General features: G+C 62.2%; 52 protein-coding genes (1 of these 52 cut by a window edge). 25 read left to right on the top strand and 27 right to left on the bottom strand.

Annotated features, from left to right (window positions below; translation table 11 throughout):
• The 4 genes from GNZ12_RS32560 to GNZ12_RS32545 form a co-directional block, all read right to left on the bottom strand.
• Positions 1-223 carry the 5' end (the start) of an iron ABC transporter substrate-binding protein gene (locus GNZ12_RS32560; RefSeq protein ID WP_172316142.1) on the bottom strand. The gene continues 809 nt to the left of window position 1, outside the view, so the window shows 223 of its 1,032 coding nt (coding positions 1-223); its start codon is at positions 221-223; its stop codon lies off the left edge, out of view.
• 88 nt (positions 224-311) lie between these two features.
• Positions 312-1,670: a Dyp-type peroxidase gene (locus GNZ12_RS32555; RefSeq protein WP_172316141.1), complete on the bottom strand. Its 1,359-nt coding sequence runs from the start codon at positions 1,668-1,670 to the stop codon at positions 312-314.
• 87 nt (positions 1,671-1,757) lie between these two features.
• The gene (locus GNZ12_RS32550) at positions 1,758-2,909 is read right to left on the bottom strand and encodes an NHL repeat-containing protein (protein ID WP_172316140.1); all 1,152 of its coding nucleotides are present in this window, start codon (positions 2,907-2,909) and stop codon (positions 1,758-1,760) included.
• A 100-nt stretch (positions 2,910-3,009) separates the two neighbouring features.
• Positions 3,010-4,533, bottom strand: coding sequence for a carbohydrate porin (locus tag GNZ12_RS32545; RefSeq protein ID WP_172316139.1), 1,524 nt, complete (start codon positions 4,531-4,533; stop codon positions 3,010-3,012).
• A 500-nt stretch (positions 4,534-5,033) separates the two neighbouring features.
• Between GNZ12_RS32545 and GNZ12_RS32540 the strand changes: the two genes are divergently transcribed.
• The 8 genes from GNZ12_RS32540 to hutC (GNZ12_RS32505) all read left to right on the top strand — a co-directional run bounded on the left by GNZ12_RS32540 (position 5,034) and on the right by hutC (GNZ12_RS32505) (position 12,789).
• A complete protein-coding gene (locus GNZ12_RS32540; RefSeq protein ID WP_172316138.1) occupies positions 5,034-5,873 on the top strand; it encodes an arylamine N-acetyltransferase family protein in 840 nt (279 codons plus the stop codon).
• Positions 5,874-5,945: 72 nt separating this feature from the next.
• Positions 5,946-6,626 carry a methyltransferase family protein gene (locus tag GNZ12_RS32535; protein ID WP_172316137.1) on the top strand — a complete coding sequence of 227 codons (681 nt, stop codon included), beginning with the start codon at positions 5,946-5,948 and terminating at the stop codon, positions 6,624-6,626.
• A gap of 325 nt (positions 6,627-6,951) precedes the next feature.
• The gene (locus GNZ12_RS32530) at positions 6,952-7,776 is read left to right on the top strand and encodes a transporter substrate-binding domain-containing protein (RefSeq protein ID WP_216673452.1); all 825 of its coding nucleotides are present in this window, start codon (positions 6,952-6,954) and stop codon (positions 7,774-7,776) included.
• A 91-nt stretch (positions 7,777-7,867) separates the two neighbouring features.
• A complete protein-coding gene (locus GNZ12_RS32525) occupies positions 7,868-8,590 on the top strand; it encodes an ABC transporter permease (RefSeq protein WP_172316135.1) in 723 nt (240 codons plus the stop codon).
• A 15-nt stretch (positions 8,591-8,605) separates the two neighbouring features.
• Positions 8,606-9,361 carry an ABC transporter permease gene (locus GNZ12_RS32520; protein WP_172316134.1) on the top strand — a complete coding sequence of 252 codons (756 nt, stop codon included), beginning with the start codon at positions 8,606-8,608 and terminating at the stop codon, positions 9,359-9,361.
• 33 nt (positions 9,362-9,394) lie between these two features.
• The gene (locus GNZ12_RS32515; protein WP_028197383.1) at positions 9,395-10,186 is read left to right on the top strand and encodes an ABC transporter ATP-binding protein; all 792 of its coding nucleotides are present in this window, start codon (positions 9,395-9,397) and stop codon (positions 10,184-10,186) included.
• 54 nt (positions 10,187-10,240) lie between these two features.
• Complete coding sequence (locus tag GNZ12_RS32510; protein ID WP_172316133.1) at positions 10,241-11,884, top strand: HAL/PAL/TAL family ammonia-lyase; 1,644 nt, start codon at positions 10,241-10,243, stop codon at positions 11,882-11,884.
• 221 nt (positions 11,885-12,105) lie between these two features.
• On the top strand, positions 12,106-12,789 hold the full coding sequence (hutC, locus tag GNZ12_RS32505) for a histidine utilization repressor (protein ID WP_216673451.1): 684 nt from the start codon (positions 12,106-12,108) through the stop codon (positions 12,787-12,789).
• A gap of 37 nt (positions 12,790-12,826) precedes the next feature.
• Here hutC (GNZ12_RS32505) and hutC (GNZ12_RS32500) read toward each other — a convergent pair whose 3' ends face one another.
• The 5 genes from hutC (GNZ12_RS32500) to GNZ12_RS32480 form a co-directional block, all read right to left on the bottom strand.
• Complete coding sequence (gene hutC, locus GNZ12_RS32500; RefSeq protein ID WP_172316131.1) at positions 12,827-13,576, bottom strand: histidine utilization repressor; 750 nt, start codon at positions 13,574-13,576, stop codon at positions 12,827-12,829.
• Entirely contained in the window at positions 13,573-14,442 is an 870-nt protein-coding gene (locus GNZ12_RS32495; RefSeq protein WP_328806095.1) for an amino acid ABC transporter ATP-binding protein, read from the bottom strand. Before GNZ12_RS32495 ends, hutC (GNZ12_RS32500) begins: the two co-directional genes overlap by 4 nt.
• Before the next feature lie 20 nt (positions 14,443-14,462).
• Positions 14,463-15,125, bottom strand: coding sequence for an amino acid ABC transporter permease (locus tag GNZ12_RS32490; RefSeq protein WP_172316130.1), 663 nt, complete (start codon positions 15,123-15,125; stop codon positions 14,463-14,465).
• Positions 15,126-15,154: 29 nt separating this feature from the next.
• Positions 15,155-15,805 carry an amino acid ABC transporter permease gene (locus tag GNZ12_RS32485; RefSeq protein WP_172316129.1) on the bottom strand — a complete coding sequence of 217 codons (651 nt, stop codon included), beginning with the start codon at positions 15,803-15,805 and terminating at the stop codon, positions 15,155-15,157.
• Positions 15,806-15,933: 128 nt separating this feature from the next.
• On the bottom strand, positions 15,934-16,761 hold the full coding sequence (locus tag GNZ12_RS32480) for a transporter substrate-binding domain-containing protein (protein ID WP_172316128.1): 828 nt from the start codon (positions 16,759-16,761) through the stop codon (positions 15,934-15,936).
• Between the two features lie 298 nt (positions 16,762-17,059).
• Here GNZ12_RS32480 and GNZ12_RS32475 point away from each other — a divergent pair, with 298 nt between their 5' ends.
• Entirely contained in the window at positions 17,060-18,049 is a 990-nt protein-coding gene (locus GNZ12_RS32475; protein ID WP_172316127.1) for an isopenicillin N synthase family dioxygenase, read from the top strand.
• Entirely contained in the window at positions 18,046-19,497 is a 1,452-nt protein-coding gene (locus tag GNZ12_RS32470) for an FAD-binding oxidoreductase (protein WP_235993949.1), read from the top strand. Before GNZ12_RS32475 ends, GNZ12_RS32470 begins: the two co-directional genes overlap by 4 nt.
• A 20-nt stretch (positions 19,498-19,517) precedes the next feature.
• Here GNZ12_RS32470 and GNZ12_RS32465 read toward each other — a convergent pair whose 3' ends face one another.
• The 4 genes from GNZ12_RS32465 to GNZ12_RS32450 form a co-directional block, all read right to left on the bottom strand.
• On the bottom strand, positions 19,518-20,396 hold the full coding sequence (locus tag GNZ12_RS32465; protein WP_172316126.1) for a hypothetical protein: 879 nt from the start codon (positions 20,394-20,396) through the stop codon (positions 19,518-19,520).
• A gap of 30 nt (positions 20,397-20,426) precedes the next feature.
• Positions 20,427-21,209 (bottom strand): substrate-binding domain-containing protein, encoded by a 783-nt coding sequence (locus tag GNZ12_RS32460; protein WP_172316125.1) that lies wholly within the window; start codon positions 21,207-21,209, stop codon positions 20,427-20,429.
• A 196-nt stretch (positions 21,210-21,405) separates the two neighbouring features.
• The gene (locus GNZ12_RS32455) at positions 21,406-24,816 is read right to left on the bottom strand and encodes an alpha/beta fold hydrolase (RefSeq protein ID WP_172316124.1); all 3,411 of its coding nucleotides are present in this window, start codon (positions 24,814-24,816) and stop codon (positions 21,406-21,408) included.
• 205 nt (positions 24,817-25,021) lie between these two features.
• Positions 25,022-25,813, bottom strand: a complete 792-nt coding sequence (locus tag GNZ12_RS32450) for a hypothetical protein (RefSeq protein WP_172316123.1) — start codon at positions 25,811-25,813, stop codon at positions 25,022-25,024.
• 216 nt (positions 25,814-26,029) lie between these two features.
• On the opposite strand from GNZ12_RS32450, the gene GNZ12_RS32445 reads away from it, so the two are divergent.
• Positions 26,030-27,811, top strand: coding sequence for an ATP-binding response regulator (locus GNZ12_RS32445; protein WP_172316177.1), 1,782 nt, complete (start codon positions 26,030-26,032; stop codon positions 27,809-27,811).
• A gap of 21 nt (positions 27,812-27,832) precedes the next feature.
• On the opposite strand, the gene GNZ12_RS32440 is transcribed toward GNZ12_RS32445, so the two are convergent.
• The 5 genes from GNZ12_RS32440 to GNZ12_RS32420 form a co-directional block, all read right to left on the bottom strand.
• Positions 27,833-28,576 (bottom strand): response regulator transcription factor, encoded by a 744-nt coding sequence (locus GNZ12_RS32440; RefSeq protein WP_172316122.1) that lies wholly within the window; start codon positions 28,574-28,576, stop codon positions 27,833-27,835.
• 339 nt (positions 28,577-28,915) lie between these two features.
• Complete coding sequence (locus GNZ12_RS32435; protein WP_172316121.1) at positions 28,916-29,107, bottom strand: hypothetical protein; 192 nt, start codon at positions 29,105-29,107, stop codon at positions 28,916-28,918.
• Positions 29,082-30,086 (bottom strand): cytochrome d ubiquinol oxidase subunit II, encoded by a 1,005-nt coding sequence (gene cydB / locus GNZ12_RS32430; RefSeq protein ID WP_172316120.1) that lies wholly within the window; start codon positions 30,084-30,086, stop codon positions 29,082-29,084. The genes GNZ12_RS32435 and cydB overlap by 26 nt, the downstream gene beginning before the upstream one ends.
• Before the next feature lie 23 nt (positions 30,087-30,109).
• The gene (locus GNZ12_RS32425) at positions 30,110-31,522 is read right to left on the bottom strand and encodes a cytochrome ubiquinol oxidase subunit I (protein WP_172316119.1); all 1,413 of its coding nucleotides are present in this window, start codon (positions 31,520-31,522) and stop codon (positions 30,110-30,112) included.
• A gap of 151 nt (positions 31,523-31,673) precedes the next feature.
• Complete coding sequence (locus GNZ12_RS32420) at positions 31,674-31,892, bottom strand: hypothetical protein (protein WP_172316118.1); 219 nt, start codon at positions 31,890-31,892, stop codon at positions 31,674-31,676.
• Between the two features lie 51 nt (positions 31,893-31,943).
• Here GNZ12_RS32420 and GNZ12_RS32415 point away from each other — a divergent pair, with 51 nt between their 5' ends.
• The 3 genes from GNZ12_RS32415 to GNZ12_RS32405 all read left to right on the top strand — a co-directional run bounded on the left by GNZ12_RS32415 (position 31,944) and on the right by GNZ12_RS32405 (position 35,153).
• A complete protein-coding gene (locus GNZ12_RS32415; RefSeq protein WP_235993948.1) occupies positions 31,944-33,089 on the top strand; it encodes a CaiB/BaiF CoA transferase family protein in 1,146 nt (381 codons plus the stop codon).
• Positions 33,090-33,215: 126 nt separating this feature from the next.
• Entirely contained in the window at positions 33,216-34,382 is a 1,167-nt protein-coding gene (locus tag GNZ12_RS32410) for an acyl-CoA dehydrogenase family protein (protein WP_172316116.1), read from the top strand.
• Between the two features lie 18 nt (positions 34,383-34,400).
• Positions 34,401-35,153, top strand: a complete 753-nt coding sequence (locus tag GNZ12_RS32405) for an IclR family transcriptional regulator (RefSeq protein ID WP_172316115.1) — start codon at positions 34,401-34,403, stop codon at positions 35,151-35,153.
• A gap of 9 nt (positions 35,154-35,162) precedes the next feature.
• Here the strand turns inward: GNZ12_RS32405 and GNZ12_RS32400 are convergent, their stop codons facing one another.
• Complete coding sequence (locus GNZ12_RS32400) at positions 35,163-35,450, bottom strand: helix-turn-helix domain-containing protein (RefSeq protein ID WP_172316114.1); 288 nt, start codon at positions 35,448-35,450, stop codon at positions 35,163-35,165.
• Positions 35,437-35,682 carry a type II toxin-antitoxin system RelE/ParE family toxin gene (locus GNZ12_RS32395; protein ID WP_268959071.1) on the bottom strand — a complete coding sequence of 82 codons (246 nt, stop codon included), beginning with the start codon at positions 35,680-35,682 and terminating at the stop codon, positions 35,437-35,439. The genes GNZ12_RS32400 and GNZ12_RS32395 overlap by 14 nt, the downstream gene beginning before the upstream one ends.
• Positions 35,683-36,036: 354 nt before the next feature.
• On the opposite strand from GNZ12_RS32395, the gene GNZ12_RS32390 reads away from it, so the two are divergent.
• Positions 36,037-36,858: an alpha/beta fold hydrolase gene (locus tag GNZ12_RS32390; protein ID WP_172316112.1), complete on the top strand. Its 822-nt coding sequence runs from the start codon at positions 36,037-36,039 to the stop codon at positions 36,856-36,858.
• An 80-nt stretch (positions 36,859-36,938) separates the two neighbouring features.
• Here the strand turns inward: GNZ12_RS32390 and GNZ12_RS32385 are convergent, their stop codons facing one another.
• Positions 36,939-37,478, bottom strand: coding sequence for a DUF2867 domain-containing protein (locus tag GNZ12_RS32385; protein ID WP_172316111.1), 540 nt, complete (start codon positions 37,476-37,478; stop codon positions 36,939-36,941).
• Between the two features lie 417 nt (positions 37,479-37,895).
• Between GNZ12_RS32385 and GNZ12_RS32380 the strand changes: the two genes are divergently transcribed.
• Together GNZ12_RS32380 and GNZ12_RS32375 are read left to right on the top strand one after the other, a co-directional pair.
• Entirely contained in the window at positions 37,896-38,738 is an 843-nt protein-coding gene (locus GNZ12_RS32380) for an NAD-dependent epimerase/dehydratase family protein (protein ID WP_172316110.1), read from the top strand.
• Positions 38,739-38,767: 29 nt separating this feature from the next.
• Positions 38,768-40,060 (top strand): MFS transporter, encoded by a 1,293-nt coding sequence (locus tag GNZ12_RS32375; RefSeq protein WP_172316109.1) that lies wholly within the window; start codon positions 38,768-38,770, stop codon positions 40,058-40,060.
• 209 nt (positions 40,061-40,269) lie between these two features.
• Here GNZ12_RS32375 and GNZ12_RS32370 read toward each other — a convergent pair whose 3' ends face one another.
• The 3 genes from GNZ12_RS32370 to garL all read right to left on the bottom strand — a co-directional run bounded on the left by GNZ12_RS32370 (position 40,270) and on the right by garL (position 44,472).
• Positions 40,270-42,381 carry a glycoside hydrolase family 28 protein gene (locus GNZ12_RS32370; RefSeq protein ID WP_172316108.1) on the bottom strand — a complete coding sequence of 704 codons (2,112 nt, stop codon included), beginning with the start codon at positions 42,379-42,381 and terminating at the stop codon, positions 40,270-40,272.
• Between the two features lie 364 nt (positions 42,382-42,745).
• Entirely contained in the window at positions 42,746-43,660 is a 915-nt protein-coding gene (locus GNZ12_RS32365) for a 2-hydroxy-3-oxopropionate reductase (RefSeq protein WP_172316107.1), read from the bottom strand.
• 11 nt (positions 43,661-43,671) lie between these two features.
• Positions 43,672-44,472 (bottom strand): 2-dehydro-3-deoxyglucarate aldolase, encoded by an 801-nt coding sequence (gene garL / locus GNZ12_RS32360; protein ID WP_172316106.1) that lies wholly within the window; start codon positions 44,470-44,472, stop codon positions 43,672-43,674.
• Between the two features lie 226 nt (positions 44,473-44,698).
• On the opposite strand from garL, the gene GNZ12_RS32355 reads away from it, so the two are divergent.
• Entirely contained in the window at positions 44,699-46,282 is a 1,584-nt protein-coding gene (locus GNZ12_RS32355) for an aldehyde dehydrogenase (NADP(+)) (RefSeq protein ID WP_172316105.1), read from the top strand.
• A 118-nt stretch (positions 46,283-46,400) separates the two neighbouring features.
• Here GNZ12_RS32355 and GNZ12_RS32350 read toward each other — a convergent pair whose 3' ends face one another.
• The 3 genes from GNZ12_RS32350 to kdgD form a co-directional block, all read right to left on the bottom strand.
• Positions 46,401-47,144, bottom strand: a complete 744-nt coding sequence (locus GNZ12_RS32350; RefSeq protein ID WP_172316104.1) for a FadR/GntR family transcriptional regulator — start codon at positions 47,142-47,144, stop codon at positions 46,401-46,403.
• A 198-nt stretch (positions 47,145-47,342) separates the two neighbouring features.
• Positions 47,343-48,719 carry an MFS transporter gene (locus GNZ12_RS32345; RefSeq protein ID WP_328806094.1) on the bottom strand — a complete coding sequence of 459 codons (1,377 nt, stop codon included), beginning with the start codon at positions 48,717-48,719 and terminating at the stop codon, positions 47,343-47,345.
• 216 nt (positions 48,720-48,935) lie between these two features.
• Positions 48,936-49,853 carry a 5-dehydro-4-deoxyglucarate dehydratase gene (kdgD, locus tag GNZ12_RS32340; protein WP_172316103.1) on the bottom strand — a complete coding sequence of 306 codons (918 nt, stop codon included), beginning with the start codon at positions 49,851-49,853 and terminating at the stop codon, positions 48,936-48,938.
• 215 nt (positions 49,854-50,068) lie between these two features.
• Between kdgD and garD the strand changes: the two genes are divergently transcribed.
• The 7 genes from garD to GNZ12_RS32305 form a co-directional block, all read left to right on the top strand.
• A complete protein-coding gene (garD, locus tag GNZ12_RS32335; protein ID WP_172316102.1) occupies positions 50,069-51,658 on the top strand; it encodes a galactarate dehydratase in 1,590 nt (529 codons plus the stop codon).
• 43 nt (positions 51,659-51,701) lie between these two features.
• Positions 51,702-52,544, top strand: coding sequence for an NAD-dependent epimerase/dehydratase family protein (locus GNZ12_RS32330; RefSeq protein WP_172316101.1), 843 nt, complete (start codon positions 51,702-51,704; stop codon positions 52,542-52,544).
• 5 nt (positions 52,545-52,549) lie between these two features.
• Entirely contained in the window at positions 52,550-53,473 is a 924-nt protein-coding gene (locus tag GNZ12_RS32325) for an SMP-30/gluconolactonase/LRE family protein (protein ID WP_172316100.1), read from the top strand.
• Between the two features lie 635 nt (positions 53,474-54,108).
• The gene (locus tag GNZ12_RS32320) at positions 54,109-55,101 is read left to right on the top strand and encodes a TRAP transporter substrate-binding protein (RefSeq protein WP_172316099.1); all 993 of its coding nucleotides are present in this window, start codon (positions 54,109-54,111) and stop codon (positions 55,099-55,101) included.
• Positions 55,102-55,239: 138 nt separating this feature from the next.
• Positions 55,240-55,719 carry a TRAP transporter small permease gene (locus GNZ12_RS32315; RefSeq protein ID WP_172316098.1) on the top strand — a complete coding sequence of 160 codons (480 nt, stop codon included), beginning with the start codon at positions 55,240-55,242 and terminating at the stop codon, positions 55,717-55,719.
• A gap of 7 nt (positions 55,720-55,726) precedes the next feature.
• Positions 55,727-57,079, top strand: a complete 1,353-nt coding sequence (locus tag GNZ12_RS32310; RefSeq protein ID WP_172316097.1) for a TRAP transporter large permease — start codon at positions 55,727-55,729, stop codon at positions 57,077-57,079.
• Positions 57,080-57,152: 73 nt separating this feature from the next.
• Positions 57,153-57,292 (top strand): porin (locus GNZ12_RS32305; protein WP_172316096.1); only part of this gene is annotated, 140 nt, incomplete at its 3' end.

Here is a 57,292-nt window from a genome sequence, read left to right as displayed (position 1 = left end):
GCGCAGCCATCGCCGGGCCTTCGCCGTTGCGGATCTTCACCGAAATGCCCGACTGCTTTTCGAAGTCTTTGGCGAGCACATTGACGACCTGTTCGTGCTGCGCGTTGTACAGCGTAATCGACTCAGCATGAGCCGTCGACGGCACCGTTGCGAAGGCCGCCAGCGTGAGGGCCGCAGCGCTGCTGAGGAGGCGCAGGCGGGTGCCAAACCAGGAATGAGCCATGATCCTAAAATCCGTTAGTGATGTTGTTGGTCTTCGATAGGCCGCCGCTTGCCTCGTGGCTTGCCGGCGGCCTGCTTCGCGGCTTGCATTACGTCTCGAACAGCCCCGCTCCGATATAAGAACCCGGCTTCGCGCCCGGCGGCACAGCGAAAATCGCGCTGCCGACGTGCGTCGTGAACTGGTTCATCATGTCGAACTTCGCGAGCTTTTCGTTGATCGGAATGAAGCCCTTGCGCGGGTCGCTCTGGTGAGCAAGGAAAATCAGTCCCGCGTCGTACTCGGTTTCCTGGCGCCACGGCGGCCAGCGCTCGATGTAGAAATTCGTGCCTTCGTTATACGAGTACGAACGGCGCAGAATCTGCGCGCCGTTGTTGCTCGCCTGATTCGACAGCCGCATGTGCGAGTTCTCCGGAATTACCGGATTACCGTCCTTGTCCTCTTCCTTCAGGTCCACCGGATCGAACTCGTTCTTCTTGCCGATCGGCGCGCCGCTGTACTTGTGACGGCCGAACACCTGTTCCTGGAAGCCGACCTCGGTGTTGTCCCAGTGTTCGAGCGTGATGCGGATGCGGCGCACGACCGTATAGGTGCCGCCTTCCATCCACGGCGCGTCGGCGGTGGCGCCGGCCCAGATGAACTCGTTCATCAACTGCGGCTTGGCGGTCGACGGATTGTTGGTGCCGTCCTTGAAGCCCATCAGATTGCGCGGCGTCTGCCCGCGTGGACCCGACAGGAAGCCGGACTGGCCCCAGCGCATCGTCGCCACGCCGGCGGCGAGGCGCGACAGTTGCCGGACCGCGTGAAACGCGACCTGCTGATCGTTCGCGCAGGCCTGAATGAACAGGTCGCCGCCGGTTTTCTCGGCGATCAGTTGATCGCCATTAAAGCGCGGCAAATCGACGAGCGAGGCGGGGCGGCGCGAGGCCAGCCCGTAGCGGTCCTTGCCGTCCTTCGTGAAGAGACCCGGGCCGAAGCCGAAGGTGATCGTCAAGCCGCAGGGGCCGAGGCCGAGCACATCGGCGGAATCCGGGGCGCCCTTGTTGCTGGCTGCGTCATACGCGCCGTTGGCATTCGCCGCATCGGCCGTATTAGTAGCCGTATTAGCCGCGTCGGCCGGCGGCAACGGCGCGGCCGTCTTGCCTTGCGTCATGCGGGCCGCAGCGTCGGTCCAGGCGCGCAGCAGGGCGATCACGTCATCGCGTTTCTCGGTCGTGAGATCGAGGGCGGCGACATACGTGTGGCTTTGCTGCGGCGTGACGATGCCGCCTTGGTGCAGGCCGTAGAACGGCTCGACCGCCATGGTCGGATCTGCGGCGTGCGCCGGTGTCTTGCCGAGCGCGGCCTGGGCGACACCGGTCGCGCCGAGGCTTGCGCCCGCCGCGACCGCCGCACTGCCGGCCTTCAGAAAGCCGCGCCGTGAGGGCCGCGGGGGTTGATCGTTTGCCATGATTACTTCACCTTCATTTGGCCGTGGGGGGTGCCGGGGTTGCGTCCGGCTCAGTGGCCGGATCTGCGTCCGTCTTTGCTTCTTCGTTTACTTCGCGAGCACCAGGGTGTTCACGTCGTCCTGCACGTAGTAGAAACCGTCGCCTTCAGGCGTCATCGCGAGGCCGAACAGATCGCCGTTGCCCGGGGGCGATTGTGCCTTGTCGGTGTCGATCCAGCGAGCGTAAATCTGCTTGCCGCTGGCAGGGTCGATTTCCACGATCTGGCCATTCAGCGCGTTGGTGACGAGCAGGTGGCCGTTGGGCGCGGTGACCATCGCGAGCGGGCGGTGCAGCAGCCCGTCGGCGGTCAGTTGACGGCCCACGCCGGCGCTGGTGTCGCGCGTCATCGGTTCGTCGATTTCGGTGATGCGGTTGCCGATGGCATCGGACACGTACAGCAGTTTCTGATCGCTCGACAGCGCGAGTCCGGTCGGGCCGACGAGGAACACGCCCTTGTCAGCCTGCGCGCCGAAGCCGCTGCCGATCACGGTTTCCTTCTTCACGACGGGCGGCTTGCCGGCCGGCACGTCAAGGTCCAGACGCAGCACGGTGGCCTGCTTGAACACCGGCGGATTGCCATCCGCACCGCCTACACCGAAGCCCGCATTGCTGACGAACAGCGTCGCGCTCGTGCCGTTATCGACGACCGCCATGTTGCCCCACGGATCGTTGATGTTCGGACTGGTGATGGTCGACGCAACTTTGCCGTTCGGATCGATCACGATCAGACAGCCGGCGCCCTTGGTGCCGGTTGTACCGTCATTGCTCGGCGTGCTGCCGACGATCACGTAGCCCGACTTGAGCATCGTCATCGCGGTCGACAGACCGATGCCGCCCGGGCACTCCTTCAGATCGCGCGGCACCGTGGCGAACACCGTCATCTGCCTGGTGTCCGGGTGATAGTTGATGATCGTGCTGCCGGTGCCTTGCAGATTGGTCGAGTTGTTGAAGTTGCCGACCAGCACATCGCCTTGCTTGACGGTGCCTGCCGTGACCGGCGCGACCACGACCGCGTACGGATTCTGGTCGCCGTTATCCGGCACGGTGTTGATCAGCGTGGTGTGATGCTTGACGGTTTCGAGGAAACCTTGCGGCTCAGCGTACGCGAGGCCGGCTGTCGCGAATGCGGCAGCGCTGACCGAGGCGGCGATCAGGGCCCGCGCGGCGCGCGACGAGAACTTGCGCGTGGGATTGTTCATGAGTGAGCCTCCGTGCCTGCACACAAAGCGGTAGTTGCGGTCATGATCGAAAGCATGGGATTCGATTTGTCTTGAGCGTTTGGGGTGATGGTGGACGGCATCAGAACGTAATGTTGGTCCGCAAGCCGACGACGAACGTGTTGCGCAGCGGCTGCGTTGGATCGCTCGGGTTCTGGCCGGCGCCGGCATTGAACGTGTATTGCGCATCGGCTTGCAACTGCCACCACGGGTTGACCTGGTACTGGTAGGTCGCTTCGAGCGTGGTTTCGCTGGTACGCACGCCGTACGGGCCGCCGCTGAAGGCGAGGTTGTCCTGGTCGAGACCGTTCGTATGGTTGCCGATCTTGAGGTACGTGAGCGCGATGCCGGCGCTATCGTTGTCGCGGCCGGCGAACGGTGCTTTCAGCACGATGCCCAGGTTGGCCGACACGCTCACCAGGTTGCGGTCTCCCGGTGCGCCCATCACGCGCGCGAAGACGTTGAGGCTGCGCGGCTCGTCCGGATCCGGGCGCCAGACCATCTGGTCGGCTACCGCGTAGAAGCTGTAGTCGCCGTGATGATTCTGCGCGACGCCGGTGCTCGCCGGGTTCGCAAGCGAAAGGCCGGTGTTGTCGAAGCGCTGATCGGCAAAGCTTTCGTTGTTGTACCAGACGCCGACTTTGTAGGTGCCCGGCAAACCGCCGCCGCCCGCGCTGACCATTTCGCCGTCGGCCGGCTGGTTGATCGCGTACTGCAACTCGCCGATGAACAGCGTGCCGTTATGCAGGTTGAAGTTGGTGCCGCTCTTGTTGTTCGGGTTGCTGCCGAGCGGATCGCCGTCGAATACGCCGGCGAGCGCCGTCAACGAAGGCGTGATCTGGCCGCGCACGCGCACGCCGAGGTCGGACAGCGGATAAGCCGGACCGCCCGAGGGCATGTCATACGACGGCAGCGCAGGCCAGCCGAACATCGTATTGACGAACAGTGCCGCATTCGAGCTGGTGATGAATTCCTGATCGATACTTTGCTGACCGATCTTGACGTCGACGCGCTTGTCCAGGAACGACTGCTGGTACCACAGTTCCCAGAGGCGGGTGGCGTCTTCGGCTTCGATACCGCTCGCCGTATTCAGCGTGCCTAGCTTGTTGGCGCTGAGATTGGCCCCGTGGATCTGCAAGGCGCTGACGTTGAACAGGCCGCCGGGCAAACCGAATGCCTTTTGCGTATCCACCTGCAAGGTCGCGGTCGTCAGGCCGTCGTAATCCGCGCCGCGCGCGAGACCGCCGCGGAGGTTGTCGAGTACTTCACTGGTTTCGGTGAGCGCGAACGTCACGCCGTATTTGCCGAGCCACGGGCGCAGGCCGCCGATGTCGCCGAGCAACGTCTGGCGACCCCAGACGCCGGTCCACTGATTCGTCTGTGTTGCCTTGATGTTCAGGTCGGCTTCCGGTGCCTCAGGTGTTGCATCGGGATTGGCGTCGGCCATGGCTACGCCGGCGGTCAACGAAGCCCACGCGAAAGCCGTGCAAAGCGCGGCGCGCCGCATCGAGGGCAAACGCGAACGGCGCATGGCACCGGCGCGCGAGGCGGAGTCGCGAAACGAACGCGCCTGGCCGGCGGGTTCAGTTGTTTGGGCGAACTGCATCGAAATCCTTGTTTGTGTTGTATCGACTGATCTGACTATCGCGGCGTGACGTCACCGTGTACCTGCGATTTGCCACATCGGTTCGCGACGCCAGATGCAGCAGATGGCGAGATCGTACGCATGCGGAATAGGTGCGTCAATACTAATGAGAACGATTCGCATCAATATTACTGGTATGTAATTTTGAGTTTTACGTACTGCTACTAAAGACTGTCTAGCTGTAAATTAAATGGAATTTAAGCGTAATGTTTTAGTATGGTTTGGGTCGTATACAGCAGCGCGTCCGCGGCGTTGAAGGGCGGGCAGTCATGAGCGCTTTCTGAAGTAGGCGTTGCCCCGCACGGGGGCGGTGTCTATCGGCCAACGCGGACCACTACGAAAACAACGAAGGCCGACACCTTGGGCAGACAACAAAAGACGCTATGATCGTCTTCCGAAGCCGCGCGGCAGTGCGAAGCCCTTAAGCGCCCAGCGCCCCAAACCAAACCGGGACGACACCGATGTCACACACCGTGAATCTGGAAAACTACTTCACCCGCATAGGCTACAAAGGACCTCGCGCGGCGACGTTGGAAGTGCTCCAGGCCCTCCACAACCTGCACCCCAGATCGATCCCCTTCGAGAACCTGAACCCGCTCACGCGGCGCGCGGTAAAACTCGATCTCGAATCAGTCGAACAAAAACTGATCACGCAAAAGCGTGGTGGCTACTGCTTTGAACAGAACGCGCTCTTCGCGAATGTTCTGACGCAGTTGGGCTTCAACGTAACGCCCCTGCTAGGCCGGGTCCTGTGGGGCCGCGAACCCGGCACCATCCCCCCTCGCACGCACATGGTCCTGCGCGTCGACATCAAAAACGAAGCATGGATCGCCGACGTCGGCTTCGGCAGCGTGACGTTAGCCTCACCGCTGCGCCTGATCGCAGGCACCGCGCAGCCCACGCAACTGGGCACGTTCCGCCTGGCCGACGCATCGCGCAACGCGCTCTACCTCGAAGTCCAATCTCGCGATGACACCTGGGCCCGCGTCTACCGTTTCGACCTGCACCCGGTCGAATGGATCGACTACGAAACTTCGAACTGGTACACCTCGACCGCACCGGATTCGGTCTTCCTGAACCATCTGATCGTTTGCCGGGTCCTGGCAGAATCGCGCCTGACACTGTTCGACGACCAACTGAACGAACGCGCGGCGGACGGCCAGATCATCAGCGAACGGCAACTCAAGGGCGCCGCCGAACTCGCAGCCTGCCTGTGCGATCAATTCGGTCTGAACACGGGCGACGTCGACATTGCGGAAGTATTCGGGCGCGTGCGCTCACCGGCGGCGGCCTCCGCCTGAGACAGGCGCATAACAGGCACCAGCTACGCGCACCGGCAACCACCCACCACCAGCGAGCGCCACAAACCCACTATGATCACGCGCCTCATTCTGCAAACGACGGTCTGGCTGGTCTGCATGGGCGCGCTGCTGTTCGGCGCCGCGGGCACGCTCGCCTGGCCTGCGGGGTGGTGGTATCTGATCGAGACCGGCGGGCTGAGTTTATGGGTCGGTTTCTGGCTGGCGCGTCACGATCCTGGCCTGCTTGCCGAGCGTCTCGCGCCGATCGTTCAGGCGCAACAAAGCCGCTGGGACCGCTTTTTCATGGTGGGCGTGACGGTGATGTGGTGCGCCTGGCTCGTCCTGATGGGATTCGACGCAATGCGTTATCGCTGGTCGGCGCCGTTGCCAGTCTGGCTGGTGAGTCTCGGCTCGCTGTGCATTTTTGTCTGCCTCTTCATGTGCCTGATCGTCTTCAGGGCCAATAGCTATGCTGCGCCGGTCATCAAGATCCAGGCAAGCCGCGGTCATAAAGTCATCGACACCGGGCCGTATGCCCATGTTCGTCATCCGATGTACTCGGCCGCGCTGCTGTTGTTCATCGGCACGCCATTACTGCTCGGCTCGTGGTGGGGGCTTGCCTGCGTGCCGCTGCTGGTGATCGGTACCGGTTGGCGCGCGGTACGCGAGGAGCGCGTGCTGGCCGCGCAACTCGAGGGCTATACCGACTACACCACGCGTGTGCGCTATCGCTTCGTGCCGTTTGTCTGGTAGGGCGCGCAATGCGCCAACCCGGAGCGCGTCAGCGCTTCAAGCACCAACCTGTCTAGACAAAGTGCACCACGCTGGCGCACACGGCCGCCACCGCATTCCGTCTTTCCCCACTCAAAACCCCCTTGAATTCCCTGTTGGACGGGGACGTATAGGGGCTTACCCGACGATCCCCGCAATTTCAAATAAATCTTCTTGCGACGGCTTTTTGATTAATGCAGACTTGTCTATACAAATTAAGTGGCGGTTAAAAATCCAGTTCGACGGTTTCCTCAATCCAAGGAGTTTCGACGTGAAAGTGAAGCGCACGACGTTAGCAAAAGCATTGATGGGCGCCGTTCTCGGCGCCGCGACGATTTTCGCGGCACCGGTGCAGGCGAAAGACTGGAAGACGGTGACGATCGCGCTGGAAGGCAGTTACGCACCGTGGAACCTGACCTTGCCGGGCGGCAAGTTGGGTGGTTTCGAACCTGAACTAGTCGCCAATCTGTGCGAACGCATCAAGCTGCAGTGCAACCTTGTGGCGCAAGACTGGGACGGCATGATCCCTGGTCTGCAGGCCGGCAAGTTCGACGTCCTGATGGACGCGATCTCGATCACGCCGGAGCGCGAAAAGATCATCGCGTTCTCGAAGCCGTATGCCGCCACACCGGCCACGTTCGCCGTGAGTGACGTGAAAGTACTGCCCAAGGCCGTGCCGACCGCGCCCGTCGTCAAGTTGTCGGGCGATCCGAAAACCGATCAACCCACGGTCGACGCCTTGCGCAAGCAACTGAAGGGCAAGACCATCGGCATTCAGTCGGGCACCGTCTACACCAAATTCATCAACGACAGTTTCAAGGACGTCGCCACGATCCGTGTCTACAAAACTTCGCCTGAGCGCGACCTCGATCTGGCCAACGGCCGTATCGACGCCTCGTTCGACGACGTAACCTACTACGCCGCCAACATCGACAAGAAAAATGCCGCGTCGGTCGTCATTGCTGGCCCGAAGATCGGCGGCCCGATCTGGGGGCCCGGCGAAGGCCTCGCATTCCGCAAGCAGGACGCCGACCTGAAAGCGAAGTTCGATACCGCGCTCAGTGCTGCGCTTGCCGATGGCACCGTCAAGAAACTCTCCACGAAGTGGTTCAACACCAACGTCACGCCTTGATTCGCCTGAACGTTCAGCTGTAGCGGCATGCGCGGTGTCACGCCGCGCATGCCGGCTGGTTCGATCCGCCGTATTGGTTGAGGGATAGGGAATGGCTCTGATAGAGATGCTCGGCTTCGGGCCGGAAGGCTGGGGCGGCGTGTTGCTGCTCGCGGCATTGATGACGGTCGCGCTCACGCTCGCAGCGCTGGCGGTCGGCGCCGTCTTCGGCGCACTGATCGCGGCTGCCAAGCTGTCGCGGTATCGCACGCTGCGCGTGATCGGCGATGTGTACACCACCGTGTTTCGCGGTGTGCCTGAGTTGCTCGTCATCTATCTGTTCTATTTCGGCGGCTCGACGCTCGTGACCACGATTGGTCAATGGTTCGGCGCGGACGGCTTTGTCGGCGTGCCGCCATTCGTGATCGGGGCGCTCGCGGTCGGCATGATTTCCGGCGCGTACCAGGCTGAGGTGTATCGCTCTGCGGTGCTCGCGGTCTCGCGGGGCGAACTCGAAGCGGCGCGTTCGATCGGCATGCCCACCATGACCATGGCGCGCCGCATCCTGATTCCACAAGTCTTGCGTTTCGCGTTGCCAGGCATCGGCAACGTCTGGCAATTGAGCCTGAAAGACTCGGCGCTGATTTCCGTCACGGGGCTGGCCGAACTGCTGCGCGCCAGCCAGGTGGCGGCGGGTTCGACGCATCAGTACTTCACGTTCTTCGTGGTGGGCGGCGCACTGTATCTGCTGATGACGAGCATTTCGAACCGGGTCTTCAACCGCGCCGAAGCGCGCGTGGGCCGATCCTTCAAGCGCAATTTCGCGCGCAACTGACGAGGACCGGACATCATGCATTTCGACTTCGATTTCCTGCTCGACACGCTGCGGCAACTGATCGCCGCCGTGCCGACCACGCTCGGGCTGTTCTTCTGCTCGTTGATTCTGGGCGGCTTGCTTTCGCTCGTGATCGTCACGATGCGCGTGTCGCCGCACTGGTTGCCGAATCGCTTCGCGCGTGCCTATATCCTCGTTTTTCGTGGCTCGCCGCTGTTGATCCAGATGTTCCTCGTCTATTACGGCATGGGCCAGTTCGGCGTGATTCGCGAGAGCTTCCTGTGGCCGGTGTTGCGCGAGCCGTACATGTGCGCGGTTTTATCCTTGGCGCTGTGCACTGCCGGATATACCGCTGAGATTATCCGTGGGGGATTGATGGCCGTGCCGGTCGGTCAGATCGAAGCGGGCTATTCGATCGGCTTGTCGGGTTTCGCGCTTTTGCGCCGCGTGATCGGGCCGATTGCTTTGCGCCAGTGTTTGCCCGCGTATTCGACTGAGGCTGTGCTGCTCGTCAAATCCACCGCGCTCGCGAGTCTCGTCACCGTGTGGGAAGTGACCGGCGTCGCGCAGCAGATCATTCAGCAAACGTATCGCACCACTGAAGTATTCATCTGCGCCGCGTTGATCTATCTGTTCCTGAATTTCGTCATCGTGCGTTTGCTCGGTTTCCTCGAGACACGCCTGTCGCGCCATCTGCGTGCGGCGCCCGCGCAAGGCTCGCCGAAGCGACCGGTTTCAACCACGACCGAAGCACGCCGCGCCGCGCCCTGAACGATCGCTATCTTGCAGAATCTGGAGAACTCCATGAACGCTACCGCACCTGTTGCACTGTCGGTCAAGAACATCCATAAGTCGTTCGGCGACCACCACGTGCTCAAAGGCATTTCGCTCGACGCCCATCAAGGCGATGTGATTTCGATTCTCGGCGCGAGCGGCTCCGGCAAAAGCACTTTCCTGCGCTGCCTGAATCTGCTCGAAACGCCGGATGACGGCTCGGTGGCGCTCGGCGGCGAAGAGCTGAAAATGAAGCGGCGCGGCGACGGCAAGCTGCAACCGAGCGACCGCCGCCAGGTGGACCGGGTGCGCTCGCAACTCGGCATGGTGTTTCAGAACTTCAATCTGTGGTCGCATATGACCGTGCTGGAGAATCTGATCGAGGGGCCGATGCGTGTACAAAAGCGCAGCCGCGCCGAATCGGTTGAGGAAGCGGAAGCGCTGCTGGCGAAAGTCGGTCTGGCGGAAAAGCGCGGTCACTATCCGGCACATTTGTCCGGCGGTCAGCAGCAGCGTGTGGCGATCGCGCGTGCTTTGGCCATGCATCCGAAGGTGATGCTGTTCGACGAACCGACCTCGGCACTCGACCCCGAACTGGTCGGCGAAGTGCTGCGCGTGATGCGCTCGCTCGCTGAAGAGGGCCGCACGATGCTGGTCGTCACACACGAGATGGGTTTCGCGCGGCATGTGTCGAATCGCGTGATGTTCCTGCATCAGGGTCAGGTAGAAGCCGACGGTACGCCGGACGAAGTGTTCGTCGAGTGCAAGTCGGACCGCTTCCGCCAATTCGTGTCGAGCCATCAGGATCGCACGACTAACTAACCGATCAGCATTAGCTGGTCGCCCCCTCGTCACTTCACCGGGCAGAGCACTATCATGGCCGTCATCCGTTCCGATTGTTCTCTCAACTGGCGTCAGGTCGCAGAGGTTGCTGCCGGCGAGCCGCTTGAGCTTTCTGCCGATGCGCGTGCACGGATCGCTGCGTCGCGCGAGCTGGTCGAGCAGATCGTCGCGCGCGGCATTCGCGCATATGGCGTGAATACCGGCGTCGGTGCGTTGTGCGACGTGATCGTGTCGCCGTCCGAGCAGCACACGCTGTCGCGCAACATACTGATGAGTCACGCAGTCGGCGTCGGCGTGCCACTCGGTACGGCTGAAACGCGCGCGATCATGGTAGCGGCCGTCAACAATTATGCGCACGGACATTCGGGGATTCGCCTTGCAGTCGCCGACCGGCTCGTCGCGTTGATCAACGCCGATTGCTTGCCCGAAGTGCCGACATTCGGCTCGGTCGGTTATCTGAGCCATATGGCGCATATTGCGCTGGTATGTATCGGCGAAGGCTATGTGCGCTATCGCGGCGAACGGCTCAAAGGGCGCGAGGCGTTGCGGATGCTCGGGCTCGAACCGCTGGTGCTCGAAGCCAAGGAAGGCCTGAGCCTCGTCAACGGCACGCCGTGCGTGACGGGTCTCGCCGCGTTGGCGCTGGCGCGCGCCGAGCGCCTGCTCGACTGGTGCGATGTGGTTGCCGCGATGAGCTTCGAGAATCTGCGCGGCCAGCTCGCCGCGTTCGATGCCGAATCGCTGGCATTGCGCATCTCGCCCGGCCTGACCCTCGTCGGCGAACGGATGCGCGCGGCGCTTGCCGACAGCGGCATCCTCGCCGCGGTGGTCGGCCAGCGCACGCAAGACCCGTTGAGCTTGCGAACCATTCCGCACGTGCACGGCGCCGCACGCGACGTGCTAGCCGCGACCGCCGAAGTGCTCAACCGCGAGCTCGCATCGATTACCGACAACCCGATCGTCGCCGGCACGCCAGAAAACCCACGCGTCTATTCGCAGGCACACGCGGTGGGGGCTTCGATCGCACTGGCAATGGACAGTCTCGCAACCGCGATCGCGCAAGTCGCGGCGATGGCCGAGCGGCGCCTCGACCGCCTCGTCAATCCGCTCGTGAGCGGTTTGCCGGCGTTTCTCGCGAAGCCGGGCGGCACCTGTTCCGGTTTCATGATCGCGCAGTACACGGCGGCCTCGCTGGTGGCGCAGAACCGGCGCCTCGCGATGCCCGCGAGTCTCGATGGCGGCATTACGTCCGGCCTGCAGGAGGACCACCTGTGCCATGCCACGCCCGCTGCGTTGAAAGCGCTGGAGATCATCGACAACGCCGGGCGTATCGTCGCGATCGAATTGCTGGCAGCAGCACAAGCCTACGATCTGCAACGCATCGATGCGCCGCGTGCACCACATACTGACGCGCTCTGGCAACGCGTACGCGGCGTCGTGCCGACCTATCGCGACGACCGGCCGCTCGCGGACGACATGACGATCGCGTTTCGCATGATTGCTGATGGAATGCCGCCACCGCTGCCAAACCCGGGTAATATTCGGCCCGGGCCGGACGCTTCAGTCAGCGGCGCTGGTCTTGGCGCCTTGGCGAGCTTGACTAACGTGAGCGCCGCGGGCAAGCTCGGCGCCGACCCGGCGGCCAATGATGGCCAGGCGGCTGCCCACGCAGGTTGAGGGATTCAGTTGATTGGCTTGAATTGACGGACCCGACTAGATGGATTGAATTGACGGAGACAAAAGCCGGTGAGCAGGCTTACCCGCCGGTGAACCGGACGAATGTGTACCATCCGCGTACCACCCACGAGGTCGACGTGAACACTATTACAAACACAAACGCGCAAACCGCAGACACGCAGGACAGTCCTGGCCGCACCCAGGAGACACCCGCCAAGGCGATGCCCGCCTATGAGCAGATCAAGCGCTACGTGATCAGGCGCATCAGCGAGGGCGACTGGAAGCCCGGCGGCTTGATCCCATCCGAAACGGAGCTGGTCAAGGAGTTCGGCGTCGCGCGCATGACGGTATCGCGCGCACTGCGCGAGCTCACCACCGAACGCGTGCTGACGCGTGTGCAAGGTTCCGGCACGTTTGTCGCGCCGCAGCGCTACGAATCGACGGTGCTGGAAATTCGCAATATCGCCGACGAAATCGCCGCGCGTGGCCATCGCCATTCGGCGCGTGTGCTGACGCTCGAACCGAGCGACGATCCGCACGCGCTCGAAGCGCTCGGCCTCGCCGGCGGCCCGGCGTTTCATTCGTGCATCGTGCACAGCGAAGAGGGCGAGCCGATCCAGTACGAAGATCGCTACGTCAATCCGAAGGTGTTCCCCGACTACCTGCAACAGGACTTCACCGTCGAGACCCCGAATCACTACATGGTGCGGCTCGCGCCGATCCAGCGCGCGGAGTTTCGCATCTATGCGCAGAAGCCCGACGCATATGTGCGGCGGCATCTGATGATGGATATTGGTGAGCCCTGCTTGCAGCTATGGCGCCGCACGTGGGTGGGTGACGACGTGGCGACGTCGGTGCAGTTGTGGCATCCGGCGTCGCGTTTTCATCTGGCCGGCAACGTGTGAATGGCAAGACGTGGGCAAGGACACGGCGTTCGCGCCGCTAGCCCTGGCGCTGCGACAGATCCGGCGTGAACCGGCAACCCAGCCGATAGCGCGAGCCCGGATGCACGAAACGCGCGAACGTGACCGCAACGCCGCTCGTCCATGTGCGGCGCATCAGCGTCAGGCACGGCTCATCGGCGCGAATTTCCAGCAACTCAGCTTCGGCGCGCGTCGGCAGACCCGCGTCGACGACATGCTCGACGTCGTGCGCAGGCACGGTCACGTACAGATATTCGGACGGCCTCGTTGTGGAGAAATCCTGTTTCAGGAAGTCAGGCGCGGTTGCCGGATTGACGTAACGGTCTTCGAGCTGCACCGGCAAACCGTTCTCACGATGCACGCAAATCACGTGAAACACGGAAGCGCCGGGCGTGAGCCCTAGCGCGTTCGACACCGTCACCGGTGCGGCTTCGCGTTGCGAGAGGACCGTGTCGTAGCTGTATTCGTGACCCCGCGAGCGGATCTCGTCGCCGATATGGGCGATCATCAGCAGCGTCGATTGCGGCTTGGCTTGCGCGACGAAGGTGCCGACGCCGGACACGCGGGTGACGAGGCCTTCGTCGGCGAGTTCGCGCAGCGCGCGGTTTGCCGTCATGCGCGACACGCCTAACGCCGCGACCAGGTCCTGTTCGGACGGCAGACGGTCGCCCGCTTGCCGCGCGCCCGATTCGATGATCTGGCGGATGTGGTTCTTGACCTGTTCGTAGCGGGAGGCCGGTGCGTCAGTCACCACGTGTGCGGTTTTCATGGCTGCTCGACATCGTCGGGACCGCGCGCCCAGAAGGCATTGCGGTCGAAGTAGTTTTGCAGGAACTGCCGCAAACGCGGCTGCCCCGCGTCGTGAAAGACGTCGCGCGGTTTGCCCTGCACGGCGATGCGCCCCTGATCGATGAACATCACCTTGTCGGCAACCTGGGCGGCAAAGCCCATTTCGTGCGTGACCACGGCCATCGTCATGCCGTCGCGCGCGAGCTGCTTCATCACCTGCAGCACTTCGCCGACCAGCTCGGGATCGAGCGCCGAGGTCGGCTCGTCGAACAGCATGATGTGCGGCTCCATCGCCAGCGCGCGTGCAATGGCAACGCGCTGCTGCTGGCCGCCCGAAAGTTTCGACGGGTAGGCGTCGCCCTTATGCGCGAGGCCGACTGTTTCGAGCATCGCATGGGCGCGGCGGCGCGCTTCGTCGCGCGATAGGTGGCGCACGCGCAGCAACGCTTCCATCACATTGCCGAGCGCCGTCATGTGCGGCCACAGATTGAATTGCTGAAACACCATGCCGACGTTGCGCCGCACGCGATTGATCTCGCTTTGCGACGCTCGCACGCGTTTTCCGTTGCGCTCGCTGTAGCCGAGCAGTTCGCCTTCGATACGCACGTCGCCTTGATCGTAGGTTTCGAGCGCGGCGAGGCAGCGCAGCAACGTGCTCTTGCCCGAGCCCGATGGGCCGATAATGCAGACCACTTCGGAGCGGGCAATCTCGAGATCGACGCCGCGCAGCACTTCGACGTCGCCGAAGCGTTTCTTCAGGTCGCGCACTTCGATCAGCGGCGCGCCGGGCGGCGTATCGAAGGCAGCGGTGGACGTGGAGGACGGCATGTCGGCGATAGCGTTCATAGGGTGGTCCGGATTTCCGTTCATGCCATGAAGCGCGCGATGCGGGTTTCGGCCCACATACCCACGCGCGAGGTCAGTTCGACCAGCGCGAGATAGCACACGCACAGCACCAGCAGCGTTTCGACGAAAGCGAAGGTAGCCGAACCGATGCCGGTCAGCACGAACGTGAGTTCGGGCACGGTGACGATCGACAGCACCGCGGTTTCCTTGCTCAGCACGATAATCAGATTGGTGAGCGCGGGCACGATCAGCACCAGCATTTGCGGCACCTGAATGCGCAGGACGGCTTGCCAGCGGGTAAGTCCGAGACAGGATGCCGCTTCGAGATGACCGGGCGGCACCGATTGAAAGCCCGAGCGGAATGCTTCCGCGAAATACGCGCTGCCGTAGAGGCCCAAGCCGAGCACGCCGGCTGTCATTGGTTCGAGCGTGAGGCCGAAGGAAGGACCGCCGTAGTAGAGCAAAAACAGTTGTACCAGAAACGGCGTGCCACGAAACAGTTCGATATAGAAGCGCAATGCGCCGCGCACCCAGCGTCCGCAAAAGAGCTGGAGCACGGCGATCAGAAAGCCGATCAGGATGCCGATCCCCACGCCCGCGGCCCAGGTGCCGAGTGTGGTCGCGAGACCGGCGGCAATCGGCTGCAGATTGTGCGTGATGACGGTGGGGTCGAGCTTTTGCATGGCTTATTCGATCTCAAGCTCAGGGTCGGTCAGGCGTGCTGCAAACGGTATTCGGTGGCATGTGCGACGAGCGCCAGGTTTCCGCAGATCACAAAGTAAATCAGCCCGGCGGCGAGGTAGGCTTCAAGCGGCCGATAGGTGCTGGCCGCGATGTTCTGCGCGGTGCGCGTCAACTCGGCCACACCCACCACCGAGATCAGCGACGAAGCCTTGATCAGCAGCACCATTTCATTGACGAGCGAGGGCAGCGTCAAGCGAAACGCCTGCGGCACGAGAATGCGTCGCAGCATGTCGAACGGTGAGAGCCCGAGCATGCGCGCGGCTTCGATATGCCCTGGCGGAATGCTGAGGAAACCGCCGCGCAGAATCTCGGCGATGTAGGAGGCGGAACACAGCGATACGGCGCTGATCGCAGCGACGATGGGCGACACGTTGATTCCGGCGAATGGCAGCAGGTAGTACACCAGCAACAGTTGCACCAGCATCGGCACGCCGCGAAAAAAGAACACGTAAGCGCCGCCGAACATGCGCGCGGCGCGCTTCGGCGAGAGGCGTGCCGCACACACGGCGATCGCGACGAAGAAACCGATCAGGAGACCCGTTAGCGAAATGCCGATAGTGGCGAGCGCCGCATGCAGCAGCAGCGGCAAGCCTTGTAGAAAGACGGTTGTGCTGAACATAAGCGTCGCACTCGCTAGAACGGAGAGGGCGATGCGGCCCGTCGAAAAGCGCGCATCGCATGCATCAGGAACGCGTGCTGCAAAACATCAAAACATCGAAACATCAAGCCAGCGGTGCGTCAGTTGCATCAATAGTTCGGCGTCGGCATCGTCGTCGGCGCATCCATCTCGACACCGAACCACTTTTTCTGCAAGGCCGCGAGGCGCCCGTCGTTGTGCATTTTCACGAGCGCAGCATTGAAGGCATCGGCGAGCGGCTTGCTATCCGCGTCTTTGCGCAGGCAGTAAGCAAAGTACACTTTCGCGCCGAACGGCGGCTGGACCACGGCGAAGGTGTCGGGGCGTTGTTTGGCGACGTACGCGATGTTGGTCATCGAATTCGCGACCGCCACGATGCGACCGGCAGCGAGGTCGGCGTAAGCCTGATTGTTGTCGACGTATTCGCGGATTTCAGGCGGTTTCGGCAAGGTGGCGACGTACGTCTTCAACTGGTCGAGCTGGGCCGAGCCTTTGCCCGCGCCGACAGTCTTGCCGGCGATATCCGAAGATTGCTTGACGGAGGCGTCGTTGGCGCGCTTGAGCAGCGCGTCGGTGGCGTCCGCGATCGGCAGGGTGTACGTGTAGCGTTCCATGCGCGCCTTGGTGACCGTCAGCGGGCCGCCCACCATATCGAACTTGCCGGCTTCGAGACCCGGCAGCACGCTCGGCCACGGCAAGTCGATGAAGCGCACCTTCACGCCCATTTCCTTGCCGACCTCGGCGAACAGGTCCTTATTGAAGCCCGCTTGCTGGCCGTTTTCAAGGAAGTCGAAGGGCGCGAACTGCATCTCGGTGCCGACCACCAGTTCGCCGGCTTTCTTTACTTTGGCGAGCTGGTCTTCCGCGTGGGCGGTGACGCTTGCCGCGCATAACGCCAGCATGACCAAACGACACTTCCAGCCTGCAAGGATGCTCATGGGATTCTCCGGTTGGCAAAGCGGTGTCGCGCGAAAGCGGTTCGTCAGCGGACCTTGCGCGAGTCATGCGAGGCAGTATATACCGCAGTTTCCGCGTGAAATAAATAAACGCGCGAGTAGAGAAAATCCCTTACCTGAACCCCCACGAAGCAACTTGCGGGTGCGCTTTTGGCGGTATATACAACGAAGACGCACGAGGATGCACGAGGCGCGCGAGCGAGTCGCGAGTGATGTGTCAGCCTCCGTGTGCAAGCCTCTTTCCTCAGTTGAATTGGCCGGCCTTCCTGGGAGCAGCGCAATGCCCGTGACCCGTATTCCGATCATCGATCTTGCCGGCGTTCGCGCGGGCGACCCGCAGGCTTTGACGCGCGTGGCGCACGAAATCCGCGAGGCGTGCACGACGATCGGCTTCTTCTATATCGTCAATCACGGCGTGCCGCAAATGGCAATCGATGCAGCCGAACAGGCGGCGCGCACGTTCTTTGCGTTTCCGGTGGAGACGAAGCGGCGCGCGGCGGTCAATCAAAGGCATCGAGGTTTCAACGCGCTCGGCGACGCCACCATGTATCAGGCGAAGCGCCCCGACTACAAGGAGTTCTTCAGCATCGGCCTCGAGTTGCCGGAGGACGATCCCGATGTGCGCGCGGGCCAGGCGCTGCGTGGGCCGAACAACTGGCCGGATTTCATGCCCGGGTTGCGGCCCGCGCTGTATGGTTACTACGAAGCGGTCGCGGCATGCGGCGCCGATCTGCTGCGGGCGGTGGCGGTAAGTCTCGGCGTTGACGAGCATTTCTTCGCGCCGCGCTATACGAAGCGGATGCAGCGCACGCAGATGGTCTACTATCCGCCGCAGCCGCCCCAGTCTGACGCGGATCAGTTCGGCGTCGCGCCGCATACCGACTACGGCTGCATTACTTTGCTATGGCAGGATCGGGTGGGCGGCTTGCAGGTGCGTGAGATCGCCAACGATACGTGGGTCGATGCGCCGCCGGTCGAAGGCAGCTTCGTGGTGAACGTCGGCGATCTGCTGGCGCGCTGGACTAATGACCGCTTCCGCTCCACCTTGCATCGCGTGATCAATGCGTCGGGGCGCGAGCGCTATTCGATCGCGACGTTTTATGATCCCACTTACGGTGCGATGGTCGATCCACGTGAGCTCGGCACGAGCGACGCCGACCTCAAGTACCAACCGGTCGCCGCGGGTGACTATATCCTCGGGCGGATCAACGATTCGATGGGTTATCGGAAGAAAGCAGCCGTTGAAGGAAAGCAAGGAACTACTGCATGACAGATAACAGTTTGACTAACGGCGTAGCAGGCAGCAGCGCGGCCCGCAACGCAACCCACGGCGCAGCGCCACTTTCTGCAACGCTCGATGCGCTACGTGCCGCGCTCGGTGCCGACGTGGTGCGGGTCGGCGAGCAGATCGGCGAACACGCGATGACCGACTGGACACGCCACGATCCGACGCGTCCTGCCGCGCTGCTCTTGCCGCGCAGCACGGAAGACGTCTCTCGCGCGTTGGCGATTTGCCACGCCGCGCATCAACCGGTGGTGCCGCAGGGCGGCATGACCGGTCTCGCCGGCGGCGCGATTGCGCGCGCGACCGATATTGCGCTGTCGCTCGAACGGCTCACCGGCGTGGAAGAAATTGACACCGCTTCGGCCACGTTAACCGTGCGCGCCGGCACCACCTTGCAAACCGCCCAGGAGTCGGCCGCCGAAGCCGGCTTCGAACTCGCGCTCGATCTCGGCGCACGAGGCTCGTGCCAGATCGGCGGCAATCTGGCGACCAACGCAGGCGGCAATCGCGTGATCCAGTCGGGCACCGCGCGCGACCAGGTGCTCGGTCTCGAAGTTGTGCTTGCCAACGGCGACGTGCTGACTTCACTCGGCAAGATGGTCAAGAACAACACCGGCTATGACCTGAAACACTGGTTTATCGGTTCGGAAGGCACGCTCGGCGTGATCACGCGCGCGGTGCTGCGGCTCCATCCGCCGCGCGCGGCGCGCCACACGGCGCTCGTCGCCCTTGACGGGTACGACGCCGCCGTGAACCTGCTGCGCCGCCTGTCGACGCGCTTTGGCAACGACATCGGCGCGTTCGAGATCATGTGGCCGGATTTCTACGATTTCGGCGTGAAGCTGACGGGCACGCGCTCGCCGTTCGCCGACTCGCACCCGCTCTATGCACTGATCGAACACGCGAGCTTCGACGCGAGCGACGACGGCGAACGCTTCTCTGCCGCGCTGGCCGAAGCGCTCGATTCAGAAGCGATCCGCGACGCGGTGATCGCGCAATCGGTCGCTGATGTGCGCGCGTTGTGGGCGATTCGCGAGTGCACCGCCGAGTTTCCGGTGCGGCTGGATGCGATCAACTTCGACGTGAGTTTGCCCATCGGCGAGATCGGCGCTTTTGTCGATCGTTGCCGCGCGGCGCTCGATCAGCGCTGGCCGGGCAACGCGTCGTATTTTTTCGGCCATATCGGCGATTCGAATCTGCATGTCACCGTGGACGGCCATTCGATCCCCGGCGTCGATCATCATGCGGTGTATGCGTTCGTCTACGAGATGCTCAGGCCGTTGCACGGCTCGGTGTCGGCGGAACACGGGATCGGCTTGCTCAAGCGCGAGTTCTTGCCGATCTCGCGCTCGCCGGCTGAATTGGCCGCCATGGCGGCGATCAAACACGCGCTGGACCCGCACGGCATTCTGAATCCGGGCAAGCTGTTTTGACCGAAGGCGTGCCGCGCGATTCAACGCGGCGCGTCTTCAGCGTGCGTCAGCAGCTCGTTGGCGTAGCGCCGGTACAGCCATGACAGCGAGGCTGCGGCGAACACGACGAAAACAGCATTGAGCAGCGCCTGAATAATCGCGACGACGGCCAGGCCCTGGGTCTGGTGCGCGGCCAGCATCTTCGGGCCGACGAGCACGAATAAAAGGACGGTGACGACAAAGAGCGGCACATAAGTCACGAAGCCCACGCCGATGATGCTCCATACGTGTCCACGGCTGTCCCTCCACGCCGCACGCAAGGCAACCCGGCTGCCGAGGGCAATGGACGGATAAAGCAGGCTCAGACGGATAAGCACGAATAGATAAATGAGCAGCAGCGGCACGTAAACCAGGAATCCCATCTTGAGCGCGCGCATGGCGACAAAGGTGAATCCTATAATCGCCAGCACAATCAGCATGATGGCGAGCCACACCAGCGCATAGCGGGCGAGCGGCTTGCCGTTGAGCGGCACGAGCGGGTGCGCGCCTTCGCCAAGCAGCACGAAACGATGGACCTTGATGGTCAGCGTGCCAGATACCGCCAGCTGTAGAAAGAACCAGACCAGCGACAGCAGGCCGTGGCCGACACGCGTCATCGAGTCCATATTGTCAGTGGCGGCGGGGCGTTGCCCTATCAGCAGCGAGGTGCAGGCCAATACCGCGCAGACACCCAGGAACAACCAGGGCATTTGCGTGACGGCTTGCCACGAACTGATCCAGCCTTTTTTGACGCAAGCCCCGAAGGTCAACTGTTCCATAGTTTTCTGTGAAATCGTCCTGAAGTGTGAAGCCCGCGGCCGTGTTGCTATTGATGGCGGGATTTGATTATGTCTTGCAAGGCAAAGTGGACGCGATGACACGCGTCTGTCGGCTACGCACCGGCCACTTCGTCAATGTGTTGCGACAGAGTCCATACCAGTCGACGTCACCACGGGCTGTGCGGCGGGTGAGGCGAGGTAGTCGAGCAGTGCCTTCGCCTCTTTCGGATGTTCGGCGCCCACCGGGATGCCCGCAGCATATCGCGTGACCGATTGCACCGATTCCGGAATCTTTCCAACGAACGTGGCGCCCGGCACCGGCAGCAACTCACTGACCTGCTGGAATCCCACCTCGTAATCGCCATTGGCGACCACGGATGCGACTGGAATCTTCGGGATCATCTTCGCTTTGGCTTTCACCTGATCCCCAATGCCGAGTTTGCCGAAGAGCTCGCGTTCGATATAGACACCGCTCGCGCTATCCGAGTAGGCGATCGATCTGGCGTGAAGCAGAGTCTCTTTCAGTGCCTCGACCGAACTGATATCCGGCTTCGGCGCGCCGCTGCGCACGGCCATGCCAATGCGGGAATCGGCCAGCTCGACGCGCGACCCGGGAATCACCTTGCCTTGCTTGATCAGATCGTCGAGCGCGTAGCCGACCATGATGACCACGTCCGCGTGCTCTCCGCGCTCGAGCCGGTTCGGAATGGCTTCCGGCGATTTACCCATCGACGGCCCGAGGATCGTTTCGAGCGTGTTGCCTGTCGACGCCGCGAACTTGGGGCCGAGCAGTTTATAGGCGGCGGTGAAGCCGCCTGAACTCATCACATGGAGTTCGGCGGCCTGTACGTTCGCTGTTGCAACGGTGCCGGCCAACAGCCCGGCGGTCAACGTGGTCAGAAAAAAGTTTTTCATCCGGATAAGCGTGGCAGGGTGATGTGGATAGGGTGTGATGGGCTCGCGGGGCCAGGTGCGCTGACTGTACCCGCGGCGAACCGCCCCCTTACACATACCATACCTGAACCGCCGCCCGAAGAGCGAGCGGCGTGCAACCCATGCACGCAGCCGCGGCGTTCTCCGATCTTATGGCGACGTGGCGCTTAAGCATTCGTCAATGCGCATTCAGATACCGCGCAATCACCGGATAGACATCCACCGCCGCATTCTTGCCGAAGATGCAGTCGATATGCCCGTAGCCGGGAATGATGTGTCGTTCGTAAGGCTGCTCGGGGAAGTGCTCGACCAGCATGTCGTAGGTAATCAAGGTACTCTTCGGCAGATAGGTTTCGTTTTTTTCACCGTGGATGAAGCCGATCGGCAGGCGCATGCCTTCCAGACCCCTCATGCCGTCCGCGCCGCTCAGGTAGACGTCTCGGCCTTCGGCATCGACAACCTTGCCCGCCCGCACCATCGCGGCGAGATGCTTGAAGACGGAGACGTCGTGCACGCCGAACAATTCCTGCAGGTTCGAGTGAAGTGTCTCGCTCAATTTTTCATGTTCGTAGAGCAGGCCGTAAAGGAAGGTCGCCCGGTGGCAGATTGGGCTGCCGCAGCCCTGTTTGTGAGTGGTCGGGTAGAGCCGCAGCGCTTCATCGAGCAGGTTGTGGGGCCACGACCTATGTTCCGTAAAAGCAGTCAGGTCGAGCACGCCGAGATGTTCCATGATGTCCGGGACGTGCAGCCCGCACTTGATCTTTCCGAGTGTGCCCGGCACCGGATGCGCCGAGACCTGCGAGATGACGACCGAGCGCACGCCCTCGAGGCCGTACAGCAGCGACATCGTCAACGCCAACCCACCCATGCAGTGGGCCAGCACCTGAATGTCTGGCAGGCCGGTCAGCTCCCGCACTTTAGCGACCGCGGCCGGAATGTCCTCGCGAGCGACCTTGTCGACGTTGGTCGGCACCAGCACGCTCGGCATTTCGATGCTGACGCGCAGATCGACGAGCCACACGTCGTAGCCGGCCGCACAGAGATATTCCACCAGGTTGGTCGTGACCAGATCGGTGGAAAAGATGCGGCTCGACACACCCGAGCCGTGGATCAGCAGCACGGGACGCAGCGGTGTGTTGGGCGGCCCGGCGTAGCGTGTGAGTCGCAGCGTGGTCTTATCGGGCGTATCGAAGAAGACCACCTGCGGCACAGGTGCGCGCAGCACGCGCTTCAGACGCGGGGGCGCCTTCGGATCATAAAACTGCAAGGGCGCCGCCACGCCGCCGTACTCGGTGAACAGCACGCCCGCGAAAAATTTGCCGAACTTCAGGGTCCATTCAAGGCGCGTTGTCAGATCGGGTGCGTTGGTGACTTCAAGCGTGCGTTGCTGCTTGATGAAATTCTCGGGCGTGATGATCAGCGTTGCTTTGCCGATCGCCGGTGCATCCGCTTGCGCCGATTCGCGAATTTCGGCGTAGAGCGTGTTGGTCTGGTCCCAAAGATTGATCGGCGACGTACGCGTAATGATCTTCTGTCCACTCAGATAGTAGGTTTTGCCTTCGGTGGAATTGAGCGTCATGCGGTAATTCATGTTGCGCTCGTCCACGTCCGATTCGTTGACCACGAACAGGTTGAAGGTGCCGTCCGTGATCGTCATGGGTTGCGCGGAGAGCGCGGCGCAGGTCAGCGTGCCAGTGGTGTGGGCCAGATGTTGCGGATTGCTCAGCATATCGGCCAGATCGTCCGATTCGACAGTCAGTGTGAATTCAATCGGACTGGTGGCGGCATCGCCCGCCACGCCAGGCGTGTAGGTGCCGATCATTGTTTCGGTGAAGCGCAGGCCGATCTTCTGGGGCGGCGGCGTGCCGGCCGTGCCCTTGGCCTGGTAGTCGATCTTCCAGCCTCGCGCGTCCGCAAGCAGCGCGCAATTGCGTTCGGCCAGCGCGGAAATCGTCAACAGCGGATTGACGCCGAGCGACATCGGCATGACCGCGCCATCCATCACATACAGGCCTTCGTGCACGTCATCCCCTGTCGTGCCGCTGAAGACCCGGCCCTGATGGTCGACGACACCGCGCTCGGCATCCTCACCCATCCCGCAGCCGCCGAGCGGATGCACGGTGACGGTGCGGTTCTTGAGCATTCGGGTCGAGATCGGGTTGCGCACGTATTTACCGCCGAGCGGCGCCTGCGCCTTCTCGAGCGTGTCTTCGACAGTGCGGAAGATCGGCTGCTTGCCGGCCTTCGGCCAGTCGATGCGTGGTCTGCCCTTGTCATTCACGCTGATCTGGCCGCTTTCGTCGTCATGCGCCATGACCAGGTAGGTTTGCGTATGGTTGAGGGCGCCGTGATAGGGGCCGCGCAGGAGGCTTTCGATCACGCGAGTGTCGTAGTCTGCCGGTTCCCCGGCGGCGCGCGGAGCGGGAATCTCGACGCCTTCGAGCGGCGCGGCGCCGCCGAGCAGCGCGACCATCGCGGCGCCAACCGGCCCGGCGAGCGAGCCTTCTTCGATCACGAAGCCGTCTGTCACGTCAGGGGTGTTGCGATGGTCGATGATGCCGGTAATGGTCGGCCCGACCGGTGGGATGTCGCCCTGCATGTGTACGCCCCAGCCGACACCGTTGATCACCTCGTCGGTGTTGTACGCGAACGCCAGTACGTCGCCGTTCCCGGTGAAGTGTTGGCCGAGCATGTCGGAAACGGTCAGCCCCGCCTTGCGCGAGCGCAACAGCAGGGCGGTCGAACCGATCGTGCCGGCCGAGACAATGACGATGTCGGCGCTCACGAACAGATCAGGCGCGTCATAACTCTCGCGGCCTAGCTTTACCTCCTGAAAACGCACAGTCCACTTTTGCTTAGCCGCGTCGCGCACCACCGAATGCACGGCTGCGCCCGTGAAAATATGGGCGCCGTGCGCGACCGCATCGGGCAGATAGTTCATGTGCGTCGAATTTTTTGCGTCGTAATTGCAGCCCGAATTGCAATCGCCGCATCCGACGCAGGCTTGCTGCGCAACGCCCGCAGCGTTGATGCGGTCCTCGAAGGTGACGGTGACCGGCGGTGGGTAAAAGCGATCGGCCATACCGAGCGCCTGCGCGGATTGTTTGAGCGCCTGCAGTTTTGGCAATTGCAAAAAATCGCCGGACACGGGCGACGGTTGCAGCATGGCGCGGGCAAGTTCGTAGCCCTTGTCGCGTCCCGCCTGGTCGCCGCGCAGCGCCTCGGGCCAGCGGACGTCGTCCCATAACCGCGGTTCGGCTTCGAGCGCAACGTTCGCGTTGATCAGCGACGTGCCGCCCAGTCCGCAGCCCACCACCGCATTCACGTCTTCATTCACGTGCACTTCGAGCAGCGCGAGCGGCGAGCCGACTTGCGCGAGGGCGGTGTTGTATTGCACCTGCGCGGCGCCTTCGAGCGGCGTGCGCGGAAACTCGCCGGCCATGAATTCGCGCCCACGTTCCAGCACGCACACCCTGCGGCCGGCGCGCGCCATGCGGCTCGCGGCAATCGCACCTCCATAACCCGAACCCACCACCACGACATCGTAATGCGGCTGCATGGCCGTCAGGGCGCTCGATAAGCGGTTCATTCGGACCACCTCGTCAGGAAAGGGATGCCGGGTAGGGGAGCCCGGACTTCGGAAGGAAGACGGCCTGTGGTTGCGGCTTTTTTATCGTAGGCGGTGCGCGATGACAAAAAAAGGCGCATCGTACGTGGCGCGTGCGTGGCACGTGCTCGATTTGCGGAAAGGGGAAAAAGCCGCCGTCGGCCCAGGCTAGTCTGGGAATACGCTATTAGGCGGCTACTTCATTCATTTCGCTGTCGCTCGATTCGGCGGCGAGCAGGTTTAACGCGAGCAGAATCGCTGGGCGATTGTCGAGCTCGATCTCGATGCCGAGCACGTCGATCAGCCAGCGGCCGATCTTGGTATTAGAAAATTCGTCGGCGCCGGCCGTCTTTTTCATGGTGACGCCGAGTTTGACGGCGCGATAGTGATACGAGGGCACACGATGCTGAGCAGCGACCGCCGACAGGCCGCCTTTCCCTTCCGAGCACCAGCCGAGGCTGCCGGCCAGCACGATGCGTTCCGGCTCGTCGAGGCTGTCGATAAAGGCGCGCGCGGCGAACCGCACGCGTTGCTCGTCGAGGCCGTATTGCAGCAATACGCTTTCGACGGGGTCTTCCAGCGCTTGCGCGTGAAGATCGATCTCCTGCGCCATGCCTTCGTTTTCCATCGACACATTGCGTTGATGGCCGGCGCTGCGCAGGCAGTCGATCAGGTAACGGCGAAAATACGCGCACAGCGCGTAGCCGTTGGAGGGGGCGCTGTCGGCGCAGGCATGGGTTTCCGTGTGGCCGGGCGCGAGGCGCAGTACTTTCGCGTAAATGAACTGCGCGACCAGTTCTTCCTTGTCCTCGCCGAGTGCCTGCAACTCAAGCGGGTGATAGGTGCGCAACGCCCGCTTGACCAGTTCGACCATCGACACCATTTCGTCGGCGGACAGTTGGGTACGACGGCGCCACAGGTCGGGCAGGATCGCATCGTCGAGATTGCGGACGAACGCGTGGCTCGGAACTGCGCCCATGAAAACCTCCATAAAGGGTAAGGCGAGGAGCGCGCGGAGCCTCGACTGCAGGCAAGGAAGGGGGTGTTGGAGCTTGTAAGCCGCGCTGGAATGTGAACCCAGTATGATTTCCGGCGACGGCTTCGCCTATATGGATTAAGTGGTAGCTGATGGGTAAACTGCCGGGTAAACCATCCGGTCAGCATAATTTGCCGTGCCCCACGAGGAGACCGCATGATGCGGGCCGACCCGATCCAGCGTGCAATCGACGAAGACCTGGTGCGCGTGCTGTACGCGCAAGATCCGATCGCCTTCTTTTCGCACTGGTTCTCGATCGCGGTGCTGGTGGCGATCTACTGGCCGAACATTCCGTCGCCACGGCTGTTCATCGCGTGCTTCGGGTTCTATGCGGTGGCCAATTGCGGCAGCCTTGCGCTGTGGATCTGCAATCGCCGCTACCCGCACCTCGTCACGCCGCGTGGCTGGATCAACTTGCACGCGGTGCGCGGCGTGCTGCAGTATAGCGCGCCGGGGCTGGCGATATGGTTCGCGTTTCAGAGCCCCCAAACCGATTTGCCGCTGCTGCACACGGTGATGCTCGTCACGCTGGCGGCCGGCGTGTTCATGTCGAACGGCTTCGATCTGCTGAACTTCTCGACCGCGATTCCGTTTCTGCTGGTCCCATCCATCGTGCTGCATTTCGGCACGCATACGTTCGATCGCACGATTCTCGCCATCGTCCTCGCGTTCTTCTTCTGCGCGATCAACGTCTATGCGCTGAGTTATCGCAAGCTGTTCCGGCAAGTCGTGCAGGCTCGCGTCGATCAGCAATACCTGGCGGAATCACTGGCGGCGCAAAAGCGTGTCGCCGAAGAAGCCAGTCTCGCCAAAACACGGTTTTTTGCGGCCGCGAGCCACGATTTGCGCCAGCCGCTGCATGCGATCGGCCTACTGGCGGCCTCGCTCAACGACACGGCGGCGACGCCCCTACAGCATGGGAAGACCGCCGAGCACATCGTTTATAACGTCGAAGCGTTGAATCAGCTGTTCAACCAGGTGCTCGATCTTGCGAGGCTCGAAAGCGGCGTGACCCAGGTCATCCGCTTGCATTTCCGGCTTTCGGAACTGTTCGAGCGGGTCGGTAGCCAGTACCGCCCGCAGGCGGCGGCCAAAGGCCTGGCGCTGCGGATCGCACCGGCTTCGGTGGTCGTGCATGACGATCCGGTGCTGCTCGAACGCGTACTGAGCAACCTGCTCTCGAACGCCGTGCGCTATACCGAGGAAGGCGCGATCTGGGTCGGCTATCGCCGCGCCGGGCGTCGATCGGGCGGCTATGTCGAGGTGCGCGATTCGGGTATTGGCATCCCTGCCGAGGAACACGAGCGCATCTTCGAAGAGTTCTATCAGGTCGCCAATCCACAGCGCGACGCGCGCCAGGGGCACGGTTTGGGCTTGCCGACGGTGAAGCGCCTGGTCGAGATGCTCGGCGGCGAGTTGCAGATGCGCTCGGCGCCGGGCCGCGGCTCGGTGTTTCGCTTTCCTGTGCAGCAGGGCGACGCCGGCGGGATTGTCGCGAGCCTGAACGAAGCGGTGGCGGGCGGTCCATCGGCACAAGGGCGGCGGGTGCTATGCATTGACGACGAACCGTCGATTCTCGAAGGCCTTGCCAGTCTGCTGGGACGCTGGGGTTGCATCGTGCGTGGCGCACGCGACGAGGTGGATGCGCTCGTCGCGCTGGAAGACGGTTTCGTCCCGGATGCCGTGTTATGTGACTACCAGTTGGCCAATCACCGAACCGGCGCGCAAGCGCTGGCGGCCGTGCGCAATGTGCTCGCGCGGGCCGGGCACGAAAGCGTGGTGACCTTGCTGATCACGGGCGATATGGCGTCGGCGGAACTGGCGGCGCTGGCCTTACAGGGGATTCCGGTGCTGCATAAGCCGGTGACACCGGCGCGCTTGCGGCGCACCCTGGAAATGCTCTGGCAGCAGGCGGAACTGGATAAGGGGCGGGCGGCGTGAGCACCGGCCGCCGACCCGCTGTTACAGGGTTCTGCCGGCTTCCAGCCAGCCGTTGATCACGGCGATCGCCGTGGACCGGTTGTGCACGCCGAGCGCCCGGAAGATCACCGAGAGATGCACCTTGACCGTTCCTTCCGCAACGCCCAGTTCACGCGCGATCATCTTGTTGGTCCAGCCGCGATGCACGAGCCGCATGATGTCCTGCTGTCTTGGCGACAGGTTCTCCAGCAAATGTTGCTGGTGCGGCTGCAGTGCCTGGATTTGCATGATCGGTTCGGTGAGCGCTGCGCCGCCCTGAGTCGAGGCGGGGGCGGTGCCCTGAGCGGAACGCTCGGCCGCCGCTTCGGTGTGCGCCTCACGCGAGCCCAGCAGACTGAGTGCTTCCATTGGCACATAGGCGCCGCCTGACAACACCAGTTCGATTGCTTTGAGCATGACGCTGGCGGGTTGCCGCTTGGGCACGAAGCCGAGCGCGCCGGCGGCCAGCACCGCGCGCATTTCGTCGGGCGATTCTTCGGCGGAGAGCACGACGACCGGCAACGCAGGGTTTGCCTTCAGCAGCACTTCAAGCGACGAAGCGCCGCTCATGCCCGGCATATGCAGATCGACGATGGCGAGGTCGTGGTCGGCGTCGGGCCGCGCGGCGGCGGCGAGTGTTTCCCAGCTATCGGCTTCGTCGAATTGCGCGTCAGGATCGAGCCCACGCAACAGCCCTTTGACGCCTTGCCGGATCAGTTCATGGTCGTCGGCCACAAGAAACTTCATGATGTCTCCGCGAGTCGGACCTGCGAGTTGTGGACTACCGCCGCCGTGCTGCTGGCTTCACTTCCCGTTTTACTTCTATTTTCGAATGGCGTCATGGCCGGTTACCCCGCGATCATATGCCGATCGGTGGCGCGGCGCGCTTTCCGGCGCGCCGCATATTTGACAGTCTATTTATATGATCGCCGGCTGGTTCGATGCACCAGCATATTGTGTAAGGCAGGTCTCTCGCGCATAGGTTCCGGCTTGCTACGAAGACGAGCCGTATGCCCCAATTTTGAAGCCGTCCACGCAGGAATCCGAAGGTTATGCGGGCCGAATGAAATCACGCAAGCGCCGTGGTCATTTGACTGCAAATAGCGTCGCATTCATCAGAAGCTTGAACGCGAAGCCGAGCGATACCGCCGAAGCCACGCCGAAACACCAGAGCGCGATGAACCACAGCCACCCCGGCAGTTTGCCTGCCGGCGGTTGCGACGCGCTGCGGGGGGCTTCAGCGCCCGCGTCCTTAGTGATAGTGATGTTGGTCGTCATGACGCACCTTGCCACGAAATACCCAATAACCCATCGTCGTATAGGCGATGATGACCGGCAGAATCACCGCTGCGCCGACCAGCGTGAACATCTGGCTCGAACGTGGCGCAGCCGCTTCCCAGAGTGTCATGCTCGACGGAATCGCATACGGCCACAGGCTCACCAGCAGCCCCGTATAACCGAGCAGCACCAGCAGGAGCGCCAGCACGAACGGCGTGTTGTGATGCCGGGCACGCACCGCGCGATGCATGAAGAACGCGCACACCGCCACGAGGAACGGCACCGGCAGCAGACGGTAGAACAGGTTGTCGTGGAACCAGCGTTGCGCGATATTCGGATCTTGCAGCGGCGTCCACAGGCTGACCATTGCGATGAACCCGAGCAGCACGAGCGTCAGCGGCCACACCACGCGATGCAGGCGGCGTTGCAGATCGCCTTCGGTCTTCGCGACCAGCCAGCAGCAGCCAAGCAACGCGTAAGTGGTCACCAGACCGAGGCCCGTCAGCAGACTGAACGGCGTGAGCCAGCCGAAGGCGTCGCCCGCATAGCCGCCGTCGATCACCGGAATGCCTTGCAGGAACGCGCCCAGCACGATGCCCTGAAAGAACGTCGCGCCCGCCGAGCCGCCGATGAACGCCAGATCCCACAGATGTTTCGTGCGCTTGGCCTTAGCGCGAATCTCGAACGACACGCCGCGAAAAATCAGGCAGACGAGCATGAAGATCAGCGGCAGATACAGCGCGGACAGCACGGTCGAATAGGCCACCGGAAACACCGCGAACAGCGCGGCGCCGCCGAGCACCAGCCAGGTTTCGTTGCCGTCCCACACGGGCGCGACGGTGTTCATCATCAGGTCGCGTTCTTTCTCATCGGGGAAAAACGGGAAGACGATGCCGATGCCCAGATCGAAACCGTCCAGCACCACGTATATGAATAGGCCTAGCGCAATGATTGCGGCCCACGCTACGGTTACGTCCATTTTCTTTCTCGCAGGCAAAGAGGTTAGGCGGCGTCGATCATGTGATCGGCGGCGGACAAGGGGCGGCGCGCGGTGTGATTCGGCGTGTGCTCAGGCACGCCATGCGGCGTCTGTCCCGGCAGAGCGGGACCGGAGCGCATCAGCTTGAGCATGTAGTAGATGCCGGTGCCGAATACGAGGAAGTACACGACCACGAATGCCATCAGCGAGATGCCGACTTGCTGCGTGGTGAGCGGCGACACCGCCTGTGAGGTGCGCATCACGCCGTACACCACCCACGGCTGACGGCCTGCTTCAGTGGTGACCCAACCCGCCAGCAGCGTGATGAAACCGGTCGGGCCCATCGCCACCGCAAGACGCTGGAACCACTTCGCTTCAAACAGGCGTTCGCGGCGGCGCAGCGCCCATGCCGCCACAGACATCAGGATCATCAGCACGCCGAGCCCGGCCATGATGCGGAAGCTCCAGAACACCACCGTCGAGTTCGGCCGGTCTTGTGGCGGGAACTCCTTCAAGCCGCGAATCTCGCCGTCCCAGCTATGCGTGAGGATCAGGCTGCCGAGGTGCGGGATCGACACCGCGTAGCGCGTGGTCTCCGCTTGCATGTCGGGAATACCGAACAGGTTGAGCGCCGTGCCGCCTTTCTCGGTTTCCCACAGACCTTCGATCGCGGCGATCTTGGCCGGCTGATACTTGCGCGTATTCAGACCGTGCTGATCGCCGACGAATGCCTGAATCGGCGTGAGGATCAGCAGCAGCCAGAGCGCCATCGAGAACATCTTCTTGACGGCAGGATCGCGCCGGCCGCGCAGCAGATGCCATGCGCCCACCGCCGACACCACCAGCCCCCCAACGATGAATGCCGCCAGCGCCATATGCGCGAGCCGGTACGGGAACGACGGATTGAAAATGATCTTGAACCAGTCGAGCGGCACGACACGGCCGTTCACGACTTCAAAGCCCTGCGGTGTTTGCATCCAGCTATTGGACGCAAGAATCCAGAACGTCGAGATCAGCGTGCCGATCGCCACCATCAGCGTGGCGCCGAAGTGGGCGCGCGGACTCACGCGCTGCCAGCCGAACAGCATGATGCCGAGGAAGCCCGCTTCGAGAAAGAACGCGGTCATGACCTCGTACATCAGGAGAGGTCCGGTGATGGGTCCGGCGAAACTGGAGAAGCCTGACCAGTTGGTGCCGAACTGATAGCTCATCACGACGCCGGAGACGACGCCCATACCGAAGGCCACCGCGAAGATCTTCGACCAGAACAGGCAAAGATCTTTGTAGTACGCCTTACCGGTTTTCAGCCAGCGCCATTCGAGTACGGCGATGAAGCTGGCGAGGCCGATGCTGAGCGCCGGAAAAACAATGTGAAACGAGACGGTGAACGCAAACTGAATGCGGGCGAGATCGAATGCCGAAATTGCGGAGTTCATGATCGTGAAGTGCTTTAGGTGCGTCGTGCCTGGAGGCGGACTACGCGCGTCGACCGTTGTCGGTGCGCACTGCGCTGGGCAGATGACGCAAGAGTAGTGGATGAGTGGCTTTTTTGCTGCGATGCGACGTGCGTCAAAAAACCGCGTTGTTTTACGTGGTTTTTCGTTTTTGAGACGGCAAAGCGTTGATAGGTATCAAGTTTTCCTTCACGTGCTTGCGCGTGTCTTTCTCGAGGTCGGCGCGGAACTGCGGCAATAGACCGCGCTGCAACAACGCGACCCCGGCGCTTTCGCGGTGACTGACGTTGGCCTGGTGTTTCCCCGGAACCTGCTTGACTTGATAAATTCTTGGGCATAAAGTTTTATTCATGCGCAGGAATTAACGACCATGGTGCGCCATCGTCCAATCAGGAGACACGCCTTGCTCAATCTCACGCCCGGTTCGCTCTCAGGGCTTCGCATCATCGATCTGTCACGCGTGCTGGGTGGCCCGTACTGCACGCAAATCCTCGCCGACCACGGCGCGGAGGTCGTCAAGGTCGAGCCGCCTAACGGCGACGAAACGCGCACATGGGGGCCACCGTTCGACGGCGACACGGCCTCGTATTTCATCGGCGTGAATCGCAATAAGCTTGGTGTGGCGCTCGATCTGACGCAGGAGCCCGACCGTCAGAAACTGCTGACGCTGCTCGACACCGCCGACGTGCTCGTCGAAAACTTCAAGATCGGCACATTGGAACGCTGGGGCCTTGGCTACGACGCGTTGCAGGCGCGTTTTCCGCGCCTCGTGCATTGCCGCGTGTCGGGTTTCGGCTCGGACGGTCCACTCGGCGCCTTGCCGGGCTACGACGCTGCCGTGCAGGCGCTGACCGGTTTGATGAGCGTGAACGGCGAGGCGGGCGGCGCGCCGTTGCGCATCGGCGTGCCGATCGTCGATCTGGTCACCGGGCTGAACGCGGCGCTCGGCATCCTGATGGCGCTGCGCGAACGCGAGACGAGCGGACGTGGTCAGTTTGTCGAATCGACACTGTTCGACAGTGCGTTGTCGATCCTGCATCCGCATACGCCGAACTGGTTCTACTCGGGTAAAGAGCCGCAACGCAGCGGCAACGCGCATCCCAACATCACGCCGTACGACATGTTCCACACCGGTAGCGTCGATATTTTTCTGGCGGTGGGCAACAACACGCAGTTCGCGGGACTGTGCGCCGTGATTGACGCGCAGCCGCTCGTCGACGATCCGCGCTTTGCCAGCAACAAGGAGCGCAGCGCGCATCGCCGCGAATTGCGCGCCGAACTCGAGAAACGCTTTGCGTCGTGGGAAGGCGAACTGCTTGCCGATACGCTGATCCGGCGCGGTGTGCCATGCGCACCGGTGCTTGAGTTGGGCGCGGCGCTGGAGCATCCGCATACGGCACATCGCGGCATGCGGGTGGAGATGGGCACGTACAAGGGTATTGCATCGCCGATCAAGCTGAGCCGCACGCCGGCCAGTTACCGCAGCACGCCCCCGGCGCTCAATGAGCACGCCGAGCAGGTCTTCGGCAAGCCGCCCGCGGACGCCTGAAGTTTTCGCCGCCACGATCATCATGGTGTTGACCGCGGTGCTGGTCGGTGTGTTTCCGCTTTGAGTGCGCTTCGAGCACGTTCGGATCAGCGCAGGTACTACCCGGCAACAACCCAGGACGTTGTTATGAATTTCGATCTCACCGAAGACCAGCAATCGATCCAGTCCGCGATCGAGAAACTCTGCGAAAAATACGACGACGAATACTGGCTCGCCCGCGATCGCGACGGCGGATTTCCACACGACTTCCATCGCACGCTGGCCGATGCCGGCTGGCTCGGTATCGCGATGTCGCCGGAATACGGCGGCTCGGGTCTCGGCATGACCGAGGCCGCGCTCATGATGCGCACGATCAGTGGCTCCGGTGCGGGCTTGTCGGGAGCCTCCGCAGTGCATATGAACATCTTCGGGCTGAACCCCGTACAGGTGTTCGGCAGCGAAGCACAGAAGCGCCGCTTTTTGCCGCCGCTGATCGAGGGCCGCGACAAGGCTTGCTTCGCGGTCACCGAACCGGACGCCGGCCTCGACACCACGCATCTGAAAACCCAGGCCGTGCGCGACGGCGACCACTACGTGCTGTCCGGCCGCAAGATCTGGATCTCCACGGCCCAGGTCGCGAGCAAGATGCTGATCATCGCGCGCACCACGCCGCTCGAGCAGGCCGCCAAACCGACCGACGGTCTCACGCTGTTCTATACCGACCTCGACCGCGAGCGCGTGGAAGTGCGCGAGATCGAGAAAATGGGCCGCAAGGCGGTCGATTCGAACATGCTGTTCATCGACAATCTGCGCGTGCCCGTTGAAGACCGTATCGGCGACGAAGGCGCGGGCTTTCGCTATCTGCTGCACGGCCTGAACCCCGAGCGCATCCTGATCGCCGCCGAAGCGATCGGTCTCGGTCAGGTCGCGTTGAAACGCGCGACACAGTACGCGAAGGAGCGCGTGGTGTTTGGCCGGCCGATCGGCCAGAACCAGGCGATCCAGCACCCGCTCGCCCAAGCCTGGATGCAACTCGAAGCGGCCAATCTGATGGTGTTCAAAGCCGCCTCGCTCTACGACGCCGGCCAGCCCTGCGGCGCGGAAGCCAACGCGGCCAAGTACCTCGCGGCGGAAGCCGCGTTCCAGTCATGCCAGACGGCGATTGCCACGCTCGGCGGCATGGGCTATGCGAAGGAGTATCACGTCGAACGCTATCTGCGGGAGTGTATGATTCCGAGGCTCGCCCCCGTGAGCCCGCAGATGATCATGTGCTTCATCGCGGAGAAAGTGCTGGGCCTGCCGAAGTCGTACTGAGCGTTTCACCCCACCGCCATGGATGTCAAACTCGTTGCCCGCACGCTAGACCTGTTCGAATTGTTCGCTGCCGAGCAACGGCCGCTGCCGCTCACTGAACTCGCGCGTTTGTTGAACGTGCCGGTGTCGAGCTGTCTCGCGCTCGCTCGCACGCTGGTAAGCCGCGGCTATCTGTACGAGGTCAGAAAACGCGGTGGCTACTATCCAACGCGTCGCTTGCAGTTGCTCGCCAGCGCCATCAATGCGGTCGACCCGATCGTCGAGATGGTGCATCCGCGGCTCGTTGAATTGCGCGACGCGTGTGGCGAGACGGCGGTGCTCGGCAAGATCCACGGCACAGCTGTGGTGTATCTCGATGTGGTTGAATCGACCAAGGCGATTCGCTACACGCGCGCGCCCGGCGAGTTGCGGCCCTTGCACGCGAACTCGATCGGCAAGGCGATTTTCGGTGAGCTCGATGCCGCCGCACAGCAGTCACTCGGCGCGCAGCTTTCGTTCGAACGCTTCACCACTGCGACCGTTGCCGACCTGCAAGCGCTCGTCGCGCAAGCGGCCGCTGCAAAGGCTAAGGGTTGGTGCGCCAATCTCGGCGAGAGCGCGCCGGAGTTGTCGGCGATCGCGGTCGCTTTGACGATTGGCGGGGACCTGTACGGTCTTTCAGTCGTGGGCCCGACCGAGCGCATACAGAAAGATCAGAAGGCGCATGCCATCGAATTAATGCGCGTGAAACAGGCGATCGAAGCGCAAGAACAGCAGGAGCCGCAGGAGTAACGACGCCGGCTATGCGATCGAGATAAACAGTTGCTTGTCACACGCGGCCGCGTATCTGCGCAACGTGTCGATAGAAGGCGAGTGCTGCCCCGAAGCCAGTGCCCGTTCCAGCCGGGTGATGGCCGGCGCTTTCGTGCCCATGCGCTCGGCGACTTGCGCCTGCGTCAAGCCGGCTTCGCGGCGCGCGGCGAGCATCTGGTCGAGCAGCGCGAATTCTTCGCGGTTCAGCCGTTCGTATTCGGCGCGTACTTCGGGATCGGCGAGCGCCCGTTCGCGCATTGCCTTATAGGTTGCCATTTCTGATCTCCAGCAGTCTTTTGCGCGCCACGTCCAGTTCGTTACGCGGCGTGTGTTGCGACTTCTTCACGAAGCTGTGAAGTATGACGATTTTCCGTTCCACGATCGAGCAGTAGAACACTCTGGCGATACCCTCCGCGCCTTTCAGGCGCGTCTCGAATAAGCCACCACCCATTGACGCGGTATGCGGCTCGCCGAAGTTCGGGCCGTATTCCTCCATGCGATCGGCCAGCGCGATGAGCGGTTACGACGGCGTTGGCGTATGCTCGACATGGACGAGCACCGCATCGCCATTCGCTGTTTCATTCCTGCTGGTTATTTCGAATACCGCGTGAACCGATTCGGTTCTTCGTGGGTCCGTCATCAAAGTGTGTTGCAGGCCGTGTCATGCTTGAGTAAGCATCCCTGCCGTGTATCGCCGGTCGTTTTGCTCCCATGTTCCGCCCCCTACGCGCGTCGAGTTCGTCGAGCATTCGCAGTTAACGGTTTTCGTCGGACGGCACGGCTCGTGCCGTCCGAATGGTCTGAGAGGCACGCATCATCCACCTGCCGGCGACGGCAGACTTCATTCCCAAGGAGTCAGCAGATGAGCACGATCACCACGAAAGACGGTACGGACATCTTCTACAAGGACTGGGGCAAAGGCCGCCCGGTTGTCTTCTCGCACGGTTGGCCGTTGTCCGCGGATGCCTGGGACGCGCAGATGCTGTTCCTCGGCAGCAAAGGGTTTCGCGTGATCGCGCATGACCGGCGCGGTCATGGCCGTTCGGCGCAGACGTGGGACGGCAACGACATGGATACCTATGCCGACGATCTCGCGGCGCTGATCGAGCACCTCGATCTGCAGGATGCCACGATGGTCGGCCATTCGACCGGCGGCGGGGAGGTCGCGCACTACATCGGCCGGCACGGCACGAATCGCGTGGCGAAGGCTGTGCTGATCGGTGCAGTGCCGCCGCTGATGCTCAAGACAGAGGGCAACCCCGAAGGCACGCCGATCGATGTGTTCGACGGCATCCGCAAGGGCGTGGTCGACGATCGTTCGCAGTTTTTCAAGGATCTGGCGCTGCCGTTTTACGGCTATAACCGTCCGAACGCGAAGGTGTCGCAAGGCGTGATCGATTCGTTCTGGGCGCAAGGCATGGCCGGCTCGATCAAGGGGCTGTACGACTGCATCAAGCAGTTCTCCGAAGTCGACTACACAGAAGATCTGAAGAAGATCGACGTGCCGACGCTGGTTCTGCACGGCGACGACGACCAGATCGTGCCGATCGACGCGGCAGGTCGCAAGACGGCGAAGATCGTGAAGAACGCCACGCTCAAGGTCTACCCGGGCGGGCAGCACGGCATGTGCACCGTCGAGGCGGACAAGGTGAATGCCGATCTGCTGGAATTTATCAGCGCGTAATACGCTGACGTAGCGAGTGCGGCGGCGTGCGGCGATTGCCTTGCGTCAGCCGCACCCGTGCCCGCCTATCGAAGCGCCGGTCAAGCCGTCGGCCAGCCGATGCGCGCCGCCCGGCGCAATGATGAGCGAACCACCAGTCGGTGGAACGGTGCGATGGCAAAGATATAGAAGCGACCGAGCCCATTGTGGCAGTGCACGACCGTGGACAGGATCAAATAGCGCGCGCTGCCCTCGTGCGTATCACGCGTTTGCTGCAATACCGAAAGCCGGAAGTCGAGATGGCTATCGTTCTCGCCGAGGATGATCTCGCGCGCGCTACGCGTGTAGATTCTGAAGATGTCGAGCCGTTCCCTGGCGCCGTGCGAACCTTCCGCGCGCAGCTGCTTCGCCGTCTTGAGTCCGAAGCGGGCGACCAGCGCATCGCGCAGGCTCAACAGTTTCGCAACCCAACCCGGCTGGTGTGCAAACAGAAAACGCGCGAGTAATTCCGGATCGGCAATGGCGTCGTCCGGCAAGCGGACGGCGAACGCGTCCGCGAGGTCCGGGGCATCGTACAGGCGGGCCACGCCGGATTCGGCCGGCACAGCGACTGCAAGCACGGAACGGTTGGTGTCTGGCATGGGAAGGCGCTGCGCCGAAAATGGATCGTAGTGGGAAGGGCGACGTCGCTGCGGGCGCGCCGCAGTTCGATCGCGCGAATGCGCGTCAAGTCTACGCGCGTCCGACGACGCGCGCTCGAGCGCCGATGCCCATCGAGCCAACTGGGCGTGTGCGCTGAATGGCGTATGACTTGGCGTTAATTTACGTTTAATGTTATACGACGTCATATAAATAGAATGGCCGTATATGTTTGTTTATTAACGACAAATTGCCGCTCAGCGCAAGCCAATAGGGGTAAGTGCCTGGTTGAAATTGACCTCGGGATCGCAGATAGTACGTTATCGTACAACTAACAGCCGTTCTCGGTCCGATGCCGCCGCGGCTCGACCGCTTGCCGTCCTCCGGCTCAATCGCGCGCAGCGCTGTAAAGGAACCTTATGAAGAAGATTGCCCTGAGTGGGGCCGGCGGACAGCTCGGCTCGGTAGTCCGTGCGGCGTTGATCGCGCGCGGCATCTCGTTGCGTTCGGCCGCGGGTTCCAGGGCTCTGGTTCCGCTGGTGGAAGGCGAGGATGTGATGCACGGCGACCTGCGCGATCCCACCGTCGTCGATCGTTTGCTGGAGGGCGTCGACGTGTTGATCCACTTCGCTGGCACAAGCGTGGAACGTCCGCTGCCGGAAATCATCGACAACAACCTGCGCGCGCTGGTCGAAGTGTACGAAGGCGCGCGCCGACAAGGCGTCAGGCGCGTGGTGTTTGCCAGCTCCAACCACGCGATTGGCATGTATCCGGTCACCGAACATCTCGATCTCGACTGCGCGCTGCGCCCGGACGGCTTCTACGGCCTGAGCAAGGTGTGGGGCGAAGCGCTGGCGCGCATGTATTGGGACAAGCACGGCATTGAGAGTATCTGCGTGCGCATCGGCAGCTGTCTTGAGCGGCCGACCGAGCAGCGGCACTTGAGCACCTGGTTCGGTCATCGCGACCTGCTGCATTTCCTCGACCGCTGTGTCGAGGCAGAGGACGTAGGTTTCATCACCGTGTGGGGCGTGTCGGCCAACAAACGGAGCTGGTGGGACAACAGCGGTGCCGAGCGCCTCGGTTATCAGCCGATCCAGGACGCCGAGGCCTACGCCGAGGAAGTGCTGGCCCGGCCGAACCCGCTCGATGCATTGGGTCAGCGTTACCAGGGCGGCAGCTTTGTCGGCATCGATTACTCGCGCGACGAAAATGTGAGCAACGACAGCGCGAGCAACGACAGCGCGGTCCGGCCCGTCTGATTGGTTAGGGAATACGAGGAGACACAGGCATGAAAATCAAGGGCATCCGCTGGTGGATGGTCAGTCTGGTCGCGGCCGGGCTCATCATCAATTACCTCGCGCGCAATACGTTGTCGGTGGCGGCGCCGACGCTGATGAAGGACCTCAATATCACGACCGCGCAGTATTCGCATGTCGTGGTGGCGTGGCAGCTTTGCTACGCGTTCATGCAACCGGTTGCGGGCTACGTGCTCGACACCGTCGGCACCAAGATCGGCTTTGCGGCGTTCGCGCTGGCCTGGTCGCTGGCCTGTGCCGCGGCGGCATGGTCGACGGGCTGGCGCAGCCTGGCGTTCTTCCGCGGCATACTCGGTATCGCTGAAGCGGCGGGCATCCCGGCCGGCGTCAAGGCGACGAGCGAGTGGTTCCCGGCCAAGGAGCGTTCCGTTGCGATCGGCTGGTTCAACATCGGCTCGTCCGTGGGCGCGCTGCTGGCGCCGCCGCTTGTTGTTTGGGCGTTGTTGCACGGCCAATGGCAATGGGCTTTCCTGATCGTCGGTGTGGCGGGGATTGTCTGGAGCGTGCTGTGGATGCTGCTGTACAAGCACCCGCAGAAACAGAAGCTGTTGAGCGACGCTGAGCGCGATTACATCCTCAGCGGGCAGGAGGCGAAGCATAGCGAAGCCGGCGCGGTCAAACGCAATTGGGTTGCCATGCTCGGCAGCCGCGATTTCTGGGCAATCGGCATTCCGCGGATTCTTTCCGAGCCGGCCTGGCAGACCTTCAACGCCTGGATCCCGCTCTACATGATGACCGAGCGGCACATGAACCTGAAGGAAGTCGCGCTGTACGCGTGGATGCCCTTTCTGGCTGCGGATATCGGCTGCGTGCTCGGCGGCTACCTCAGCCCGCTATTTCATAAGTACGCGAAGGTCTCGCTGTTCACGTCGCGTAAGTTGGTCTTCGTCGTTGGCGCGCTCTGCATGATCGGGCCGGCTTGCGTCGGGCTGGTGGCGAGTCCTTATGCGGCCGTTGCACTGCTGTGCGTCGGCGGCTTTGCCCACCAGACCCTGTCGGGTGCGCTGTATGCAATCACGTCCGACATGTTCGGCAAGAACGAAGTCGCCACCGCCACGGGCATGGGCGGCATGGCGGGCTACCTGGGCGCGGCGGCGTTCACGGCGCTGTTCGGCGTGCTGGTCACGCAGATCGGCTACAGCCCGTTGTTTGTGGTGCTGGCGGTGTTCGACATCATTGCGGCCGGTGTGGTGTGCCTGCTGGCCCGAAGCAATGACAAGGTGCCCGATCCGCGCTGGGTGGTGGCGAGTGCCGGGGCCAAGTGAGTGATCCTGAGTAATCCTGGGTAATCCTGGGTAACGGGGTTAGGGCCGGCCGCGAATCGCGCCGGGTAATGAAAATGGCGGCGCCCGAGGGCGTCGCCATTTTTTTGCCATCTCGCTTAACACTGGTTGACGATCGTTGTGTTGCAAGTCGTCGAGTGGATGATCGCGCGCGGTCTCCGGCATGGCGCGCGCCGGAGACCGCTTGGCGGTTACCCTACCAACGCACTGTTATACGTGACGCCACCAATCACCACGTTGCTGAGCGTGATGGATTTCACGTTGCTCACCAAGACCGGCCCCGGCGTGGTCGTCGTTGCCGGTCCTGTGCAGATCGGCGTCCCCAGGTTGCAGTTCGAGATCGTCACGCCGGTAATCGGCGGCACTGCCGGCACGGGCAACGGACCGTTGTAGTCCGCAGCCACCGGACCCTGCGCGACGATCGCCTGGAAACACGAAGCCGACGTCGCGGAGAAGCCTGTAGGCATCGGGTAGCTCACCGTACCCGACGTGTTGGTCGCGTTCACGTTCGTGATGTTGACGTTGTTGATCGTCGCGGGGTTCCAGCGCACCGCATCGCCGCTCGGTTGGTAATCGCAGTCGAACGTGATCAGCCCGCCCTGCCCGGTAGACGGGGCTCCCGCGAGACCGACCGTGCCCGCACCGGTGACCGCACCCGGATAGCTAGAGCTCGGGGTCAGCGCATGGCCGCCGTAGGCCCCGGCCAGGTTCACGCCGTTGGGCAGCGTCACACCATTGATCCACACGTTGTTGATGAACCCGCCCCGGTTCATGTTGGTCTTGAAGCGCAGCGCGATGTTCAGCGGATTGGTCGCCCAATTCTCGTTCTGCATTGTCAGATTGCGCGCGTAGACGTTTTGCACGCCCGCGCTCATTTCGCTGCCGATCGTGAGCCCGCCGTGGCCGCTTTGCATCGTGCAGTTCTGGACCACGATGTTCTGCATTGGGCCGTACTCCGTGTCGAGGCACTTGCCAGACTTGATCGCGATGCAGTCGTCGCCGGTATTGAACTGAACGTTCTGCACCAGCACGTAATTACACGCATCCGGGTCGAAGCCGTCGTTGTTCGGGCCGATGCTGTCCGCAAACACGCCGTCGATCACCACGTTCGTGCAATCGGTCGGGTGATGCTGCCAGAACGGCGTGTTCTGCGTGTGGTAATTCTGCAGCAGCACGTTGGTGCAGCCGATGAATTCGACCATGCACGGACGCAGAAAGTGACCGAGGCCGAAGACGCGATCCACGACCGGCACGCCGAGTTCCGACAGCGCGGGCAGATAGTTCTGGTCCTGATTCCAGCCCGAAACCGTGAGCAATGCCATCAGCGTCGTCGTCGTGCCATCCTGATTCATGAACGACACGTTGGTCTGCGGATTCGTGACCTGGGCAGCGGGCAGACTCGTCAAGGCGGTGCTAGCCGGGTAGGTGGCGGCGTTGGCCGGGTAGGAGGTGGTGCCCGTGTTCGCGTCAGCTTGCGAAACCGGCGCGCCGCCCGAAGCCGGTTTCACGTAACCGTACGCGTTACTCGTGCCCTTGAACGTCCACCAGCACGACGTCGGCGGCTTGGTGCTCAACTGCATCGGCGTCATCGCCTGACCGTTCAAAACGCACGTGTTGTCGTCGGCGGTCAGCGCGATGTTGTTCTGCTGATACGCGTAGATCGGCGAGCCGAAGTTCAGACAGTCGTTCGCCTGCCAGCGCGTCCAGTACAGATTGCCGTTCGCCGTCGGGTACGGACCGTTCTTCGCGTAGTCAGCCGGGTTCGGGCTGAAATAGATCGTGCAACCCGAGGTCAAATGGAAATTCACGTTGCTCAGAAGCACGATCGGGCCGCCGCAATACCAATTGCCGGCAGGCACCACCACACGGCCGCCGCCCGCCGCGTGCGCGGCCTGAATCGCGGCATTGAACGCGGAGTACGAATCATATGCAGTGTCCGTCATATCCCACGGCACCATCACGGTCGAGCCAGGGCTTTGCGGCGACGCCGCGGCCTGCGAGCCAGACACCCATGGAATCGCGCCACCGGGCCACGCGTTTGCCTGGATCAAGGCGGACGCCTGCAGTGTCCGCGCGCCGTAGCTCGTCACCTGAAAATCAGCGGCCGGGAATGTCGACGTGGTGATGCTGGCAAGTTTGTTGATGATTGCTGTTGCCTGGCCGGTCGGCCCCCAGATCGGATCCGCAGCCACGGTTGGCGGGGTCGCCGCCGGCGGCGTGGAGCCTAAAGAGTCGCTGCTACCGCCGCAGCCGGGCAGAGTCCCGAGCAGGGTGGCGCCCGCGGAGGCACCTGCGAACACCATAAACGATCTGCGTTTAGGTGAATTCGGTTCGTTCTGACCAGGGATTCTTGATGTCACCTGCTTGCTGCTGTTTTTATCCTGGGTTGCCACGGATGTCTCCTTGCCCTTTGCGGGCGTTGTGAGTGATCGTCAGAACTCGATGGGGCGCAGTTCGTCTATCCGTTGCCTGAATAAGCGTTGGATATGGAAACAGTCTCCCTGGCCGTAAGTTATCCTTAATATTTGTAATGAAGCGCTGTAGGTGAGCGTGAAGCTGCTGTCGTTGAGACCCGCTCGCTCAGGACATGAACGCGCGGATGCGCCGCTCCATCTTCCCTATCTGCATAAGGCGGGTGGAACGGCGCCTGGAGTAGGGCCTGCGGGTTTAGGCGGTCGTCTGGCCGATTTCGTGATTGGCGAGTATTTCGAGTGCACGCACCATGGCGGAGTGATCCCATGCTTTGCCGCCGTGCGCGACACAGGCGTTGAAGAGCGCCTGGCAGGTGGCCGTATTCGGCAAGGAAACGCCGAGCGCCTGGGCCGTCGAAAGCGCGAGATTCAGATCCTTCTGGTGAAGCTCGATCCGGAAGCCCGGATCGAACGTGCGCTTCGTCATCCGTTCACCGTGCACTTCGAGAATGCGCGAGGACGCGAAGCCGCCCATCAATGCTTCGCGCACGCGCGCCGGATCGACGCCGGCTTTGGACGCCAGCAGCAATGCTTCGCCGACGGCCTCGATCGTCGCGGCGACGATCACCTGATTGGCGACCTTGCACACCTGGCCCGCGCCGACCGCGCCGATCAGCGTGACGTTCTTGCCCATCATGTCGAAGAGCGGTTTGACCTGCTCGAAGGTCGCTGTTTCGCCACCCACCATGATGGTCAGCGAGCCGCCCTTGGCACCGACCTCGCCACCTGAAACCGGCGCATCCAGATAGTCCGCGCCATGCTCACGTACGCGGGCTGCGAAGTCGCGGGTGGCCATCGGCGAGATCGAGCTCATGTCGACCACCGTTTGTCCTGGGCGTAAGGCGTCCGCGAGACCGTGTTCGCCAAACAGCACGCGTTCGACGTCCGGTGTGTCCGGCACCATGACGAAGATCACGTCAGCATGCGCGGCCACGGCGGCGGGGCTGTCACACGCAACAGCGCCGGCCTGGATGAGATCGTCAGGCACGCCGCTGCGCGTAAACGCAGCCAGGGCCACGCCGTTCTTGAGAAGGTTGGCGGCCATGGGCTTGCCCATGATGCCGAGTCCGATAAAACCTGCTTTTTGCATGGAATGCTCCGTAGATGTCATGGCGGCCGTCTCTACTTCCGGTCTGCCTGTTTCTGCATGAAGTGTTTTTGAACCGTCTGTGCAGCGGCTTTCAGCAGCCCCATATCCGCACAGACCGCGATGACGCGGCAGCCCATCGCGAGATAGCGTTCCGCATCGGCTTGCACCGGCGCGAGGATGCCGCTCGGCTTGCCTGCGGCCTGCGCGCGCTCGAAGACGCGTGCTATGGCCTGCTGCACGTCGGGATGACTCGGATTGCCGATGTGGCCATAAGCAGCCGCGAGATCGGACGGTCCGACGAAAACGGCGTCGACGCCGTCCACGGCGAGAATCTCGTCAATGTTGTCGACGGCCTTGCGGCTTTCGATCTGGACGATGACGCAGACGTTGTCGTTGGCGATGTCGAAGTAATCGGCGACCGTCGCATAGCGATTGCCCCGTTGGCTCACCGAGACGCCGCGGATACCCTGCGGTGGGTAACGCGTCGCGGCGACGGCGCGGGCCGCGTCTTCGCCGCTGTCGACGAATGGCACCAGAAAATTCGAGAAGCCGCTATCGAGGAGCCGCTTGATGAACACGCTGTCGTTGGCCGGCGGTCGCACCACCGGCGCGCTCGGACTGTCCTTGAGCGCCATCAACTGGGGGATCAGCGTCAGCACGTCGTTCGGGGCGTGTTCGGCATCCAGCAGCATCCAGTCGAAGCCGACAATGCCGAGCAGTTCCGTGACAATCGGGCTGGCGAGCGAAGCCCAGCAGCCGATCAGGGTTTCGCCACCGCAGACGGCGCGGCGAAAGCTATTGGGTAAGGGCTGGTAAGGCGTGGCGGCTGTCATGGGATGTCTCCTCGAACTGAGATTAACCGGGCATGCTCTGACGGGGTAGGGCTGAACTGAATGTTATAAGTCGTCGTACCTCTGAGTGAAGATTAGCATCGACACGTTTGATTGTAACGGCCACGTAAACCCGAATTCCTCACGTGACAGGGGTTTCGGGTTGCACATCGGCATTCATATGTTGTAGGATGACCTATATCTGAAGCATCCATCCAAGGAAAGCGAAATGTCTATTACCGGCGAAATGCTGATTGGTCGCAAAGCAGTGCGCGGCGAGGAAAAACCCTTGCGTGCGTTCAATCCCGCCACGGGATCCGAGATCGCCGAGCCGGTGTTCGGCAGCGGCTCGGTCGCGAATGTCGAACTCGCCTGCGAACTCGCGCAGAAAGCGTTCGACCCGTACCGGCATCTGCCGCTCACCGTGCGCGCCGAGTTTCTCGAGCGTATCGCGGACGGCATCACGGCGCTCGGCGACGCGCTGATCCAGCGCGCTCACGAAGAGTCAGGCCTGCCGAAAGCGCGTCTCGAAGGCGAGCGCGGCCGTACGACTGGCCAGCTCAAACTGTTCGCGCAAGTCGTGCGTGCCGGCCAATGGCTCGCCGCCACGCTCGATTCGCCGTTGCCCGAGCGCAAGCCTTTGCCGCGCTCCGACCTGCGGATGCAAAAGATTCCGCTGGGCCCGGTCGCGGTGTTCGGCGCCAGCAACTTCCCGCTCGCGTTTTCGGTGGCGGGCGGCGATACCGCTGCGGCGCTCGCGGCAGGCTGCCCGGTGGTGGTGAAGGCGCATCGCGCTCACCTGGGCACCTCCGAGATGGTCGGCCGTGTGATTCAGCAAGTCGCGCAGGAGATGGACCTGCCTGAAGGCGTGTTCTCGATGATCGTCGGCGCCGGCAATTCCGTCGGTGAAGCGCTGGTTGCGCATCCGGCGATCAAGGCGGTGGGCTTCACGGGTTCGCGCGCAGGCGGTACGTCGCTGATGCGCGTCGCGGCTGCACGGGCCGAACCGATTCCGGTCTACGCGGAGATGAGCAGCATCAACCCGGTGTTCCTCCTGTCGAATGCGCTGTCGCAACGCGGCGAGACCATCGCGCGTGGCTTTGTCGACTCGCTGGTGCTCGGCGCGGGGCAGTTCTGTACCAACCCTGGGCTCGCGATCGCCGTCGACAGCGACGCACTCAAAGGCTTCGTTGCAACGGCGTCCGAGGCGCTGAGCGGCAAGCCTGCTCAGACCATGCTGACCGCCGGCATTCACGCGGCCTATGAAGAGGGCGAGGACAAGCTGGAGGCGACCCGGGGCGTCGAGGCGGTGGCGCGCGGCGTTGAGGCTACGGGGCCGACGCAGGCTCGCGCGGCCTTGTTCGTGACCGATGCGCTGACCTTCCTGTCCACGCCGGCACTGGAGGACGAGGTTTTCGGGCCTGCGTCGACGATCGTGCGTTGCAAGGACGAGCAGGAAATGCTGGCCGTTGCCGAGCACTTTGCCGGTCAACTGACCGCCACGGTGCAGATGGACAGCGCTGATCTGCCGGCGGCGAAGAAGCTGGTGCCGATTCTCGAGCGCAAGGCCGGGCGGATTCTGGTCAACGGTTTCCCGACTGGAGTTGAAGTTTCACACGCGATGGTGCACGGCGGCCCGTTCCCGGCCACGTCCGATAGCCGGGCGACGTCAGTGGGGACGACGTCGATCGAGCGCTTCCTGCGGCCGGTGTGCTATCAGGATTTCCCGGCCGATCTGCTGCCGGAGTCGCTGGCCGACGGTAATCCACTGGACTTGTGGCGTCGCCGTGATGGCGAAATCACGCGCAGCTAAGCGATGCATGCGCGGCGCGCAAGAGGGCGCCGCGTGAGATAAAAAAATGGCCGGGATATCCCGGCCATTTTTCGTCCAGCGCGACGAATCAGCGCTCGCTAAGCGTCAGCGCAAAGAATCAGCTGTTTGCTTCAGCGGCTTCGTTAGCGCGCCGCAGCCGCTCGCGGCTATTGGACAGGTGCATGCGCATCGCCGCGCGCGCCCCTTCGGCGTCGTGTCGCGTGATCGCCTCGAGAATGCTTTCGTGCTCCAGATTGACGAGCGACAGATACGCGTCGGGCTCTGCATGCGCGATCCCCGCCGAGTCGAGCCGGTTGCGCGGAATCAGCGCGCTGCCCATTTGCGTCAGGATGTCGACGAAATACCGGTTGCCGGTGGCGCGCGCCACGGAGATATGGAACTGCAGGTCGGCGTTGACGCTATCCAGCCCGTTGTGGCGGGTGGCCTCGATCGCGTCGAGCGCCGCGCGCATGCGCGCGAGGTCGTCCGGCTTGGCCCGTTGAGCCGCCAGGCCGGCGCATTCCGTTTCGAGACTGATGCGCAGTTCGAGGATCGCCAGGACGTCGCGCAACGTGGTGGCGGGCACCATGTCGATGCCCAGCTTTTCGCGCTGCGGTTCCAGCACGAAGCTGCCGATACCGTGGCGCGTCTCAATGATCTTGCCCGCCTGCAAGCGTGAAATCGCTTCACGGATGACGGTGCGGCTCACGCTCAACGTGACCATCAATTGCGATTCGGTCGGCAGTTTGTCGCCGGGCTTCAAGGCGTTAGACGCGATTTGCTCGGTGACGTAGCTGACGACAAACTCGGCAAGATTACGCGCGCGTCGTGGCAGTACCGCGGATGCCAGTGGTGTAGCCATCGAAAACGCCCCTTAAATCAGATAGTTGCAGATACTTCCTGTAATCCATTATACCGTCGTCTGACGACTGATTATATAAACGCCGGATCATTTTCGGTATCGATGTCTGACCTGGTGTCGATGCCCGGTTTCGGGCGCCTGGCGGACGAGGCGCGTTGTTTGGCAGGCGCCCGCGGAAGTACGATAACCGCCTGGTTGCTAGCCTTGGCGCAGTTCGACCCGTTTGATGTCTTTCACGATCACGAGGTAGCTGAATACCGTCAGCAAGGCATTCAGGCCGACGAAAACCAGCGCGCCGTTGAACGACCCGGTCTTCGCGACGAGGTAGCCGATCACGATGGGCGTCACGATACCGGCGACATTGCCGAACATGTTGAAGATCGCGCCCGACAAGCCGAGTGCCTCCTTCGGCGACGTATCCGCGACGACGGCCCAGCCGAGCGCGCCGATGCCTTTGCCGAAGAACGCGAGCGACATGAGCGCGACGACGATCCAGTCGGTCGACACGTAATTGCAGCCGATGATGCACACCGACAGCAGCATGCCGCCGACAATCGGCACCTTGCGCGCGATCGTGAGCGAATGTCCGCGCCGGATCAGCCCGTCGGACAGGATGCCACCGAGCACGCCACCGGAGAATCCGCAAATCGCGGGCAGGGATGCCACCAGACCCGCCTGCAGGATCGTCATGCCGCGCGCCTGCACGAGGTAGACTGGAAACCAGGTCAGGAAGAAGTAGGTCAGCACGTTGATGCAGTACTGCGCGAGATACACGCCGAGCAGCATGCGGTTGGTCAGCAGTTGACGCACCAGCGACCAGCCGCCGGCGCCGGCGATGTCCTCAGCCCGGGCTGCTTTCGTGTGCCCGTTCACTACGCCGCCGCCCTGTTCGATGTAGTCGAGTTCGGCGCGCGAGACGCGTGGGTGGTCGGCGGGGTTCTTCATCACCTTCAGCCAGGTGAGGGCGAGTAACAGTCCGGTCGCGCCCATGACGAGATAGACCGTGTGCCAGCCGAACGCATGGGTCAGCCATGCCATCAGCGGCGTGAAGATCACCGCCGCGAAGTATTGCGCTGAATTGAAAATGGCGGACGCGGTGCCGCGTTCGTTCGTGGGGAACCAGCTGGCCACGACTTTGGCGTTGGCCGGAAACGCCGGCGATTCAGCCGCGCCCATCGCGAAGCGCAGCACGAACAACGCGGTCACTGCGGCGGCTGCGCTGCCCAGCAGACCGATCGAGCTTTGCAGCAGCGTGAATAGCGACCACAGGAAAATGCTCGCCGCGTAGACGCGCCGCGCGCCGAAACGGTCGAGCAGCCACCCGGCCGGCAATTGCGACAGAACGTAGGCCCAACTGAACGCGGAGAAGATGTAGCCCATCTTGATCGCGTCGAGGCCGAACTCGGCGCGCATCGCGGATCCGGTCACCGAGAGCGTGGCGCGGTCCGCGTAATTGAACGTCGTGATGAGAAAGATCAGCAGCAGAATCGCGTAGCGGACTTTGGTGCGCTTTGCGGCGTGGGCGGGGCTCGCCGTACGGCTCATTTCCATGCTTGTCTCCTGAATCTTTTGCAAGGGAGTGGGCTCCCGGGTGTCGTGCCGCAATTGGCCGGCCGCCGCGGTCCCGGCTGGTCGGACCCGCGCTTTTTCGTGGGAAGCGCCGTGCGTCAAGGCAGAGAAAAGCGCAGTAAAAACCGCAGTGAAAAAACGCCCGGCGACGTTGCCGTCCCGGGCGCCCTCTGCGGTGCCGTGCGCGCGACCCAGGTTCGCACGGCTTGGCGCCGAACTGCGTTACTGCGCGCCGAGCTTCTTGATCAGCACGTCGAGCTGCGCCATTTCTTCTTCGGTCAGATTGGTCAGCGGTGCGCGCACCGGACCTGCGCTATGGCCGACCAGCTTCGCGCCGGCCTTCACGATGCTGACCGCGTAGCCCTGGCGGCGGTTGCGGATCGCCAGATACGGCAGGAAGAATTCGTCGATCAGCTTGCCGACGGTAGCGTGGTCGTCCGCGGCAATCGCGCGGTAGAAATCCATCGCGGTCTTCGGGATGAAGTTGAACACGGCCGACGAGTACACCGGCACACCCAGCGCCTTGTAAGCCGCGGCGTAGACTTCAGCAGTAGGCAGGCCGCCGAGGTACGAGAAGCGGTCGCCGAGGCGGCGGCGGATCGACACCATGTTCTCGATCTCGCCGACGCCGTCCTTGAAGCCGATCAGGTTGGGGCAGCGCTCGGCCAGCCCTTCGAGCATGTCGGCGTCAAGCTTGGAGTTCGCGCGGTTGTAAATGATCACGCCCATGTTCGGTACGGACTTGCAGACTTCTTCCGCGTGGGCCGCGATGCCTTCCTGGCAAGCTTCGGTCAGGTAGTGCGGCATCAACAGAATGCCGTTCGCGCCGTGACGTTCGGCTTCCTGTGCATACGCGATCGCCACGCGGGTCGGGCCGCCGGCGCCGGCGAGAATCGGTACCTTGCCCTTGCAGACTTCCGTTGCCGTGCGCACGACGTTGGAGTAGTCGTTATGCGTGAGCGAGAAGAATTCGCCCGTGCCGCCGGCGACGAACAGTGCTGACGCGCCATAAGGCGCGAGCCATTCGAGGCGCTCGGCATAGGTATCGGCGCGGAAATCGCCTTGTTCGTCAAAGTCGGTAATGGGGAAGGACAGAAGGCCTTCGGAAACGATCTGCTTCAGTTCCTGCGGTGTCGTCATGATGAGTCTCTTGGGCGTCGAATGGGGTCGGTATTGAGAAATGGAGATTTATTATACGTCATCGTACAACAACAAATCGTCTAACTCAACGGTGTTTTCACGGCATAATGCACGCCATAGGGTAAATACGGAACATCCAGGTCATCTTCTGTGTTGTAGGATGACGTATGAATGGCCGGTGCAGCAGGCGTGAAATCGCCATAAGGATCGATGCAATGGAACAAACCCCGCTCTACATTCGCGTTCACCCCAATGACAATGTCGCGATCGTCGTCAACGACGGCGGTCTGGGTGAGGGCGCCGTATTTCCCGATGGTCTTGCGCTGCGCGAGCGTGTTCCGCAGGGGCACAAAGTTGCGCTGGCCGATCTCGCGGAAGGCGATGAGGTCATCCGCTATAACGTGGTGATCGGTTACGCGCTCAAGGCCTTGCCGAAGGGCAGCTGGATCAACGAGCATGTGATCCGTATGCCGAGTCCGCCCGGACTGGACGATCTGCCGATCGCGACCATCAAGGCGCCGGAAATGCCGCCGCTGGAAGGCTTCACGTTCGAGGGCTATCGCAATGCCGACGGCTCGGTGGGCTCGCGCAACATCCTGGCCATCACGACCACGGTGCAATGCGTGGCCGATGTGGTTCAGCACGCGGTCACGCGCATCAAGGCCGAACTGCTGCCGCACTACCCGAACGTCGACGATGTCGTGAGCCTCGGGCACACCTATGGTTGCGGCGTCGCGATCGACGCGCCGGACGCGATGGTGCCGATCCGCACAGTACGCAACATCAGTCTGAATCCGAATTTCGGCGGCGAAGTGATGATGGTCAGCCTCGGTTGCGAGAAGCTGCAGCCCGAACGCCTGATGCCGCCGGGCACGATCCCGATTGCCGCGGCTGCGAATGTCGCCGAAGTGGCTGACATCGGCGACGTCGAGGCCGATCTGAACGGCGACGTGGTGGTGCTTCAGGACGAAGCGCACGTCGGCTTCCAGTCGATGATCGAATCGATCATGAGAATGGCCGACGGCCATCTGAAGCGGCTGAACAATCGCCGTCGCGAGACCTGCCCGGCCTCCGATCTGGTGGTCGGCGTGCAATGCGGCGGCAGCGACGCGTTTTCCGGGCTGACTGCGAATCCCGCCGTGGGCTTTGCGACCGACTTGCTGGTGCGCGCCGGTGCGACGGTGATGTTCTCCGAAGTCACTGAAGTGCGCGACGGTGTCGATCAACTGACGGCGCGCGCGGCCAACGCGGAGGTGGCGGCTGCGATCATCCGCGAGATGCAGTGGTACGACGATTATCTGAAGCGCGGCGGCGCGGACCGCAGTGCTAACACCACGCCGGGAAACAAGAAGGGCGGCTTGTCGAACATCGTTGAAAAGGCGATGGGTTCGATCATCAAGTCGGGCAACTCGGCCATCTCCGGCGTGTTGTCGCCTGGTGAAAAGGTCAAGCAGAAAGGCCTGATTTACGCCGCCACGCCGGCCAGCGATTTCATCTGCGGAACGCTGCAAGTCGCAGCGGGCATCAACCTGCATGTGTTCACCACGGGCCGCGGCACGCCGTACAGCCTCGCGGAAGTGCCGGTCATCAAGGTCGCGACGCGCTCCGATCTCGCGCGACGCTGGCATGACCTGATGGATATCAACGCCGGTACCATTGCAACCGGCGCCGCAACGATTGAAGACGTGGGTTGGGAGCTGTTCCGCCTCATGCTCGACGTCGCAAGCGGACGTAAAGAGACCTGCGCGGAGAAACTCAAACTCCACAATGCGTTGACGCTGTTCAATCCGGCGCCGGTGACCTGATAGACCTGATCGTTCTGATAGTAATCACGACAAAGACTGAGACATGACTGACTCGAACCTTGACCGCCCGGCGGCGCAGAAACCTTTCCGCCGTCTTCTGCTCACCGGCGCTGCCGGTAACCTCGGCAAGCAGTTGCGCGGTGCGCTCGCCGCATGGGCCGATGTCGTGCGCGTCACCGATATCGCGCCGCTCGGCGACGTGGCGGCGCCCGAAGAAGCTTCGATCGTGGACCTCGCGGATGAAGCCGCCGTTCACGCGCTGCTCGAAGGCGTGGATGCGGTCGTTCATCTTGGCGGCATTTCCGTCGAGGCGCCATTCGAAGATCTGCTCGAAGCGAACATTCGTGGCCTGTACAACCTCTATTCGGCCGCGCAAAAGCAGGGTGTGAAGCGCATCGTGTATGCGAGCTCGAATCATGCCGTGGGCTTCCATCCGACGACGTCGGTGGTCGATATCGACGCGCCGCTGCGTCCGGACAGCCTGTATGGCGTGACGAAGTGCTTCGGCGAATCGCTGTCGCGCTATTACTTCGATCGCTTCGGTCTCGAGACGGTGTGCCTGCGGATCGGCTCGTCGTTCGAGCAGCCGAAGAATCCGCGCATGCTCGTCACCTATCTGAGTTTTCGCGACTTCATCGAGCTGGTGCGCTGCTCGCTGTTCACCAACCGGGTCGGACACGCGATCGTTTATGGCGTCTCGGATAACCGGACCAAGTGGGTCGACAACACCAGGGCGGCGTTCCTCGGCTTTCGTCCGCAGGATAGTTCGATCGAATTCGAGCATCTCTTTCCGGTCGCTGCGCCCACCACCGATCTCGGTGATCCGACGCAGCATTTCCAGGGTGGCCCGTTCGTGCTGGCCGGCCCGATGGAGCCGAAGCGGTGAGCGCCATGGCGAACGACGCGCGCGTGGAGCGTGTTGAGGCGGCGGGGCAGGTGCCCGCGTCGGTCGGCGAGAGCCCGGTGTGGCGTGCTGCGGAACAGGCGCTCTACTGGGTAGATATTCCGGCGCAAAAGATCGTGCGGCTACGGCTCGATTCGGGAGAACGCGCCGAGTGGCAATTGCCCGAGAGGGTGGCGTGCATCGCCTTCGATCGTCACGGCACGGTGCTGGCGGGCTGTGAGACAGGGCTCTTCGCGGTCACGCTGACTGAGGGCGCGTCCCGCGGCGAACCGATGAAGGTGACGGGCAGGAAGCTCGCCGCTCCGGTCTTCGCGTTCGACGATATGCGCTTCAACGACGGCCGTTGCGATCGGCAAGGGCGCTTCTGGTCCGGCACGATGGTGCAGGACATGGCAGCGGCAAATCCCGCGGGCGCGCTATATCGGTTCGATGAGCGCGGCGTGTTGTCGGCGCCGGTCGTCGACGCCTTGATCACACAGAACGGTCTGGCGTGGTCGCCCGATGGGGCCACGATGTATCTGTCGGACTCGCATCCTCTGCGCCGGCAAATATGGGCATTCGATTACGACATCGAAGCGGGCGAGCCGAGTAACCGGCGCGTATTCGCCGATCTGCATCACTACGCAGGGCGTCCCGACGGCGCCGCGGTGGATGCGGATGGCTGTTACTGGATTTGCGCAAATGACGCAGGCCTGTTGCTGCGCTTCACCCCACAAGGCAAGCTCGATCGGCAGATTGCCACGCCGGCCGTGAAGCCTGCAATGTGCGCGTTCGGCGGCAATGATCTGGACACGCTGTTCGTGACGTCGATTCGTCCCGCGACTGGCGCGAGCGAACACGACGGCCATCTCTTTGCCGTTCGCCCCGGCGTGACGGGGTTGCCCGAGCCTGAGTACGCAGGCGAACTCTGAAAAAGCGATGTGCATGAGACGAGGCGCCGGGTATTAGCACGTCGGAGCCCAACAGTCGTCATCTTTTATTCATCACTTGTCGTACAACATAGTGGCGTAAATGCCACTTTCGAGTCATCTTTCCCTGTACGAGAAATATAAACGCATGAAGTATGGGGGCGGCTCGCGCCCTTATCTGTATTGGCTTTTCGCCTGATTTAAATTCGGAAACTCTTACGTTCAACTCGCTTTCCTGCGGGTAAATACCGGCTGTACAACTCAGATTACGTTTTATAAACTTCATATGTCGTCGTATAACATATGAGCCCAAACAAATTCATTTCAAGATGGCTTTGGGTCGCTGGACAAAGAGGACAGCGTTCTCTACGCGCGGGAGCAACCCGCGCAGGGATCATTCCGATGCAGTCGAAGTAAAGAAGTCGAGTTATCCGAGAGGAGTGCTGAGGATCTGTGCCGGGGATATCGCGCAGGCCAGCACGTTAAAACTCTCGCCACCCGAAAGGGCGGTGATCGTACGGCAGAGAAACGAGCGCGGCATTTTTTGAAGCCGGGAGACGCATTAAAACCATGTCGCAACATCCGCAGACGGCCCCCCCGTATTCGATTGGATGATCTATTTTTCAAGGAATGTCACGATGAACAAGAAGTTTGCCTCTTCCCGTGTTTCGATGATTGTCGCGGCCTCCGTGCTGGCATTCAGCACCGTGTCGGCGCACGCGCGCGTGTTCCGTGTGTCGGACGTGCATGGTGACACCTATCCGACCAATATGGCCGTGAAATACATGGGTGAAGAAATCAGCAAGGCAACCGGTGGCAAAGATTCCGTGAAGGTCTTCGGCAACAGTGCGCTGGGTTCCGAAAACGACACGATCGATCAGGTGCGCATCGGCGCACTGGACATGGCGCGCGCAAACGGTGCGGCGTTCAATGAGATCGTTCCTGAATCGATGATTCCGTCACTGCCGTTTCTGTTTCGCGACATCGACCATTTCCGCAAAGTGATGTACGGCCCGGAAGGCCAGAAGATTCTCGACGCCTTCACGGCGAAGGGCATGATCGCGCTGACGTTCTATGAGAGCGGCGCGCGCTCGATGTACGCGAAGAAGGCCATCCATTCGCCCGCCGACATGAAGGGCCTCAAGGTGCGCGTGCAGCCCTCCGATCTGATGGTCGATGAAATCAAGGCGATGGGCGGCACGCCGACGCCGATGCCGTTTGCCGAAGTCTATACGGGCCTGAGGACGGGACTCGTGGATGGCGCGGAAAACAACCTGCCGTCGTACGAAGAGACCAAGCACTTCGAAGTCGCGCAGGTCTATTCCGAAACCGAGCATTCGATGACGCCGGAAGTCCTGGTGTTCTCCAAGAAGGTGTGGGACACACTGACGCCACAAGAGCAGGAGATCATCAAGAAAGCGGCGGCTGACTCGGTGCCTTACTACGAGAAGCTGTGGACCGCGCGCGAAGCCGATGCGGCCAAAACGGTCACCAAGGGCGGTGCGACGATCATCACCGCCGCGCAGATCGACCGCCCTGCTTTCGTGAAGGCGATGCAACCGGTCTGGGCGAAGTACGAGAAGACGCCGCAAATGAAGCAGATCGTCGACGAAATCCAGGCAGTCAAGTAATCCGGAAGTAGGGCGACGGCGAAAGGCCTTGCAGGAAGCGCTGCCAGCCTTCCCCGTCGTGCGGTTTCCTGAGCCGGTGATGGCTGGCAGGATTCCTGAAGATTAAGAACAAATCCGTTGTATGCAAGGATGGGGTCAATGAGATTCATGAAACGCCCAAATGATTTTCTCTCCCGCGTACTGGTTGTCGTGGCGTCGACGAGTCTCGCCACGCTGTGCCTGTTGGTGATTTATAGCGTCGTGATGCGCTATGTCTTCAGCGACGCGCCGGATTTCGTCGAGCCCATTGCCCTGTTGCTGGTGATCGTGATCGCCATGTTCGGCGCCGCGCTCAAGGTTCGTGAGGGTGGCCATATCGGGCTGGATTCGCTCGTCAAGAAATTGCCGCCGAAAGGTCAAGTGGTCGCGCACGCGTTCCAGCATCTTTGCCTGATCGTGCTGGCCGTGGCGATTTTCTTCGGCTGCTGGCAGATGGCGGAGACGACCATGGACGACAAGATTCCGATTCTGGGCCTTCCGGAAGCGCTTCGTTACATCATTCCGATCGTTGCCAGCGCCTGCATCGCACTGTTCTCATTTGAGAACCTGCTGGGGCTTTTCGCACAGAAACAAAAATAGAAGAATCATGGAACTTGCCATCCTCTCAGTTAGTTTCCTCGTTTTCCTCGTATTCGGGGTTCCTGTTTCGTTTGCGTTGGGACTCTCGTGCGTCCTGACTTATCTGTATGAAGGCTTGCCGGCGGCCACCGCCATGCAGTCGATGATTTCGGGCATGAACGCGTTTTCGTTCCTCGCGGTCCCGTTCTTCATTTTTTCCGGTGAGTTGATGCTGCACGGCGGTATCGCCGACCGCATCCTGCGTTTCGCGCAGGCCACGGTGGGCCATTTCCGCGGTGGGCTCGGCATGGCGAACGTGGTCGCGTGCACGTTGTTCGGCGGCGTGTCCGGCTCGCCGACGGCAGACACGTCCGCGATGGGCGGCGTCGTCATTCCGCTCATGAAGCGCGAAGGCTATAGCGCGGCCTATGCAGTCAATGTGACGACCCATTCGTCGCTGGCGGGTGCGCTGATGCCCACCTCGACGAACATGATCATCTATGCGTTCGCGGCCCAAGGCATTACCGGGACCTTGAACGGTCAGCAGTTGAGCGGTGTGTCGATCGGCGATCTGTTGTTTTCAGGTCTGTTGCCGGTTCTGTGGGTAATGGGTTTCGTGCTCATCGCCGCGTACTGGCAAGCGGTCAAGTTCGGCTATCCGCGCCGCCCTGACGGCTCGACTGAATTGCAGCGCTTTCCCGGCTGGTTCGCGGTGGCCCGCACGTTCCTCGGTGCGCTGCCCGGCTTGATGGTGATCGCGATCATTCTGTTCTGCGTGGCGAGAGGGATTGCCACCGCGACGGAAGCGGCAGCCATTGCCGTGGCTTATTCACTGGTGTTGACCATCGTCGTTTATCGCTCGATGACGATGAAGAAGCTCTCTCATGCGCTGTCCAAGGCGGCTAAAACCACTGGCGTGGTGCTGCTGCTGATCGGCGTGTCGAACATGCTGCGCTACCAGATGGCCTATCTGGAGATTCCCGACGCAATCGAACACATGCTCGACGGTGCAACGAGTCACGCCTGGTTGATGCTGCTTTACATCAACATCCTTCAGATCTTCCTCGGCACGTTCGTCGACATGGCCGCGCACATCCTGATCACCACGCCGTTGTTCCTGCCGATGGCGATGCACGCCGGTGTTGGCCCGGTGCAGTTCGGGATCATGATTCTGCTGAACTGTGCATTGGGTCTCGTGCATCCGCCGATCGGCTCGGTGCAGTTCATCGGCTGCGCAATCGGCAATGTGTCGATAGGTGAAACCACTAAGGTGGCGTGGCCTTATTACCTGGCTATCTTCAGCGCGATCAACATTGTGACCTACGTCCCGATGTTTTCGACGTGGTTGCCTAGCCTGATCAATGGCCACCCGGTGTTTTGAACGCTTGATTAAGAGTCTGCACCGGTGAGGCACTGCCAGAAACAAAGAATAAGTTTTTTACAGAGGAGCAGAAATGAAAAAGGCAATAGCAACCTCGGCCCTTGGGTTGGTCGCCCTCGGCGCGCACGCTCAAACCAGCGTGACGTTGTACGGTATCGTCGATACGGGGATCGGCTACCAGAGCAGCCAGACGTCGCTCGGTTCGACGACTGG

It is taken from the genome of Paraburkholderia solitsugae (genome assembly GCF_013177695.1).
Lineage (GTDB): Bacteria > Pseudomonadota > Gammaproteobacteria > Burkholderiales > Burkholderiaceae > Paraburkholderia > Paraburkholderia solitsugae.
Note: the sequence above shows the minus strand (reverse complement) of the source record. Positions and strands in the feature narration are given on the sequence as shown.

Bases quoted from the DNA above. Each gene is read 5' to 3' on its own strand.
- GNZ12_RS32555 (WP_172316141.1), bottom strand. From the start codon at position 1,670: ATGGCAAACGATCAACCCCCGCGGCCCTCACGGCGCGGCTTTCTGAAG.
- GNZ12_RS32550 (WP_172316140.1), bottom strand. From the start codon at position 2,909: ATGAACAATCCCACGCGCAAGTTCTCGTCGCGCGCCGCGCGGGCCCTG.
- GNZ12_RS32545 (WP_172316139.1), bottom strand. From the start codon at position 4,533: ATGCAGTTCGCCCAAACAACTGAACCCGCCGGCCAGGCGCGTTCGTTT.
- GNZ12_RS32540 (WP_172316138.1), top strand. From the start codon at position 5,034: ATGTCACACACCGTGAATCTGGAAAACTACTTCACCCGCATAGGCTAC.
- GNZ12_RS32535 (WP_172316137.1), top strand. From the start codon at position 5,946: ATGATCACGCGCCTCATTCTGCAAACGACGGTCTGGCTGGTCTGCATG.
- GNZ12_RS32530 (WP_216673452.1), top strand. From the start codon at position 6,952: ATGGGCGCCGTTCTCGGCGCCGCGACGATTTTCGCGGCACCGGTGCAG.
- GNZ12_RS32525 (WP_172316135.1), top strand. From the start codon at position 7,868: ATGGCTCTGATAGAGATGCTCGGCTTCGGGCCGGAAGGCTGGGGCGGC.
- GNZ12_RS32520 (WP_172316134.1), top strand. From the start codon at position 8,606: ATGCATTTCGACTTCGATTTCCTGCTCGACACGCTGCGGCAACTGATC.
- GNZ12_RS32515 (WP_028197383.1), top strand. From the start codon at position 9,395: ATGAACGCTACCGCACCTGTTGCACTGTCGGTCAAGAACATCCATAAG.
- GNZ12_RS32510 (WP_172316133.1), top strand. From the start codon at position 10,241: ATGGCCGTCATCCGTTCCGATTGTTCTCTCAACTGGCGTCAGGTCGCA.
- hutC (WP_216673451.1), top strand. From the start codon at position 12,106: ATGCCCGCCTATGAGCAGATCAAGCGCTACGTGATCAGGCGCATCAGC.
- hutC (WP_172316131.1), bottom strand. From the start codon at position 13,576: ATGAAAACCGCACACGTGGTGACTGACGCACCGGCCTCCCGCTACGAA.
- GNZ12_RS32495 (WP_328806095.1), bottom strand. From the start codon at position 14,442: ATGAACGCTATCGCCGACATGCCGTCCTCCACGTCCACCGCTGCCTTC.
- GNZ12_RS32490 (WP_172316130.1), bottom strand. From the start codon at position 15,125: ATGCAAAAGCTCGACCCCACCGTCATCACGCACAATCTGCAGCCGATT.
- GNZ12_RS32485 (WP_172316129.1), bottom strand. From the start codon at position 15,805: ATGTTCAGCACAACCGTCTTTCTACAAGGCTTGCCGCTGCTGCTGCAT.
- GNZ12_RS32480 (WP_172316128.1), bottom strand. From the start codon at position 16,761: ATGAGCATCCTTGCAGGCTGGAAGTGTCGTTTGGTCATGCTGGCGTTA.
- GNZ12_RS32475 (WP_172316127.1), top strand. From the start codon at position 17,060: ATGCCCGTGACCCGTATTCCGATCATCGATCTTGCCGGCGTTCGCGCG.
- GNZ12_RS32470 (WP_235993949.1), top strand. From the start codon at position 18,046: ATGACAGATAACAGTTTGACTAACGGCGTAGCAGGCAGCAGCGCGGCC.
- GNZ12_RS32460 (WP_172316125.1), bottom strand. From the start codon at position 21,209: ATGAAAAACTTTTTTCTGACCACGTTGACCGCCGGGCTGTTGGCCGGC.
- GNZ12_RS32455 (WP_172316124.1), bottom strand. From the start codon at position 24,816: ATGAACCGCTTATCGAGCGCCCTGACGGCCATGCAGCCGCATTACGAT.
- GNZ12_RS32450 (WP_172316123.1), bottom strand. From the start codon at position 25,813: ATGGGCGCAGTTCCGAGCCACGCGTTCGTCCGCAATCTCGACGATGCG.
- GNZ12_RS32445 (WP_172316177.1), top strand. From the start codon at position 26,030: ATGCGGGCCGACCCGATCCAGCGTGCAATCGACGAAGACCTGGTGCGC.
- GNZ12_RS32440 (WP_172316122.1), bottom strand. From the start codon at position 28,576: ATGAAGTTTCTTGTGGCCGACGACCATGAACTGATCCGGCAAGGCGTC.
- GNZ12_RS32435 (WP_172316121.1), bottom strand. From the start codon at position 29,107: ATGACGACCAACATCACTATCACTAAGGACGCGGGCGCTGAAGCCCCC.
- cydB (WP_172316120.1), bottom strand. From the start codon at position 30,086: ATGGACGTAACCGTAGCGTGGGCCGCAATCATTGCGCTAGGCCTATTC.
- GNZ12_RS32425 (WP_172316119.1), bottom strand. From the start codon at position 31,522: ATGAACTCCGCAATTTCGGCATTCGATCTCGCCCGCATTCAGTTTGCG.
- GNZ12_RS32420 (WP_172316118.1), bottom strand. From the start codon at position 31,892: ATGAATAAAACTTTATGCCCAAGAATTTATCAAGTCAAGCAGGTTCCG.
- GNZ12_RS32410 (WP_172316116.1), top strand. From the start codon at position 33,216: ATGAATTTCGATCTCACCGAAGACCAGCAATCGATCCAGTCCGCGATC.
- GNZ12_RS32405 (WP_172316115.1), top strand. From the start codon at position 34,401: ATGGATGTCAAACTCGTTGCCCGCACGCTAGACCTGTTCGAATTGTTC.
- GNZ12_RS32400 (WP_172316114.1), bottom strand. From the start codon at position 35,450: ATGGCAACCTATAAGGCAATGCGCGAACGGGCGCTCGCCGATCCCGAA.
- GNZ12_RS32390 (WP_172316112.1), top strand. From the start codon at position 36,037: ATGAGCACGATCACCACGAAAGACGGTACGGACATCTTCTACAAGGAC.
- GNZ12_RS32385 (WP_172316111.1), bottom strand. From the start codon at position 37,478: ATGCCAGACACCAACCGTTCCGTGCTTGCAGTCGCTGTGCCGGCCGAA.
- GNZ12_RS32380 (WP_172316110.1), top strand. From the start codon at position 37,896: ATGAAGAAGATTGCCCTGAGTGGGGCCGGCGGACAGCTCGGCTCGGTA.
- GNZ12_RS32375 (WP_172316109.1), top strand. From the start codon at position 38,768: ATGAAAATCAAGGGCATCCGCTGGTGGATGGTCAGTCTGGTCGCGGCC.
- GNZ12_RS32370 (WP_172316108.1), bottom strand. From the start codon at position 42,381: ATGGTGTTCGCAGGTGCCTCCGCGGGCGCCACCCTGCTCGGGACTCTG.
- GNZ12_RS32365 (WP_172316107.1), bottom strand. From the start codon at position 43,660: ATGACATCTACGGAGCATTCCATGCAAAAAGCAGGTTTTATCGGACTC.
- garL (WP_172316106.1), bottom strand. From the start codon at position 44,472: ATGACAGCCGCCACGCCTTACCAGCCCTTACCCAATAGCTTTCGCCGC.
- GNZ12_RS32355 (WP_172316105.1), top strand. From the start codon at position 44,699: ATGTCTATTACCGGCGAAATGCTGATTGGTCGCAAAGCAGTGCGCGGC.
- GNZ12_RS32350 (WP_172316104.1), bottom strand. From the start codon at position 47,144: ATGGCTACACCACTGGCATCCGCGGTACTGCCACGACGCGCGCGTAAT.
- kdgD (WP_172316103.1), bottom strand. From the start codon at position 49,853: ATGACGACACCGCAGGAACTGAAGCAGATCGTTTCCGAAGGCCTTCTG.
- garD (WP_172316102.1), top strand. From the start codon at position 50,069: ATGGAACAAACCCCGCTCTACATTCGCGTTCACCCCAATGACAATGTC.
- GNZ12_RS32330 (WP_172316101.1), top strand. From the start codon at position 51,702: ATGACTGACTCGAACCTTGACCGCCCGGCGGCGCAGAAACCTTTCCGC.
- GNZ12_RS32325 (WP_172316100.1), top strand. From the start codon at position 52,550: ATGGCGAACGACGCGCGCGTGGAGCGTGTTGAGGCGGCGGGGCAGGTG.
- GNZ12_RS32320 (WP_172316099.1), top strand. From the start codon at position 54,109: ATGAACAAGAAGTTTGCCTCTTCCCGTGTTTCGATGATTGTCGCGGCC.
- GNZ12_RS32315 (WP_172316098.1), top strand. From the start codon at position 55,240: ATGAGATTCATGAAACGCCCAAATGATTTTCTCTCCCGCGTACTGGTT.
- GNZ12_RS32310 (WP_172316097.1), top strand. From the start codon at position 55,727: ATGGAACTTGCCATCCTCTCAGTTAGTTTCCTCGTTTTCCTCGTATTC.